The 57,671-nt window shown below is 40.1% G+C and carries 61 protein-coding genes (1 of these 61 running past the window's edge); 45 read left to right on the top strand and 16 right to left on the bottom strand.

All coding sequences use genetic code 11. The annotated features are described in order from the left end of the window. Nucleotides 1-1,457, top strand: the 3' portion of a protein-coding gene (gene acnA / locus DS737_RS13280) for an aconitate hydratase AcnA (RefSeq protein WP_113997735.1). It extends 1,300 nt beyond the left edge of the window; 1,457 of the gene's 2,757 nt are visible here — the last part of the coding sequence; the start codon falls outside the window, past its left edge; the stop codon is at nucleotides 1,455-1,457. Between the two features lie 44 nt (nucleotides 1,458-1,501). Here the strand turns inward: acnA and DS737_RS13275 are convergent, their stop codons facing one another. Next, on the bottom strand, nucleotides 1,502-2,263 hold the full coding sequence (locus DS737_RS13275; RefSeq protein WP_113997734.1) for a hypothetical protein: 762 nt from the start codon (nucleotides 2,261-2,263) through the stop codon (nucleotides 1,502-1,504). 287 nt (nucleotides 2,264-2,550) lie between these two features. Here DS737_RS13275 and DS737_RS13270 point away from each other — a divergent pair, with 287 nt between their 5' ends. Beyond that, nucleotides 2,551-3,744, top strand: coding sequence for an MFS transporter (locus tag DS737_RS13270; RefSeq protein WP_113997733.1), 1,194 nt, complete (start codon nucleotides 2,551-2,553; stop codon nucleotides 3,742-3,744). A gap of 62 nt (nucleotides 3,745-3,806) precedes the next feature. Next, on the top strand, nucleotides 3,807-4,598 hold the full coding sequence (locus DS737_RS13265; RefSeq protein ID WP_005092264.1) for a tRNA threonylcarbamoyladenosine dehydratase: 792 nt from the start codon (nucleotides 3,807-3,809) through the stop codon (nucleotides 4,596-4,598). A 22-nt stretch (nucleotides 4,599-4,620) separates the two neighbouring features. On the opposite strand, the gene DS737_RS13260 is transcribed toward DS737_RS13265, so the two are convergent. Together DS737_RS13260 and dusA are read right to left on the bottom strand one after the other, a co-directional pair. Beyond that, nucleotides 4,621-5,076, bottom strand: a complete 456-nt coding sequence (locus tag DS737_RS13260) for a CHAP domain-containing protein (RefSeq protein WP_004637913.1) — start codon at nucleotides 5,074-5,076, stop codon at nucleotides 4,621-4,623. 257 nt (nucleotides 5,077-5,333) lie between these two features. Continuing rightward, nucleotides 5,334-6,353, bottom strand: a complete 1,020-nt coding sequence (dusA, locus tag DS737_RS13255) for a tRNA dihydrouridine(20/20a) synthase DusA (RefSeq protein WP_113997732.1) — start codon at nucleotides 6,351-6,353, stop codon at nucleotides 5,334-5,336. Nucleotides 6,354-6,870: 517 nt separating this feature from the next. Here dusA and DS737_RS13250 point away from each other — a divergent pair. From DS737_RS13250 to thpD, 11 genes are all read left to right on the top strand, one after another. Continuing rightward, on the top strand, nucleotides 6,871-7,464 hold the full coding sequence (locus DS737_RS13250; protein ID WP_008942181.1) for a LysE family translocator: 594 nt from the start codon (nucleotides 6,871-6,873) through the stop codon (nucleotides 7,462-7,464). Between the two features lie 275 nt (nucleotides 7,465-7,739). Further along, nucleotides 7,740-8,174 (top strand): arsenate reductase (glutaredoxin), encoded by a 435-nt coding sequence (gene arsC / locus DS737_RS13245; RefSeq protein WP_113997731.1) that lies wholly within the window; start codon nucleotides 7,740-7,742, stop codon nucleotides 8,172-8,174. A 57-nt stretch (nucleotides 8,175-8,231) separates the two neighbouring features. After that, on the top strand, nucleotides 8,232-8,552 hold the full coding sequence (locus tag DS737_RS13240) for a metalloregulator ArsR/SmtB family transcription factor (RefSeq protein ID WP_004637919.1): 321 nt from the start codon (nucleotides 8,232-8,234) through the stop codon (nucleotides 8,550-8,552). A 6-nt stretch (nucleotides 8,553-8,558) separates the two neighbouring features. Further along, complete coding sequence (locus DS737_RS13235) at nucleotides 8,559-9,032, top strand: arsenate reductase ArsC (protein ID WP_017396225.1); 474 nt, start codon at nucleotides 8,559-8,561, stop codon at nucleotides 9,030-9,032. A gap of 11 nt (nucleotides 9,033-9,043) precedes the next feature. Beyond that, on the top strand, nucleotides 9,044-10,090 hold the full coding sequence (gene arsB, locus DS737_RS13230) for an ACR3 family arsenite efflux transporter (RefSeq protein ID WP_004637921.1): 1,047 nt from the start codon (nucleotides 9,044-9,046) through the stop codon (nucleotides 10,088-10,090). Further along, nucleotides 10,077-10,796, top strand: coding sequence for an arsenical resistance protein ArsH (gene arsH, locus DS737_RS13225; protein ID WP_004637922.1), 720 nt, complete (start codon nucleotides 10,077-10,079; stop codon nucleotides 10,794-10,796). The genes arsB and arsH overlap by 14 nt, the downstream gene beginning before the upstream one ends. Before the next feature lie 503 nt (nucleotides 10,797-11,299). After that, entirely contained in the window at nucleotides 11,300-11,734 is a 435-nt protein-coding gene (locus DS737_RS13220; RefSeq protein ID WP_004637923.1) for a MarR family winged helix-turn-helix transcriptional regulator, read from the top strand. Between the two features lie 129 nt (nucleotides 11,735-11,863). Beyond that, nucleotides 11,864-12,439 carry a diaminobutyrate acetyltransferase gene (ectA, locus tag DS737_RS13215; protein ID WP_004637924.1) on the top strand — a complete coding sequence of 192 codons (576 nt, stop codon included), beginning with the start codon at nucleotides 11,864-11,866 and terminating at the stop codon, nucleotides 12,437-12,439. A 45-nt stretch (nucleotides 12,440-12,484) separates the two neighbouring features. Continuing rightward, the gene (gene ectB / locus DS737_RS13210; protein WP_113997730.1) at nucleotides 12,485-13,798 is read left to right on the top strand and encodes a diaminobutyrate--2-oxoglutarate transaminase; all 1,314 of its coding nucleotides are present in this window, start codon (nucleotides 12,485-12,487) and stop codon (nucleotides 13,796-13,798) included. Beyond that, nucleotides 13,795-14,208: an ectoine synthase gene (locus DS737_RS13205; protein ID WP_113997729.1), complete on the top strand. Its 414-nt coding sequence runs from the start codon at nucleotides 13,795-13,797 to the stop codon at nucleotides 14,206-14,208. The genes ectB and DS737_RS13205 overlap by 4 nt, the downstream gene beginning before the upstream one ends. A 2-nt stretch (nucleotides 14,209-14,210) precedes the next feature. Next, entirely contained in the window at nucleotides 14,211-15,116 is a 906-nt protein-coding gene (thpD, locus tag DS737_RS13200; protein ID WP_113997728.1) for an ectoine hydroxylase, read from the top strand. Nucleotides 15,117-15,160: 44 nt separating this feature from the next. Here thpD and DS737_RS13195 read toward each other — a convergent pair whose 3' ends face one another. Together DS737_RS13195 and DS737_RS13190 are read right to left on the bottom strand one after the other, a co-directional pair. After that, on the bottom strand, nucleotides 15,161-16,348 hold the full coding sequence (locus DS737_RS13195; RefSeq protein ID WP_113997727.1) for an MFS transporter: 1,188 nt from the start codon (nucleotides 16,346-16,348) through the stop codon (nucleotides 15,161-15,163). Nucleotides 16,349-16,364: 16 nt separating this feature from the next. Next, nucleotides 16,365-16,784, bottom strand: coding sequence for a RidA family protein (locus tag DS737_RS13190; RefSeq protein WP_113997726.1), 420 nt, complete (start codon nucleotides 16,782-16,784; stop codon nucleotides 16,365-16,367). A 71-nt stretch (nucleotides 16,785-16,855) separates the two neighbouring features. On the opposite strand from DS737_RS13190, the gene soxR reads away from it, so the two are divergent. From soxR to DS737_RS13170, 4 genes are all read left to right on the top strand, one after another. Continuing rightward, nucleotides 16,856-17,329 (top strand): redox-sensitive transcriptional activator SoxR, encoded by a 474-nt coding sequence (gene soxR / locus DS737_RS13185; RefSeq protein WP_113997725.1) that lies wholly within the window; start codon nucleotides 16,856-16,858, stop codon nucleotides 17,327-17,329. A 716-nt stretch (nucleotides 17,330-18,045) separates the two neighbouring features. After that, nucleotides 18,046-19,173: a Re/Si-specific NAD(P)(+) transhydrogenase subunit alpha gene (locus DS737_RS13180; RefSeq protein ID WP_004637934.1), complete on the top strand. Its 1,128-nt coding sequence runs from the start codon at nucleotides 18,046-18,048 to the stop codon at nucleotides 19,171-19,173. Nucleotides 19,174-19,184: 11 nt separating this feature from the next. Beyond that, nucleotides 19,185-19,508 carry a proton-translocating transhydrogenase family protein gene (locus tag DS737_RS13175; protein ID WP_004637935.1) on the top strand — a complete coding sequence of 108 codons (324 nt, stop codon included), beginning with the start codon at nucleotides 19,185-19,187 and terminating at the stop codon, nucleotides 19,506-19,508. 3 nt (nucleotides 19,509-19,511) lie between these two features. Then, nucleotides 19,512-20,978 (top strand): NAD(P)(+) transhydrogenase (Re/Si-specific) subunit beta, encoded by a 1,467-nt coding sequence (locus tag DS737_RS13170; protein ID WP_004637936.1) that lies wholly within the window; start codon nucleotides 19,512-19,514, stop codon nucleotides 20,976-20,978. Between the two features lie 61 nt (nucleotides 20,979-21,039). Here the strand turns inward: DS737_RS13170 and DS737_RS13165 are convergent, their stop codons facing one another. Beyond that, nucleotides 21,040-21,861, bottom strand: a complete 822-nt coding sequence (locus DS737_RS13165; RefSeq protein ID WP_113997724.1) for an SDR family NAD(P)-dependent oxidoreductase — start codon at nucleotides 21,859-21,861, stop codon at nucleotides 21,040-21,042. 271 nt (nucleotides 21,862-22,132) lie between these two features. On the opposite strand from DS737_RS13165, the gene DS737_RS13160 reads away from it, so the two are divergent. Beyond that, nucleotides 22,133-22,516, top strand: coding sequence for a hypothetical protein (locus tag DS737_RS13160; protein WP_228206829.1), 384 nt, complete (start codon nucleotides 22,133-22,135; stop codon nucleotides 22,514-22,516). 80 nt (nucleotides 22,517-22,596) lie between these two features. Here the strand turns inward: DS737_RS13160 and rsfS are convergent, their stop codons facing one another. The 5 genes from rsfS to DS737_RS13135 all read right to left on the bottom strand — a co-directional run bounded on the left by rsfS (nucleotide 22,597) and on the right by DS737_RS13135 (nucleotide 28,511). Further along, nucleotides 22,597-22,995, bottom strand: coding sequence for a ribosome silencing factor (gene rsfS / locus DS737_RS13155; RefSeq protein ID WP_004637939.1), 399 nt, complete (start codon nucleotides 22,993-22,995; stop codon nucleotides 22,597-22,599). Nucleotides 22,996-23,076: 81 nt separating this feature from the next. After that, entirely contained in the window at nucleotides 23,077-23,871 is a 795-nt protein-coding gene (locus tag DS737_RS13150) for a hydroxypyruvate isomerase family protein (protein WP_005085320.1), read from the bottom strand. Nucleotides 23,872-23,896: 25 nt separating this feature from the next. Further along, on the bottom strand, nucleotides 23,897-24,760 hold the full coding sequence (locus tag DS737_RS13145) for an NAD(P)-dependent oxidoreductase (protein WP_113997723.1): 864 nt from the start codon (nucleotides 24,758-24,760) through the stop codon (nucleotides 23,897-23,899). 74 nt (nucleotides 24,761-24,834) lie between these two features. Further along, nucleotides 24,835-25,623 carry a crotonase/enoyl-CoA hydratase family protein gene (locus tag DS737_RS13140; protein WP_113997722.1) on the bottom strand — a complete coding sequence of 263 codons (789 nt, stop codon included), beginning with the start codon at nucleotides 25,621-25,623 and terminating at the stop codon, nucleotides 24,835-24,837. Nucleotides 25,624-25,700: 77 nt separating this feature from the next. Further along, complete coding sequence (locus tag DS737_RS13135; RefSeq protein ID WP_005085315.1) at nucleotides 25,701-28,511, bottom strand: GacS-like sensor histidine kinase; 2,811 nt, start codon at nucleotides 28,509-28,511, stop codon at nucleotides 25,701-25,703. A gap of 146 nt (nucleotides 28,512-28,657) precedes the next feature. Here DS737_RS13135 and cysM point away from each other — a divergent pair, with 146 nt between their 5' ends. The 4 genes from cysM to DS737_RS13115 all read left to right on the top strand — a co-directional run bounded on the left by cysM (nucleotide 28,658) and on the right by DS737_RS13115 (nucleotide 34,226). Continuing rightward, entirely contained in the window at nucleotides 28,658-29,587 is a 930-nt protein-coding gene (cysM, locus tag DS737_RS13130) for a cysteine synthase CysM (protein WP_005085313.1), read from the top strand. Nucleotides 29,588-29,650: 63 nt separating this feature from the next. Continuing rightward, nucleotides 29,651-30,472 carry a 3'-5' exonuclease gene (locus DS737_RS13125; protein ID WP_004637945.1) on the top strand — a complete coding sequence of 274 codons (822 nt, stop codon included), beginning with the start codon at nucleotides 29,651-29,653 and terminating at the stop codon, nucleotides 30,470-30,472. A gap of 9 nt (nucleotides 30,473-30,481) precedes the next feature. After that, nucleotides 30,482-31,873: a 23S rRNA (uracil(1939)-C(5))-methyltransferase RlmD gene (gene rlmD / locus DS737_RS13120; RefSeq protein WP_113997721.1), complete on the top strand. Its 1,392-nt coding sequence runs from the start codon at nucleotides 30,482-30,484 to the stop codon at nucleotides 31,871-31,873. Between the two features lie 46 nt (nucleotides 31,874-31,919). Continuing rightward, on the top strand, nucleotides 31,920-34,226 hold the full coding sequence (locus tag DS737_RS13115; protein WP_004637947.1) for a RelA/SpoT family protein: 2,307 nt from the start codon (nucleotides 31,920-31,922) through the stop codon (nucleotides 34,224-34,226). A 126-nt stretch (nucleotides 34,227-34,352) separates the two neighbouring features. Here the strand turns inward: DS737_RS13115 and DS737_RS13110 are convergent, their stop codons facing one another. Beyond that, entirely contained in the window at nucleotides 34,353-34,781 is a 429-nt protein-coding gene (locus DS737_RS13110) for a hypothetical protein (RefSeq protein WP_005085309.1), read from the bottom strand. 358 nt (nucleotides 34,782-35,139) lie between these two features. Then, a complete protein-coding gene (locus DS737_RS13105; RefSeq protein ID WP_113997720.1) occupies nucleotides 35,140-35,916 on the bottom strand; it encodes an SDR family oxidoreductase in 777 nt (258 codons plus the stop codon). 96 nt (nucleotides 35,917-36,012) lie between these two features. Here DS737_RS13105 and mazG point away from each other — a divergent pair, with 96 nt between their 5' ends. The 9 genes from mazG to yjgA all read left to right on the top strand — a co-directional run bounded on the left by mazG (nucleotide 36,013) and on the right by yjgA (nucleotide 42,670). After that, complete coding sequence (gene mazG / locus DS737_RS13100; protein WP_004637950.1) at nucleotides 36,013-36,819, top strand: nucleoside triphosphate pyrophosphohydrolase; 807 nt, start codon at nucleotides 36,013-36,015, stop codon at nucleotides 36,817-36,819. Then, nucleotides 36,788-37,213: a ComEA family DNA-binding protein gene (locus DS737_RS13095; protein ID WP_005092347.1), complete on the top strand. Its 426-nt coding sequence runs from the start codon at nucleotides 36,788-36,790 to the stop codon at nucleotides 37,211-37,213. Before mazG ends, DS737_RS13095 begins: the two co-directional genes overlap by 32 nt. A gap of 137 nt (nucleotides 37,214-37,350) precedes the next feature. After that, nucleotides 37,351-38,802 (top strand): polynucleotide adenylyltransferase PcnB, encoded by a 1,452-nt coding sequence (pcnB, locus tag DS737_RS13090; RefSeq protein WP_004637952.1) that lies wholly within the window; start codon nucleotides 37,351-37,353, stop codon nucleotides 38,800-38,802. After that, entirely contained in the window at nucleotides 38,799-39,287 is a 489-nt protein-coding gene (folK, locus tag DS737_RS13085; RefSeq protein ID WP_004637953.1) for a 2-amino-4-hydroxy-6-hydroxymethyldihydropteridine diphosphokinase, read from the top strand. Before pcnB ends, folK begins: the two co-directional genes overlap by 4 nt. A gap of 39 nt (nucleotides 39,288-39,326) precedes the next feature. Beyond that, nucleotides 39,327-40,136: a 3-methyl-2-oxobutanoate hydroxymethyltransferase gene (gene panB / locus DS737_RS13080; RefSeq protein WP_004637954.1), complete on the top strand. Its 810-nt coding sequence runs from the start codon at nucleotides 39,327-39,329 to the stop codon at nucleotides 40,134-40,136. A gap of 3 nt (nucleotides 40,137-40,139) precedes the next feature. Next, nucleotides 40,140-40,985, top strand: coding sequence for a pantoate--beta-alanine ligase (panC, locus tag DS737_RS13075; protein ID WP_004637955.1), 846 nt, complete (start codon nucleotides 40,140-40,142; stop codon nucleotides 40,983-40,985). Nucleotides 40,986-41,013: 28 nt separating this feature from the next. Then, a complete protein-coding gene (gene rapZ / locus DS737_RS13070; RefSeq protein WP_004637956.1) occupies nucleotides 41,014-41,865 on the top strand; it encodes an RNase adapter RapZ in 852 nt (283 codons plus the stop codon). Beyond that, nucleotides 41,862-42,131 carry an HPr family phosphocarrier protein gene (locus DS737_RS13065; protein WP_004637957.1) on the top strand — a complete coding sequence of 90 codons (270 nt, stop codon included), beginning with the start codon at nucleotides 41,862-41,864 and terminating at the stop codon, nucleotides 42,129-42,131. The genes rapZ and DS737_RS13065 overlap by 4 nt, the downstream gene beginning before the upstream one ends. A 2-nt stretch (nucleotides 42,132-42,133) precedes the next feature. Continuing rightward, the gene (yjgA, locus tag DS737_RS13060; protein ID WP_004637958.1) at nucleotides 42,134-42,670 is read left to right on the top strand and encodes a ribosome biogenesis factor YjgA; all 537 of its coding nucleotides are present in this window, start codon (nucleotides 42,134-42,136) and stop codon (nucleotides 42,668-42,670) included. A 47-nt stretch (nucleotides 42,671-42,717) separates the two neighbouring features. Here yjgA and DS737_RS13055 read toward each other — a convergent pair whose 3' ends face one another. Beyond that, a complete protein-coding gene (locus DS737_RS13055; protein ID WP_113997719.1) occupies nucleotides 42,718-44,361 on the bottom strand; it encodes an acyl-CoA synthetase in 1,644 nt (547 codons plus the stop codon). Nucleotides 44,362-44,659: 298 nt separating this feature from the next. Between DS737_RS13055 and thrS the strand changes: the two genes are divergently transcribed. The 9 genes from thrS (at nucleotide 44,660) to rplT (ending at nucleotide 51,022) form a co-directional block, all read left to right on the top strand. Beyond that, a complete protein-coding gene (gene thrS / locus DS737_RS13050) occupies nucleotides 44,660-46,582 on the top strand; it encodes a threonine--tRNA ligase (protein WP_113997718.1) in 1,923 nt (640 codons plus the stop codon). Nucleotides 46,583-46,587: 5 nt separating this feature from the next. Then, nucleotides 46,588-47,139, top strand: a complete 552-nt coding sequence (gene infC / locus DS737_RS13045) for a translation initiation factor IF-3 (protein WP_075316144.1) — start codon at nucleotides 46,588-46,590, stop codon at nucleotides 47,137-47,139. Between the two features lie 138 nt (nucleotides 47,140-47,277). Then, on the top strand, nucleotides 47,278-47,595 hold the full coding sequence (locus DS737_RS13040) for a DUF7709 family protein (protein WP_017396243.1): 318 nt from the start codon (nucleotides 47,278-47,280) through the stop codon (nucleotides 47,593-47,595). Between the two features lie 137 nt (nucleotides 47,596-47,732). Beyond that, nucleotides 47,733-48,353 carry a glutathione S-transferase N-terminal domain-containing protein gene (locus tag DS737_RS13035; RefSeq protein ID WP_017396244.1) on the top strand — a complete coding sequence of 207 codons (621 nt, stop codon included), beginning with the start codon at nucleotides 47,733-47,735 and terminating at the stop codon, nucleotides 48,351-48,353. An 8-nt stretch (nucleotides 48,354-48,361) separates the two neighbouring features. Beyond that, complete coding sequence (locus DS737_RS13030; RefSeq protein ID WP_017396245.1) at nucleotides 48,362-48,793, top strand: hypothetical protein; 432 nt, start codon at nucleotides 48,362-48,364, stop codon at nucleotides 48,791-48,793. Nucleotides 48,794-48,915: 122 nt separating this feature from the next. Then, complete coding sequence (locus tag DS737_RS13025) at nucleotides 48,916-49,773, top strand: arylamine N-acetyltransferase family protein (RefSeq protein ID WP_113997717.1); 858 nt, start codon at nucleotides 48,916-48,918, stop codon at nucleotides 49,771-49,773. 53 nt (nucleotides 49,774-49,826) lie between these two features. Continuing rightward, entirely contained in the window at nucleotides 49,827-50,255 is a 429-nt protein-coding gene (locus DS737_RS13020; RefSeq protein WP_004637966.1) for a YqaA family protein, read from the top strand. A 201-nt stretch (nucleotides 50,256-50,456) separates the two neighbouring features. Further along, nucleotides 50,457-50,651, top strand: a complete 195-nt coding sequence (rpmI, locus tag DS737_RS13015) for a 50S ribosomal protein L35 (RefSeq protein WP_004637967.1) — start codon at nucleotides 50,457-50,459, stop codon at nucleotides 50,649-50,651. An 11-nt stretch (nucleotides 50,652-50,662) separates the two neighbouring features. Beyond that, nucleotides 50,663-51,022: a 50S ribosomal protein L20 gene (gene rplT, locus DS737_RS13010; protein WP_000124858.1), complete on the top strand. Its 360-nt coding sequence runs from the start codon at nucleotides 50,663-50,665 to the stop codon at nucleotides 51,020-51,022. Between the two features lie 138 nt (nucleotides 51,023-51,160). On the opposite strand, the gene DS737_RS13005 is transcribed toward rplT, so the two are convergent. Further along, on the bottom strand, nucleotides 51,161-52,336 hold the full coding sequence (locus DS737_RS13005) for a hypothetical protein (protein WP_017396248.1): 1,176 nt from the start codon (nucleotides 52,334-52,336) through the stop codon (nucleotides 51,161-51,163). Nucleotides 52,337-52,394: 58 nt separating this feature from the next. Between DS737_RS13005 and DS737_RS13000 the strand changes: the two genes are divergently transcribed. Continuing rightward, the gene (locus DS737_RS13000) at nucleotides 52,395-52,787 is read left to right on the top strand and encodes a hypothetical protein (protein ID WP_017396249.1); all 393 of its coding nucleotides are present in this window, start codon (nucleotides 52,395-52,397) and stop codon (nucleotides 52,785-52,787) included. On the opposite strand, the gene DS737_RS12995 is transcribed toward DS737_RS13000, so the two are convergent. After that, entirely contained in the window at nucleotides 52,772-53,773 is a 1,002-nt protein-coding gene (locus DS737_RS12995) for a hypothetical protein (protein WP_113998000.1), read from the bottom strand. The two genes, DS737_RS13000 and DS737_RS12995, sit on opposite strands and share 16 nt — an antisense overlap. Before the next feature lie 156 nt (nucleotides 53,774-53,929). Here DS737_RS12995 and pheS point away from each other — a divergent pair, with 156 nt between their 5' ends. From pheS to DS737_RS12980, 3 genes are read left to right on the top strand one after another with little or no spacing between them, the layout of a single operon-like run. Then, complete coding sequence (gene pheS, locus DS737_RS12990) at nucleotides 53,930-54,910, top strand: phenylalanine--tRNA ligase subunit alpha (RefSeq protein WP_004637971.1); 981 nt, start codon at nucleotides 53,930-53,932, stop codon at nucleotides 54,908-54,910. Nucleotides 54,911-54,943: 33 nt separating this feature from the next. After that, nucleotides 54,944-57,325, top strand: coding sequence for a phenylalanine--tRNA ligase subunit beta (gene pheT / locus DS737_RS12985; RefSeq protein WP_113997716.1), 2,382 nt, complete (start codon nucleotides 54,944-54,946; stop codon nucleotides 57,323-57,325). Beyond that, the gene (locus tag DS737_RS12980) at nucleotides 57,322-57,618 is read left to right on the top strand and encodes an integration host factor subunit alpha (protein ID WP_004637973.1); all 297 of its coding nucleotides are present in this window, start codon (nucleotides 57,322-57,324) and stop codon (nucleotides 57,616-57,618) included. The genes pheT and DS737_RS12980 overlap by 4 nt, the downstream gene beginning before the upstream one ends. Nucleotides 57,619-57,671 lie beyond the last annotated feature (53 nt).

Here is a 57,671-nt window from a genome sequence, read left to right as displayed (position 1 = left end):
AAAGCCCTGCATGTACGATTGATGGACAAATCTATCCTTTGAATCATGGTGATGTGGTGATTTCAGCCATTACGTCATGTACCAATACTTCAAATCCGAGTGTGATGTTAGCCGCAGGTTTATTGGCTAAGAAAGCAATTGAAAAAGGTCTACAGCGAAAACCTTGGGTGAAAAGTTCACTTGCACCAGGCTCAAAAGTCGTAACAGATTATCTTGCTGCAGCAGGTTTGACTCCCTATTTAGATCAATTGGGTTATAACCTTGTCGGCTATGGTTGTACCACTTGTATCGGAAATTCTGGACCTTTACCTGATCCAGTTGAAGAAGCAATTCAATGTCATGACTTAAATGTCGCTTCTGTACTGTCAGGCAATCGTAATTTTGAAGGGCGTGTTCATCCACTGGTGAAAACCAATTGGTTGGCATCACCGCCTTTGGTTGTTGCTTATGGTTTATCGGGAAATATTCGTACGGATTTAACCTCTCAACCGATTGGGCAAGGGAAAGATGGACAGGATATTTATCTGAAAGACATTTGGCCGACGCAGGCTGAGATTGATCAGATGCTGCAAAAAGTAAATACAGAAATGTTCCATAAGGAATATGCGGCTGTTTTTGATGGTGATGAAACATGGCAGGCGATTCAAATTCCACAAAGTCAGACTTATACGTGGCAAGATGATTCAACCTACATTCGTCATCCGCCATTCTTTGATGAAATTGATCAACCACCAAGATCAATTGAGAATATCGAACAGGCACGTATTTTAGCGGTGTTAGGTGATTCTGTGACGACTGACCATATTTCTCCAGCGGGAAATATTAAGAAGGATAGTCCAGCGGGACGTTATTTGCAGGAGCAAGGTGTAGATCCAAAAGATTTCAACTCATATGGTTCGCGTCGTGGTAATCATGAAGTGATGATGCGAGGCACATTTGCCAATATTCGAATTAAGAATGAAATGTTAGGTGGCGAAGAAGGTGGCAATACCATTCATATTCCGAGTGGTGACAAACTTTCGATTTACGATGCATCGATGCGTTATCAGCAGGAAAAAACGCCTTTAGTAATTATCGCTGGAAAAGAATATGGCACAGGTTCTTCGCGTGACTGGGCTGCTAAAGGAACAAATTTAATTGGTGTAAAAGCGGTTATCGCTGAAAGTTTTGAACGAATTCATCGTTCGAATCTTGTTGGGATGGGGGTTTTACCGTTGCAATTTATCGATGGGCAATCGCGTCAGTCTTTAAATTTAACTGGGCGAGAAGTTCTCTCTATCCACGGTTTATCAGATGATATTCAACCACATCAAACGTTGGATGTGAGTGTGCTTCGTGAAGATGGTCAGCAAGATCAATTTAAGGTCTTGTGTCGTATCGATACTTTAAATGAAGTGGAATATTTCAAGGCAGGCGGTATTTTGCATTATGTATTGCGGAATCTAATCGCAGCTTAATTGAAGTAAGCCCTGTAAACTTACAGGGCTTTTTCAGATCATATTTAGCTAAATTTGAATAACTTCTTCAAACTAAAAGTCGGTGTCAACGACCAAACACCCCATGGATTAAAATAAAGTGAATCTTTATCGAAGAAATCACTCGATTCCTTTCTATGAAGTTTTAATATTTCTGCGCCTTCCTTTACAGAAAAAGTTTGTTTCTCTAACAGTATTGGGTTTTCGATAAAAAGGTAGAGTAAAAATTGATTCAAGACAGATAAGGCATGCTCCACTTTTAAGTTGACGCAGCCTTCAGGTTTGCCGAATTGATGCATACCACAAGAATAAATTAAGTCTTGATCGAAAACAGGTAGAACAAATGCTTTATATAAGTCTAGAGGATTCTCTGCATCAAAGTTCAGCCAGTCTGATCGAAGGTGAGTTACTCCAGACGTTTCAACTTTAATGGCTAATCCACCGGCTTTGAGCAGCGCCTGACCCAGTAACAGCGCTTGTTGTGCTAAGGCTATTGATCCAGCTTTGCAAATAACATAAACCACCATCTGATGTTGCTCTATTTGTTGTAGCTCTTGTTCTGAAAAACGATCCATACTCTGCTGCCTAAAGACCTGACTTACGCTAGGATCGTTTTTATGTTCTTCAATTTCAGCAAAATAATCACTGGTTAACGCTTTAATAATTACCCCAGCGTAAATATATCCTGTGTCATGGGTCAATAGCGCATGTAATAAGGCTTGATGATTTTGCCAGACTCCTGGAATACATAAGATAATGTCCTGTTGATCTTGCTTATCCATAATCATATTTTCTAATGAATTGTTTTATTTATAATACAATAATCCTTATTAAATTCTGGTTTTATTTGCGATGTCATTGATCAAAATAAGTGAGGAATTTGCTTTAAATGGTTGAGAGCGATCTATTTTTAAATTAAATCTATTTGGGCTACCAAGTCTTGGTATTAAGTTCTCTCTGAGAGCAGCTTAATCTCCCAGTAAATTATTTAAAAGATGAAAGCGGGTCTTTCATCTTTTTTATTTGAATGTTAGCTTTTCAGCGTTAATGTGATAACGATTAATCTCTAGGAATCATGGTTTTGAATCAGCTGCCGCGATATGTTTATTATTTATTGGTTGCTCAAGCATTTAATTTAATTACAGCGGTATTGTCGGTCACGGTTTCAGCGATTGTTGGCTTAAAACTTGCGCCCACGCAGGCCTTGGCGACAGTACCTTATGGTTTGCAATTCTTGGCCATGTTACTGACGACGTTTATCTTTTCATTTTTAATGAAAAAGTTGGGGCGACATTTAGTATTTCAGTTTGGATGCATTTGTCTATTTTTAGCAGGTGTGTTTGGCTATCTCGCCTTACAAAGTGAACAGTTTTATTTATTGTGTCTTAGTCATTTTTCACTGGGCTTATTTATTTCTACGGCTAACTTTTATCGTTTTGCTGCCTCTGATCGTCTCGATTCTGATTTAATCCCCAAAGCCACAGCGATGGTTATTTCTGGTGGCGTCGTCGCTGCGATTATTGCACCTGTTTTGGCGATCCAATTTCAACAGGTGCAAGGTCTACCTGATTTTACTGCGATTTACTTAATTTTCAGTGTGTTGGCATTGTTGTTGTCACCAATTCTTTATATTTGGAACCAAAAATTTAAATTACTGCAAGCACAGCAAGTTGTGACCCAGTCGCTACAACGAGCTAAATTGCCCATTAATATGATTGTCGTGGCTGTGATCAGTGGGGCATTTGCTTACTATATTATGAATGTCATGATGATAATGTCTTCCTTGCATTTAAAGGAACACCATTCATTTCATTATGCTTCGATTTCTATTCAGCTACATGTTTTGGCCATGTTTGTTCCTTCATTCTTTGTATCTAAGCTGATTCAGCGTTGGGGAACACATCGCACAATTTATATCGGTTTTATTTTGTTGATGCTGTCCTCTTTGATTCCAATATTTGGACAAGAAGGAGTTTATATCAATATTGCACTGATTATTCTGGGTGTAGGCTGGAACTTTGCGTATTCAGGTGCATCTACGCTCTTGGCTGGTTTAAATGATCAGCAAAAGCATCGTGTACAAGGCATGAATGAAACCACGATTGCCTTATTTGCGACACTTGGTGCTTTCCTCCCTGCACCAATTCTGACTAAGCTGGGTTGGATGAATGCCAATTTGTTGGCTTTATCGATAAGTGTTGTTATTTTTATAATATTGATGATATTAAGTGGACGTCATCGATCTGCAATCAAAGTCTCATCTACCTAACCCAAAAGATATTAAACGAGTTAAAATAGTGCTTTGATTAAAAGATATAGACCACCACTGTTATGACTGATTTGCCTGTAAATGATGAATATGACCGCCGTTTTGCTGGTGTGGCAAAAATTTATGGAGAAAGTTCATTTAGCCATTATGAAAACAGTCATGTGATGGTGATCGGTGTTGGTGGTGTTGGGAGTTGGGCAGTAGAAGCGTTGGCGCGTACAGGGATCGGTGAGTTAACTATTGTCGATATGGATGTGGTTGCCGCATCGAATATTAACCGTCAGCTTCCAGCGATGACATCTACCTTGGGACAAGAAAAAATCGAAGTGATGGCAGAGCGGTGTCGTCAGATCAATCCACGCATGACAGTGAATATAATTGATGACTATTTAACACCTGAAAATGTCAAAGAGATTTTAAATCCTACTCCCGATATCATTTTAGACTGTATCGATGATGTCAAAGCCAAACTCGCATTGATGCTGCATTGTCGCTTTAACAAGATCCCGTTAATTGTGTCGGGTGGGGCAGGCGGTAAGCTCGATCCTCTCAAAATACGAGTTGCAGATCTATCAAAGACAGAACAAGACCCGATGTTGGCGAAGTTACGCGCTCAATTGCGCTCTAAAGGTATCTGCAAGAAGCCTAAAGAAAAGTTTGGGATTACGTGCGTGTATTCAATCGACAACCCATTTTCAAATACAGAAGCTTGTTCGACATCGGAAGATACTGCATTTAATCCAAGTGCTGGCTTGCGCTGTGGTGGCTATGGATCAGCCGTGGTGGTGACATCAAGCTTTGCGATGGTTGCAGTGGCAGAAGTTCTGAAAAAGTTAGATACAAAGAAGGGCTGATGATCACAGCCCTGAGGTTTGATTAGATATAATTTGAACTTAAGCGGTAGTAGCTATACGTCACGTTTTTATCTTTGTAAATATCATGACTACGTTGTTTAAAATCAGAGATCCATTGCGTACCAGAGAAGCCTGCAATATGACCATAGCGGTGTTTGGCAGTACGGTGAATGATGTAAATATCACCCTTTTGTGGATTGTCAAAAGCAGGGCTAATCTTTTTATATCCGATATCTTGTAAGGTTCTTCCCCAATCAGATGCGGCAACAGGATGATTCACAATATTGGCGCCAGCTGCTTGTAGTGCGATGCGAACAAACCGCGCACATTGTGATGAGCTACGATAAGATGCTCTACGTGTTAACTTTTGAGCAAATGTCATTACATCTATAGCAGGCTGTTTTGGGGTGGTCACAATCAATTGATGGGGTGGGGTGTGAACCATGCTGTGATCAACTGAGGGCGCATCATAAATCATCGTCAAACTCTATCGCATTTTCTATATAACCAAATTTAGTGCCAGACTCTTGGCGGAAGACATGGTAAGCGAAAAATCGTCTGAAAAGTCATTTGTAATGTAATAATGTATCATTTTGCGGGTGCTGTGGATAACTTATAAAAACAGCGGCCTGAATAATTCTTTTTTTATCATGCCTTTGAGGTTTGTTTAGTTTAAATAAAATGATTTGTAAAATAATATTTCATTTTGATTGAATAAAGGGGTAAAGTGTGATTTTAATCACACTTTTGCGCTCGAATATAATCTTCAGTGCGTTGCATGGCCGCTTGGATATTTTGGATTGCATTTTCAATATCATTAATAGTTTTTGCATTGCCACCGCTTAGGGCTTGACGCCATTTGCGTGCACCCGGCAAGTTTTGAAACAAACCTAGAATATGTCGTGTGATAATTGATAATGGTGCGCCTTCTGCAACACGTTGATGAATATATGGCATCATTTGTTGCATAATCTCAAAACGATCAGGCGCTTCTAGATTCCAAAGTTGTCCCATTTCAGCGAGCAAATAAGGATTGTGATACGCTTCACGTCCAATCATGACACCATCAACATGCTGTAAATGTTGTTGTGTCTCATCAAAGGTTTTGATACCACCATTAATTTCAATCGTAAGATGTGGGCGCTCTTGTTTTAAACGATAAACATCATCATAGCGTAGCGGTGGCACTTCTCGATTTTCTTTTGGTGATAGACCTTGCAAAATCGCGATACGTGCATGCACGATAAAATGGGTACAACCTGTTGCAGCGACAGTATCGACAAAATGTAACATTTCTTCATAGGATTGCATGTCATCAATACCAATACGGTGTTTGACGGTTACAGGAATCGAGACAGCTTTTTGCATACTATGAATACATTCAGCAACTAGATTTGGCTCCGCCATTAAACATGCACCGATTTTATTGTTTTGTACTCGATCACTTGGGCAACCAACATTTAAATTGACTTCATCATAGCCCCATTCTTCAGCCATTTTGGTACAGGTTGCTAACTCTTGCGGATTGGAACCGCCGAGCTGTAATACAATTGGGTGTTCTTCTTTATTAAAGTCTAAATGACGATTTGCACCACCATAAATAATCGCGCCTGTGGTCACCATTTCAGTATATAAGACAACATTCGGATTAAACAAACGCGCAAAGAAACGATAGTCCTTCGTTGTCCAATCCATCATCGGGGCAACACTGATGCGAGGGCTTTCAATGGTTTCAACGGTTTGCTTAAGCGTCATTAAAAATCATACCTTAAATAGCCAATTGGATTGTAATCAAGCAAAAGGAATACACTGCACATATTTGTATGGGCTGAATACAATACATTGGATCGGAGGAAGAGGTCGAAAATGCTAGCCCGTGCTTGATCTTGCTGAATGATCAATGGGCCAATTGCGCGCAATATTAACATAAAAATAAAATCAGTACATTTGCTTATGGAGACATGTGTAAGTCACTCAAAAGGGAGTGAATTTTGATCCCTTTGACATTCATATATTTCAATCTAGATCATACATTGTTCTAAATAATCAGGATAATACATGAATTAAAAAGAGGTTAATTGGCTAAAAAATGGTAAAAGGTGATGCCTCTCACATATTTTATTTAAGTAGGCCAAAAAGTTTGTTTTATTTAATTTATTGATTTTTATGTTGAAAGTTGATGTTAAATATTTTTTGTTACAACCACTTTGTCGACAAGATTCTATCTATTTTGCCATAGTGCACCTGCACAATTTAACAAAGGTATTTGTTTATGGTGACATTTTTATTCTTTGGTTTGATCATTACGATCTTACTTACACCAGGTCCAACGAATACATTATTAGCATCATCTGGAATTCAAATTGGTATCAAACGTTCACTTAAATTAATTCCATCTGAGGTTCTGGGATATTTTATTGCAATTACTGCATGGGGGTTTTTACTTGAATCAGTTTCACACTATATACCTTGGTTACCACCTCTTATAAAGTTGTTGAGCGCCGCTTTTATTATTTACTTAGCAATTAAACTATGGATAACCTCAACTAAGCAGATAGATCTAAATCAACCATTGATTACATCAAAAGCTTTGTTTTTCGCTACTTTACTTAACCCTAAAGCATTGTTATTTGCTTCGGCAATTTTTCCGCCTACAGTTTGGGTGAGTCTCCATGAATATATAATTCATATGGGAACATTTTTGGCACTGATTACACCGATTGCATTTTTATGGATTGCTTTTGGAACAGTTTTGATTTCAAACAAAATCGCTTGGTTGAATCAGCGTAATTTACAACGTACAGCATCTTGTGTCTTAACTTTCTTTGCTATGCCATTGGCTTTTTCTGCAATTACATCATTTTAAGTTTTGAAACTGGAATTTCGAATCAATCCGATCAAATCAAAGTTAAGAACCTTTGTATTCTGAGCAAATAGTGTTACTAAAATCTTGAGAATCGTGAAATAGAGGAAACCACAATTTAATCGTTGTGGTTTCTTTGTTTTTTGATTTTGTTATATAAATAGAAATAAAGGTCAAAGTTTATGTCGCGTAGAAGGAAAAATAAATTTGATGTACATTGTTTATATATGCTAATTCGTATATAAAGATATAAGAATATAAAGCTTGGATGAATCCAAATGACAGCTTCTTTAGATGTAACGATTTACCATAACCCAGATTGTGGGACGTCTAGAAATACTTTGGCCTTGATCCGTAATACAGGGATTGAGCCAACAGTAATCGAATATCTGGTAACACCACCTACACGAGAAAAGTTGATTCAACTGATCGCTGATGCTGGTTTATCTGTAAGGGACGCAATTCGTAAAAATGTCGATCCATATCGTGATTTGGCACTTGAACGTGAGGATTGGAGCGATAATGAGCTCATTAATTTTATGCTTGAACATCCGATTTTGATTAATCGTCCTTTTGTTGTGACGGCATTGGGTACGCGCTTAAGCCGCCCATCTGAAGTGGTTTTAGATATTTTACCGTTGTCACAAAAAGGCGCTTTTACCAAAGAAGATGGTGAGCAAGTTATTGATGAAAATGGGCAAAGAGTGAATTAAATATTTAGTCTTTATATGTGATTATCTGCATATTCAAATATAGAGTTGGAGGTAGATATGGATCAAGTCAATTTTTTTAAATGTTTATCGGACGAAACTCGTCTCAATATCGTCACCTTAGTCGTAGAAAATAAAGAATTGTGTGTATGTGATCTCACCGAAAAATTACAACTGAGCCAACCAAAGATTTCTAGACATTTGGCTTTATTGCGTTCTTCAGGGTTATTGCAAGACAGACGACAGAGCCAATGGGTGTATTACAGTATTAATCCACAATTGCCCGATTGGTGTCATAACATCTTGAAAATATTAAGCACCACGTCAGTGGGTAATCTTTCAACATTAGCGACGCTATCAACACAAAGTTATTGTGAGTAAAACATTATGAAATTTCTTTTTTTATGTACAGGTAACAGCTGTCGTAGCATTTTGTCAGAAGTGCTTTTTAATCATCGTGCGCCAGTGGGGTGGAAGGCTTATAGTGCGGGCAGTAAGCCTTCAGGACAAGTGCATCCATTGACTATTGAAACCTTACAAAGTTTAGGGCTTGAAACGGATGGGCTTTGGAGTAAGACCATCGATGATTGTGAGCAATACCAACCTGATGTGGTGATTACAGTTTGTGATTCGGCGGCACAAGAAGCATGTCCGCTTTATCTAGGCGGTGCAATCAAGGCGCATTGGGGCTTGGCGGATCCTTCACATTTAGAATTACCTAAAGATGAAAAGCTCAAAGCTTTCCAAGAGACCGTTGATCATATTAATCGCCGTCTTGATGCGCTATTTGCACATGATCTTACCAATATGACACGTCCAGAAAAAATTGCTGCGATTAATCAAATCTCACACATCGACTAACTGGATTAAACATGGCTAAATCAGGATTGTCCTTTTTAGATCGTAATCTCACCCTCTGGATTTTTCTGGCAATGGGGCTTGGGGTGGCGATCGGTGTATTTTTCCCGCAAGTTTCTGTCGGTTTGAACCAAATGAGTGTGGATTCCGTCAATATCCCAATTGCGATTGGATTGATTTTGATGATGTATCCGCCTTTGGCTAAAGTAGATTATGCAACCTTGCCAGAAGTATTTAAAGATAAAAAAACCTTGGTTTTATCTTTGGTACAGAATTGGTTGATTGCACCGATCCTCATGTTTTTACTAGCGATCATCTTTTTGCATAGCTATCCAGAGTATATGACTGGTTTGATTCTGATTGGACTAGCACGTTGTATTGCAATGGTATTGGTTTGGAATGGACTTGCTTGCGGCGATAATCAATATGTTGCGGCTTTGGTCGCATTCAATAGTATTTTCCAGATCTTATTTTTCAGTACTTATGCATGGTTATTTTTAACTGTTTTACCCCCTTACTTTGGGGTTGCAGGGCAGGTTATTGACGTTGACTTCTGGACGATTACACATGCCGTATTGGTTTATCTTGGCATTCCATTTTTACTTGGCTTTTTGACACGATTGACTTTGGTTAAATCGCGAGGGTTAGATTGGTATCAAAATACATTCTTGCCTAAGATCAGCCCTTTAAGTTTGCTTGCATTATTGTTCACTATTGTGGCGATGTTTAGTCTCAAAGGTAGTGATGTTGTGAGCTTACCTTTAGATGTGATTCGTATTGCAATTCCATTGACGATTTATTTTGTCTTAATGTTTTTTATCAGCTTCTTTATGAGTAAAGCAATGGGGAATAATTATCCTCGAACTACGGCTATCTCATTTACGGCGGCTGGTAATAATTTTGAGTTGGCATTGGCTGTGGCGATTGCGACGTTTGGTTTAGCTTCTCCAGTTGCATTTACGACTGTAATCGGTCCGTTGGTAGAGGTTCCTGTATTAATTGCACTGGTGAGTGTTTCACTGTGGTTAAAGAAGAAGTATTTTCCCAATGAACGAATTTGATGTTGATGTTGCAAATATCGAAATTGAACTGTTAGCTAAGCCTGAATTTAAACAGATTCAGGCAGTAGAGTTGGATCATCCACCACGTATTTTATTGTTATATGGTTCAAATCGTGAACGCTCTTATAGTCGTTTAGCGGTGATGGAGGCAGGACGCATTTTGCAATATTTGGGTGCTGAGGTGAGAATTTTCCATCCAAAAGGTTTACCTCTACCTGAAGATGCTGATATGGAACATCCAAAGGTCAAAGAATTACATGAGTTATTGGCATGGTCAGAGGGAATGGTATGGTGTTCACCTGAACGTCATGGTTCGATGAGTTCAATTTTTAAATCACAGATTGATTGGATTCCACTTGCGGGTGGTGCGATTCGTGCTACGCAAGGTAAAACCTTGGCATTGATGCAAGTCAGTGGTGGTTCGCAGTCCTTTAACAGTGTTAATCAAATGCGTATTTTGGGGCGTTGGATGCGGATGATCACGATTCCAAATCAGTCTTCGATTCCTAAAGCATTTTTAGAGTTTGATGAGGATGGCCGCATGAAACCTTCGTCTTACTATGATCGTATTGTTGATGTGATGGAAGAGTTGTTTAAATTTACCTTGCTCACACGTGGACAAAGTCAGTATTTCACAGATCGTTATTCGGAGCGAAAGGAGTCCGCGGAAGAGTTATCTAAGCGAGTCAATCAACGCTCAATTTAAAGTACTTGTTGATGTCAAAATGAATTACAAAACGCATGAAAAATCACTTTTATTTGTGCTGTTTTAAAGCTTTTAGATGATTCAATCGCGTATAACTTGATGTTGATTTAGATTAAAAGTCTAATCATGTTTGTGGATTAGACCAGCAAATCACGATTATGCGCTAAAATTGGAAATGGTCGATATTTGTTCATAAATATCGACCATTGTTATTTTATTGGCTTTACATAAAATTACATGATTTTTAATCGCTTGATTAGTAAGTATTTTATTTGTTTATTCTGAATAAAATAGTTCTTATTGAAACTATTTGAGATCAATTGATTTGAAGAAGAAATATTCACTACCTATAATGATTTCTACTCAAGGTATCAGAGATCAAATGTATTTGGAGTGATGATTAAGGCGAATAGATAGAACACGAATGTTTTTCTGAAAATACAGACAACATCATGTACAACGTACTACAATAGTGTGTTTAGCTTTTTTTGTGCGTGATTAAGATGGATGATGCTGTTCGTGTTTTACAAAGTGTTCGGCGGATTGAACAATGTGTGGAGTTATACTCCAAACGGTTGTCTCAACTTCACCAGATTACAACGCCGCAATTAGTTGCCCTTATGACCATCGCAAAAATGGGTCCATGTAGTATGTCTACGATCGGTAAAGCCATTTTTGTGAGTCCAAGTACAGTTGTTGGAATTGTTGATCGTCTAGAAGAAAAGGGCTTGGTATTACGAATGCGAGATACACAAGACCGTCGCCATGTACATGTGAGCTTAACTTCAAAAGGCGAACAACTCTTAGATCAATCACCATCTGCGTTACCTGAAGGTTTTTCACTGGCTTTACAAGCTTTAACGGATGATGAGCGGCAACGTCTTGTGATTTCATTAGAGCAGTTTGCCCAGTTGCTTGAGGCAAAAGTACCGAATTAAAGTCAGTACAAAATTTTTAACAGGTAATAAAGATTATAAGTTTGATTGTGTTCAATGACTAATGTCTCATGATTCTGATGCCACTACTAACTTGAGTATGCCGAGTATGGAAATACAAAAGGAGATAGCGTGGAAGCTTTATCAAGACAGTCAATTCGTTTGACCAAATCATCAATTATTCATCAACTGAATCAGTGTCGAGTTCGTAATTTTCAACCCCAAGATGTACGTGAAGTGCATGCGTTGATTCAGTCTTGTCCATCTTTGGATCTTAATTCATTGTATGCATACGCATTACTTGCCGAGCATCATACCGATACCTGTTTTGTTGCCTATGATCATAAAGATCAGATCTGTGGTGCGGTGACAGGCTATGTTTGTCCAGAAGACCCCAACACCTATTTCTTGTGGCAGATCGCAGTATCGCCCAGTGAGCAAGGAAAAGGAATTGGCTCCTTGCTCCTTGATCAAGTAAAAGAACAATGTTTAGCATCCCGACAATTAGAATTTTTAAAAACAACAATTTCTCCAAGTAACAAAGCCTCTCAAAATCTTTTCCGAAGTTTCGCTGAACGATTTGACGTTGATTGCAAAGTCAGTCCTTTTTTGTCAAAACAAGCACTTCAACCGATTCAGCCTGAACCTTTTGATACCCAACACGAACCAGAAGATCTGTACACCATTGGTCTTTGGAAATGGGATTGAGCGACTTTTTAAGTCTTTTAATTTTTTAACTACTTGGAGTTATTCATGAATATTTTCAGTCGATTGGAGTCTGAAGTCCGCGGCTATATCCATTCTTTCCCCACTGTATTTAAAACCGCAAAAAATGCAGTATTAGTGGATGAAATGGATCGTGCTTATATCGACTTTCTAGCAGGGGCAGGCACATTAAATTATGGACATAACCACCCTGTGCTGAAGCAGGCTGCAATTGATTATCTGGTACAAGATGGAATTGTGCATGGTTTGGATATGGCAACTTCTGCAAAGAAGGCGTTTATTGAAAACTTTGAACAATATATTTTGAAGCCGCGTCGTCTGAATTATAAGTTGCAATTTACAGGCCCAACGGGAACCAATGCTGTGGAAGCGGCGATTAAGTTGGCGCGAAATGTGACCAAACGTCATAATGTTATTGCGTTTACCAATGGTTTTCATGGGGTGAGTTTGGGTGCACTGGCACTCACAGGTAATCAAAAGTTTCGTGAAGCAGCCGGCGTTGCTTTGGGAAATGTCCATCATGCAGCTTACGCAGGTTATTTCGGTCCAGATGTTGATACGATTGATATGCTCAATAAATTATTGACGGATCGAAGTAGCGGTGTGGATTTGCCTGCTGCGATTATTGTGGAGTGCGTGCAAGGCGAAGGTGGCTTAAATACGGCCAGTATTGATTGGTTGAAGCGACTTTCTGCACTGTGTAAGCAACATAAAATTTTATTGATTGTCGACGATATTCAGGCAGGTTGCGGTCGTTCGGGGCATTTCTTTAGTTTTGAAACTGCTGAGATTAATCCCGATATCGTGACTTTATCAAAGTCTTTATCTGGTTTTGGTTTGCCGATGTCGTTGGTGTTGTTTAAGCCAGAATTGGATATTTGGCGTCCGGGGCAGCACAATGGCACGTTCCGAGGACATAATCTCGCATTTGTGACAGCAACTAAGGCAATACAACATTTTTGGGCTGATCAAAAATTCCAAACTGAACTTGTAGAAAAATCAGCTTTGGTTAGTCGCCGTTTACAAGAGATCGTGCAAAAATTTCCTACTGCGGAATTGACTCATCGTGGTCGTGGTCTGATGCAGGGACTTGCGTTTAAAAATCCTGATTGGGCTGATGAAGTCACCACACATGCATTTCAGCTCGGTCTTGTGATTGAAACCTCTGGCAGTCGGGGGGAGGTTGTGAAATTACTTCCACCATTAACCATTGAAAATCAAACCTTAGAGCAGGGTATTGATCTGCTTGAACAAGCGATTAAACATGTGGTTCAAGTCTATTCACCTTCTCTTTCATCTCAACATAAAACCAAATCCAAAGTACAGGGAGTTGTTTCATGATCGTTCGTCAACTACAAGATATCTTAAATACTGAGCGTGATGTGCAAACAGAAACTTGGGCAAGTCGCCGCTTATTATTGCAAGATGATGGTATGGGCTTTTCGATGCATGAAACGACCATTTTTGCAGGTACAGAAACCCATATTTGGTATAAAAACCATTTGGAAGCTGTGTATTGTGTCAAAGGTGAAGGAGAGGTCGAGCTGATCCCTTCAGGTGAGGTGTATAAAATCACACCTGGAACATTATATGCACTTAATAAGCATGACAATCATTATCTGCGTGCTAAAACTGATTTAGTTTTAGTCTGTACCTTTAACCCTGCATTGGTTGGGAATGAGGTGCATGATAAGGATGGTGTCTATGCAACACCTGCACAAATGATGAAGCAGACGGAGGAGGAGGCTTAAATATGCAAATGAGCAATCCTTATCTGACACGAAGAAGTGATGCTGCGGCTATTATTTCTCGTGCAGATCCTGTTGTTTATGAGCAGAATCTGGTCGAAGGTGCAACAGCACAACAAAAGCAGGATTATGCGACCAATGGTTTCTTACAAATAGATGATCTGTTTAGTGCAGATGAGGTTAAATATTTGCTGGATGAGCTGCATCAAATGCGTCATGCATATGCGATGCAGCAACGACCAGAGGCAATTATTGAGCGTGAAAGTCAGGAAGTCCGTTCTATTTTTAATGTCCACCGACTCAATGAAGTGTTTAAAAACTTGGTCTCAGATGAGCGTGTTTTAAACATTGCTCGGTCATTATTGGGCAGTGAAGTGTATATACATCAATCACGGATTAACTATAAACCTGGACTACATGGCAAAGAGTTTTTTTGGCATTCTGATTTTGAAACATGGCATAGTGAAGATGGTATGCCGAGAATGCGTGCGCTCAGTTGTTCGATTTTATTGACTGACAATAATGAGCATAATGGGCCTTTGCTGGTGATTCCGGGATCACATCAACATTATATTTCTTGTCAAGGTGAGACGCCGGATGAGCACTATAAAAAGTCACTGAAAAAGCAAGAATACGGTGTTCCTGACGGAAGTCTACTGCGTTATTTAGCGGATATGGGCGGTATTCATTCTTGTACTGGACGTGCGGGTAGTGTTGTATTTTTTGATTGTAATTTGATGCATGGTTCAAACAGCAATATTACACCGTTTTCTCGAAGTAATATTTTCTTTGTTTACAATAGTATCGACAATCAACTGCAACAACCTCTTGGGGGGCTCCAACCTCGACCAGAGTTTGTTGCAGCCCGAGAAGATATTGCGCCGATAAAACCCAAAAATCTCATCTTATAAAACATCAAGCCAAGAAGAGTATTGATTCTTCTTGGCTTCTGACTTTATGCTTGAATACTTTGAGCGGAAATACGATTATCCAAAAAGCTAAACAACATACACGCAAACACTAAACAGATCCCCACTAAACAGGTCATGCTCCATCCGCCGTGATTCCACGAAAAAATCCCTAAGGCTGAGCCACACGCGCCTCCAGTGAAATATGCCGTCATATAGATCGCATTAATCCGAGATTTGGCATCAGGACGTAAACGGAAAATAATGCTCTGATTGCTCGTATGTACAAGGGCTAAAGCGAGCTGAATTAACGCAAAGCCAAGGATATAACTCAATAAATAAATCTGTCCGAAATAGAAACAGATCCAACTAATGATAAATAAGCCACAACCCATCCATGTCAATTGTTTGGTATAGCCTTGATCTGCATATTTACCAATATATTGTGTAGATAAGGCGCCAAAGATACCAACTAATCCGACCATCCCGATCATAAGGTCTGGAAGATGGTGTGCGGCTGTGAGTAATAATGCAATAGTGGAAAATAAGATACTAACAGCAGCAAAGGCAAAAGCGCCTGAAAGTGCACGTAAAACTAAACGCTTTTCTTGTTTGAGTAGTTGTCCCATTGAGACAAAGACTTGCCCATAATTCAGTTTCATGCGCATCACATAAGGGAGCCGGCTTTTTAAAGCATACGCAAGGATAAGCATTAAAATACCGCTAACAACGTAGATCATTTTCCAGTGGAATAAATTAGAAAATAATCCTGCCAAACTGGTCGACAGTAAAATCCCAACCAATAACCCACTCATCAAAAATCCGACCACTTCACCTGTCTTTTCAGGATTGACGGTCATTGTCGCCAGTGGAATCAGGATTTGTGCTGCAACGGAGAACATCCCAGCCATAATCGTACCAAGCCATAGCATGGGTAAATTGACCGAAAAGGCACTCACGAATAAACCGAGCGCACATAAACACATTAATAGTGGAATGAACTTGGTTTTGTTGACGACATCGCCCATGGGAACAATAAAAAGCAAGCCCAAAGCATAAGACACTTGAGCAAAAGTAACGGTGAGTGCTGCTTGCCCCTCCGTCACTGCAAAATATTGTTGAATGGAGTGAATCAGAGGCTGACTATAATAGTTAGCGCCCGCACATAAACCACATGCAGTCGCCATAAACCATAGCAGGGCCTTATTTTGACTAATATCTTGAGGTGCAGACATGATTCTCTCGATCTGGTTATGCGATATATGCTGTTGCTTCAACTTCGATCAGCATGCCTTTCAATGCTAAACATGGCACAGGTATAAGCGTGCACACAGGGTATGGATGACCTTTCCATAAGCGTTGCATGATTTGTGTGAAGCTGTGAAGTTTATCCTCATTATGATTGACAACGAGGACACGTAAAACAGCAATATCTTGAAGTTTGGCTTGTGCCGATGCTAAAGCGTATTGGATATTATAAAAGACTTGTTGTACCTGTTGGTCAAAATCTTGTGAAAGTTCACCATTTTTATTCTCGCCACCTTGTCCTGCAATATGAATAGTTCGCATATTGGGTTGAATCACGGTGACATGGCTATACCCATTGCTGATCGGGTCGTATAGCTCACTTGGATTGATCATTTTAAAGGCTGGTGGGTTAATAAGATTCATAGCAAGATTCCATAAAGAAAAAGAAGTTATGCTAGTATCAAAGCTCAAGTTAACTAGAGGTCAAGTAAATTTTGAAATCACAACAATTACAAACTTGGCTCAGTATTGGGGAGTTGGCAAAACGGAGTGGTGTGAGTGTCCCGACGATTCGCTTTTATGAAGAAAAAGAATTGATTTGGGGGCTGAGAACGACTGGAAATCAGCGTCGCTATCAACGGGCAATGTTACGACGGATTGCAATTATTAAAGCAGCGCAGCAAGTTGGAATTAGCTTAAAACAAATCAAAGAGACGTTTGCGACCTTACCTAAGCAACAGATCGCAAGTAAAAAGGACTGGCAGACCATGTCACAACAATGGCAAGGACAGCTTGATCAGCAAATTATGAGGTTATTGCAATTACGCCAGCAGTTAGATCAATGTATTGGTTGTGGTTGCTTGTCTTTGGAACAATGTCCATTGCGAAATCCAGATGATTGCTTAGCAGAGCAAGCAATGGGTGCTCATTTTCAGGAAATTTTATTTTTATTGAATCAAAAAGACTGAGCAGACAGAGGATCTGTTGAATAAACGCACTAATATTGTGCAATAAGATCAAATTGTCTGGCAAAACCGTCATAAATATCACTCGAAAAAATGCTGAATTGGTTTTTTACATTTCTTTTTGCTGCATTTTGAGGGTCTGTTGGAAAGATTAAACCTAAATACAGAGAAAATAATTGAGTTTTCAATAGTTATAAATTTACGTACAGTGAAAAATCAGTAAAACAAGTCGCCGAAAAGACCAATAAAAGTTCAAATAAGCCAATCCCACTACGAAATTGCATGATTATGATGCCAAATCAAGTCCTCAATTTGTAAAGCTTGTAAATCATCATATTGATATATCAATCATGTGCATTTGGTGCTCTGATGGTGAGCTTAAAAGGAAAGAGGCGAATAAATACTATAGAGTTTGGTTGGTGATCATGTTTTAAAACATGCGCAATGTAAGCCAGCTTTATTGACTTGAAGACAAGTGATTCGAATAAAAAACTTATCTCAATCAGCATTTGCTTTATCAAAAGTCAAACGTGCTGAGCATACAATTTTTAAATTCGAATGTGAATCATCAGTTCAAAATATAGGTATTTATTAAATAAATATTGGGTGGAATTTTAAAAAAGTTCCATTAAAATCCAAAATCTCTACAAAGAATACTCCTGGGGGAAACATTGCGAGTCGCGATGTTTACTTAAGAAAAACTAGCTTGAGGAACGCTCATGCAGATCGGAATCCCAACCGAAACTGTCGCAGGTGAAAGTCGTGTAGCTGCTACACCAGAGACAGTTAAGAAGTTGATTAACGCAGGTCATAGTATTGTCATTGAACGTGGTGCTGGTGTTAAAGCAGCCTATATTGACAGTGCTTATGAACAAGTTGGCGCAACCATTACGGACGATGCATATACAGGTAGCCAAATTATTTTGAAGGTACGTGCTCCGAAAGGTGACGAAATTCAAAAACTTGCGGCTAATACCACTGTAGTAGCAATGTTTGACCCTTATCGCAATCCAGAATTAGATCAGTTTGCTTCACAGCAAGTGTCTGCTTTTGCATTGGAATTACTTCCACGTACACTTTCACGTGCACAAAATATGGATGTACTTTCTTCTCAAGCAAACTTGGCAGGTTATAAATCTGTATTGTTGGCAGCGGCTGAATATCAGCGCATGTTCCCAATGTTAATGACAGCTGCGGGTACCGTAAAACCTGCGCGTGTTGTGATCATGGGGGTTGGTGTTGCAGGTCTACAAGCGATTGCGACTGCAAAACGTTTAGGTGCAGTGGTAGAAGCAACTGACTTACGTCCGACAGCAAAAGAGCAGGTTGAGTCTTTAGGCGGTAAATGGTTAGACGTACCAATGTCCGATGAAGAAAAACAACGTGCTGCTGAAGCTGCGAAAAGTGGATATGGTTGGCAGCCTGGTGAGCAATACATCAAAGATCAAGCTGCGATCGTAGATAAGGCTGTATCAAATGCTGACATCGTAATCACGACTGCATTGATTCCAGGTCGTAATGCACCACGTCTGATCAAAGCTGAAACCGTTGCCAAAATGAAACCAGGTTCAGTCATCTTAGATATGGCGGTTGAAACTGGCGGTAACGTTGAAGGTTCTAAAGAAGGCGAAACTGTTGTTACTGAAAATGGCGTGAAAATTTTGGGTATTCCAAACATTCCAGGCACAGTTGCGACAGAGGCATCTGCATTGTATGCACGTAACGTATTCAACTTCCTTGAAACATTGTTCGATAAAGAAAAAGGCTTTGCGATCAATCAAGAAGATGAAATCCAAAAAGCGTTACTCGTGACACATGGCGGTCAAGTACTGCTCAAGCGTGGTTAAGGAGATTTCTCATGGTTGAAACGATTACAATTTTCGTCCTTGCCATCTTCGTAGGTTATTACGTTGTTTGGGGTGTAACGCCTGCGTTACATACACCACTTATGGCCGTAACGAATGCTTTGTCTTCAATTATTGTTGTTGGTGCAATGATTCAAACAGTTGGTTTGCCATTTCTTGGTGTTGAAGGTTCTGTGCATTTTCAGACCATCAACCCGATTAGTATTTTAGGTGCAATCGCTGTATTCCTTGCAAGCATTAACATTTTTGGTGGTTTTGCTGTAACAGCTCGTATGCTGGAAATGTTTAAACCAAAGCAAAAGAAAAAAGAGGGCTAAGCGATGGAATTTATTCGAGATTATGCGGATTGGTTCTACCTAGTAGGTGCTGTCCTCTTTATCCTAACTTTACGTGGTTTGTCTGGCCCTAAGACTGCAATTGCAGGTAGCCGCTACGGGATGGTTGCCATGGCAATCGCCGTATTGACAACATTCTTCGTTGCTGAAGGTCCAGTGGTATGGATGATCGGTGTTGCAATGGCTGCTGGTGCGGTAATCGGTATCGCTAAAGCACGTGCAGTTCCTATGACACAAATGCCAGAAATGGTTGCATTGATGCACTCCTTGGTTGGTTTGGCTGCAGTATTGATTGCAATCGCAACCGTATTAAAAGCTGCACACTTCGGTCAATACGATGCAGAACAGCTTGTATTGGTGAACGATGCAATGGTGGCACAAGGTCACTCAGCTTTTGTTGGTTTTAGTAGTACTTATCGCTTTGAATTATTTGTAGGTTGTTTCATTGGTGCGATTACCTTTACTGCATCAGTATTTGCTTACGGTAAATTGGCTGCGAAGAAATGGGCTAAAACAATCTCTGGTGCATGGGTAAAACCTGTTCAAGCTGCATTATTTATTGCAATGCTTGTATTTGGTGGTATCTACTTCGCAACTGATAGCTTAACAGCATTCTATATCATGACACTATTTGCACTGGCATTTGGTTGGATGTGGATTGCACCAGTAGGTGGTGGTGATATGCCAGTTGTGGTATCACTCTTGAACTCATTCTCTGGTTGGGCTGCCGCAGGTATTGGTTTCACACTTGAAAATAACATGTTGATCGTTGCGGGTTCACTTGTAGGTTCTTCTGGTGCGATTCTGTCTTACATCATGTGTAAAGCAATGAACCGTTCGATCATCAATGTATTGTTTGGTGGTGCGATGGGTGGTACTGCGGTTGCTGCTGACAAAGGTGAGCAAGTACAACGTAACTATCGTTCAGGTTCTGCGGATGATGCTGGCTTCTTGATGTCAAATGCTGATAGCGTTGTGATTGTACCGGGTTATGGTATGGCGCAAGGCCGTGCACAAAATGCGGTAAAAGAGTTGTGTGAAATCTTAAAAGAGCAAGGTGTGAAAGTGCGTTTTGCGATTCACCCAGTTGCAGGTCGTATGCCTGGTCACATGAACGTATTGTTAGCTGAAGCTGATGTTGCATATGAAGACATTTTAGAAATGGATGAAATCAACTCTGACTTCCCGGCAACTGACGTTGTACTTGTAATCGGTGCAAATGACGTTGTAAACCCAGCTGCGAAAGATGATCCAAGCTCACCAATTTATGGTATGCCGATCCTTGAAGCACACAAAGCTCGTACGATCATGGTGATCAAGCGTTCTATGGCAACAGGTTATGCTGGTCTAGACAACGACTTGTTCTACAATGAAAAAACCATGATGGTCTTTGGTGATGCGAAGAAAGTTGTTGAAGATATGACAAAAGCAATCAATGGTGGTGGTCACTAATCTGACCTCATCAGGATTGAAAAGCCACCCTAGGGTGGCTTTTTTATTTCGTTCTAATCGTTTAAAGATACTTTTCTACAAAATCCATGGATTGGGCATAAAGGTCACGGGCAAGCTGTTGATTTTTAGCATGCGGTGATTTCCAGTCTGGCATATGTGCGCTGACATATTCGCCATTACGGTTGGCCCAGCTATCTCCAATCGCCATTTGAGTAATCAGCTTTGCAGGAACAGAAGTGGGTACTAAACCGATTTTCATGACTTCATAAACAGGTTTTGGCAGTTCTCTATAGATATCAGATGCAACACCGCCAGGGTGCAATGCATTATTGGTAATGCTGGTGCCGGCCATTTGCTCAGCTAGTGCATTGCTAAATAGGAGGTTGGCAAGTTTAGATTGACCATAATAAAACAAAGGATTGTAAAAACCTTCAGCGCGAAATTTATTAGGCTTAATTGACCCTGCCCAATGCGCAATGGATGCGAGATGGATAATTCGTGCTTTGGGTACTTGTTTTAGTACAGGAAGTAGCTTTTGGGTAAATAGAAAATGTCCGAGGTAGTTCACCCCAAATTGCTGCTCAAAGCCATCGTGAGTGAGCTGTTTGGTTTTGGAAAAAAGCCCAGCATTATTGATTAATATATCTAGATTGCCATAACGATCTGCAATTTCATCGGCTGCTTTACGTGTATTTTCGAGGCTATTTAAGTCAAGTGATACTACGTCAACTTGACCTTGGTTTAACGCACGTAATCTGTCTTGTGCTTCTTTAGCCTTTTGCGGGTTGCGACAAGCTAAAATGACATGTTGATCTTGTTTAATCAGTTGTTCAGCGGTCGCAAAACCAATTCCTGTGTTAGCACCAGTAATTAGAATTTTCACTTCGTTCACTCCAGTTATGACTTTTTATCGATTGAGTTTAAAGCGATTCTATAATGTCTTAAATATGACAATTTGTCATGTCAATTTTGGAGTGAGGAGAGACGATTTTCTTTTGATATGAATAAATTTATGTAGGATTGATTTCTGCTTGGGTGGTGCGAAGTTAGTCGTTGAAAATTTGAGAAGGCTACCTTAGATATTTTTTGTTTTAATTAGATACTAAGGATGATAGTGTTCTAATGACATATTTAAATTATTTTAAGAGGTTCGGGTGATCAAAAGAACAATATTTTTCGTGATCTCATTTATTTATTTTTCTTTTTCTTCTATGGTCTTAGCAGAGCCTCTTGAAGAAGCCAGTGAAAAATATGCAAATTGTTTAATGCAAAAAGTTGAGCCCCAGATAAAAATGAATAAGGATGAAAATGCTATTGTTGAATATACTTTTTATGAGTGTAGACAAGAAGAGCAGCAATTGATGGACACGTTTGATATAAAGAACTTGGCGGGTGAAAACTATAAAGATATAAGTAAAGAGCAACTAAAGTTAATTGATGAGCTGAAAAGGATGGAAGTAGAAAAAATGAGGAAAAATATGTCTGGGATAATGTTTGAAGTTATTCGAGAGGGAAGAAGAGACACGATTGAGCAATAAAATATGTATGTAAAAGAAAATCTGAACTTTAAAAATTAAAAAAGCGATCTTTAATAGATCGCTTTTTTGTGTATCAGGGATTAGGCAACAGATTCAGGTGTACGCCATAAACTTTCAAGGTCATAAAACTTACGAGCAGTAGGTAACATGACGTGAACTACAACGTGACCTAAGTCAATTAAGATCCATTCGGCATCTCGTTCACCTTCGACACCAATCGGACGAAAACCTGCTTTACGTGCTTCATCAGCAACATTGTCAGCAAGGGCTTTGACATGACGAGTTGAAGTACCGCTAGCAATTACAATTGCATCAGCGACATTGCTAATAGAACTTACATCAAGTTCTAAAATATCTTTGGCTTTTACATCAGTGAGGGCTTCATGTACCACTTTTAAGCAAGCGTGTACATCTTTGTTTGATGTTGTGATTTTTAGGTCGTGAGAATTAGAAGCGCTGGGCGATGGTTCTAAATTCATAGAGGGTATATTTTCCTGACAATTGCTCATCCTCAAATATACCGTTTTTAACAAAAAAACTCAAATTTTAGCCGTAACAGTTTATGTATTCACATCATTGGAAAAATACTTCTGTTTCCATGCAAATGATTGATCTGAATGCTCTTTTGGTCTGTATTCAGCCGCAATTATTCCTTGATAATCACTTTGTAATAACCAGTCAAAGATTTGTTTATAGGGGATATTTCCAGTATCAGGCTCATGACGACTCGGACAATCCGCAAATTGGATGTGTCCAATTTGATGAATATTTTCTTGTAACCCCGCCAACACATCTTCGCCCATCATTGCCATGTGGTAACAATCATATTGCATTTTCAACGCTGGGTGATTCACTGCTTCTAGCATTTCTTGACCTTGAGCAATGTTCTGAATTAAAAAACGTGGCATATCTGTGCCATTAATCATTTCAAAAACAGGTTCAATATGATGTTCAGTCAACATGTGGCAAGCTAGTTTTAAGTTGCTTGCAAGTGTATTTAAGCATGGCAATAAATCTGCATCCAAAGGTTGTTTGCCAGCCAAGATGTTGATACGCGGAACATTTAATGCGGTTGCATAACTGATTGCAAGCTCTAGTGCTTGGTGAAATGTCGTTTCTAAACCAGGCACACCTGCTAAGCCATTACCTCCTTGCATTAGATCACCCGCAGGTGCATTGATCAGGCAAAGTGATAGGTTGTATTGGTTAAGTTGTGCTTGTATATCAAATATTTCAAGTTCATAAGGGAATTGGATTTCGACATGTTGAAATCCGTGTGCGTGTGCCAATGCAAAACGTTCGATGAGTGGCACTTCTGTAAAAATCATCGATAAATTGACTGCAAGATGGCTCATATCAAACTCCATGAAGCATTAATTATTATTCTATAAGTTTGATGATAGTGGCTAAATCCTTCTCAGCAAAGCCATTTTGTTGGTGCGCTTGTAACTGTGCTAAGGCTTTTTGTGCAACAGGTATCTTTAGGTTAAAACTTTGCGCGAGTTGTAACGCATTGTTTAAGTCTTTAGATAATGTTTGGACTTTCCATTGCACAGGTTCAAACACATGGGTTGCCATACGCGGTGCAAGAATCTGAAAGGGTTTGGAGTCTGCAAACCCCCCTGCAAGCGCGGGGGCGAGCAAACGGGTATCTACACCTGCTTGCTCTGCAAGTGCAACTGCTTCCGCAATCAGCGTACTGTTGGCGGCAACAATCAACTGATTGCAAATCTTCGTTGCTTGCCCTGTACCAGATTCGCCCATTCGGGTAACACGCTGGGAGAGTGCTGAGTAGATTGGTTCGATCTGCTGAATTGTTTTGGCATCGCCACCTGCAAAAATTACTAAAGTACCTTGCTCTGCACCTGTGGTTCCACCAGATACTGGGGAGTCAATCCATATAACGTGTTGTTGTTGTGCTGTAGTTGCAAGTTGGTGTGTTGCCTCAACAGATAAACTCGAAAAGTCGACAATGATTTGTTGAGCTTTTAGGTGAGGCTGGAGCTGGTTAAAAACACTTTGAACGGCTTGATCATCCGCTAAACAGGTTAGAATGACAGGATATTTGCCAATTTCTTCTAAAGTTAAGGCGGTTGCACCTTGTTGAATCAATGCTTCACATGCAAGTGGGTTGCGATTCCAAACAGCAACTGAGTAGCCTGCTTGAAGCAGTCGGGCTGCCATACGCGTGCCCATTAAACCCATACCTAAGAAAGCGATGGGGGCTCTTTGATTAAGTATCATGTTTATAGCCTGTGCTGTTTTGAGTCTATTTGCGGGAGCATGCCGAATGCCCCTACTTATAAGCTTCTCAACGTCTATTTATATTGTCTTGGTAAGAACTCAATTGCAGGGTTCTTATCTTTCTTACGCGCAAGCGCACTGTTTTTACCTAATAGTAGTTTGAGTTGCCAAAGTTTTTCTAAACGCAGAGCTTTTTCTGGTCGATGTTCCATCGCATCTAAAACACGTTTTGCTGCCATCAATGCATCTGGTGAGCGTTGCAACATCTCTTGAGCGATGACATTGGCTTTGGCGAGAGGATCTGTATCCAAGTGCGTCACTAAGCCGATTTCTTTGGCATATTTAGCATCAAAAATCCGAGCAGTGAGAGTAAGCTCTTTGGCTAAGTCAACCCCAATAAGCCCTTTGAGTGAACGTGTTAAGCCCATGTCGGGCACAAGTCCCCAACGGCTTTCCATAATCGACATTTGTGTTTTGGGTGTTGCGATCCGGATGTCTGCCGCAAGCGCGAGTTGCATGCCTGCACCGAAGCAATATCCTTCAATTGCTGCAATAACAGGTATAGGTAGGTTTTGCCAAATCAGAAAAGCTTTTTGGAATAGGCTTTGTCCAGGTTTGATCAGTTCCCATGCCGCAAATGCGGTGTTTTTAGGGTTGTTTAGGTCTGATAAATCGATACCTGCACTGAAGACCTGTGCTTCACCTGTTAAAATGACACAGCGAATAGAGCGATCCTTTTCAATTTTTTTAGCTGTTGAGACCAATTCTTTTAGTAATGCAAAACTCATCGCATTGCGTTTGTCTGGACGATTTAACGAAACTGTTGCGATTCCATTGTTCTTTTCAACGCGTAAAAGTGCCATTGGTCATACTCTTATTGTGTTTGATGATTGGCAGCATAGCATGAGTTTTTGTCATGAAACATGACACGACAGTCATCTTAGTTGTCGTGTCCGTTCAAGACGAGATTTGCTGCTTGCCTAACTTGTTCAATAGCGGCATTAAGCTCATTAAAGCGATGATTGGTTTCCCGAATAAATACATCATCCGCCTTGCGTCGTTCTTTGCGTAAGGTAGAAACAAATTGTTCAAACTCACCGGCAATTCTTTGCAAGGTTGGCGTGCCTACATAACGCGTCGCGCCATAGAGACGATGTAAAACATGCTCAAGTTGAGGGAAATCCTCGACCTCAATCAGCTGTTGCATTTCATTTAGCTCGGTATCAAAACTATCCACCAACATACCTAATAAATCTTGCGCTAAATCTTCTTTGTTAGCAGCGAGTTGAATACTTTGTTGCCAATTTAAGATTTGAGGATCAATTGACTCGATTGGGCGTTTTGTTTCGGTGGTGGTTGGCTGTGAACTAAAATTATTCTTGGTCCATTGGGTGAGGATCTGAATGATTTGTTCCATTTGAATTGGTTTGGTCACATAATCATTCATGCCGACTTTAAGCAACTTTTGTTTCTCATCTGCCAAGGCGTGCGCAGTTAAGGCAATGATTGGAAGTTGCATACCCGTATCCAGCGTTGATTCGAGTGAGCGAATGGCACGCGTGGTATCAATGCCTGACATCACAGGCATTTGAATATCCATAAATACTAGATCAAATGGGGGAGACTTCTGTTCAATTCGCTCTTGAATCAGATCAATCGCTTTTTGCCCGCTCAATGCTTTGGTGGTGGTTACATTGAGTTCGCCTAGTAATGCTTCTAAGACAATCAAATTTGGTAAATGATCATCGACAGCTAAGACATGCAACCCTTGACCATTGAAGTCTTCAGGCTCTTGTTCGAAAATTGGCTGATTTGCTAAGAGCTGAATAAGCTCGCGACGGCTTAGTGGTTGATAGATTGGGCGAGCACGATATTCATTGAGCATGTTTGGATCAAGGCTCATTTGATAACCATAAACCGCTAAATTGCCATGATAACGTTGACGAATTTCTTTTAATAAGGCTTCGGTATCACCACTATGATCCACAATTAACCACGTGTTTTCTTGTTGATTTAAATGATTGAGGCGGCTAAATAAATCTAAAATTGACTGTGTTTCAATATGTGCAACATGATAGTTTTCAAGATAGAGGCGCAGTACACTTGCAGTCGCGGGATGCGCTAAATAAGACACCACTTGCAGATGATCAAAACGAGGATGTTCAACAAAAGCATCTTCTTCTTCAACTTTGAATGCAGCAGTAAACCAGAAGGTTGAACCTTTTTCGGTAGGCGCACGTTCTTGGTTGTCTTCAAAGCCGATTTGACCACGCATTAGATGTACTAATTGTTTGGAGATCGCTAAACCTAGTCCAGTACCGCCAAACTGGCGAGTAACCGATGCATCGCCTTGTGAGAAAGACTCAAATAATTTCTTGCGATCCGTACCACTTAAACCAATTCCACTATCTTGTACGCTGAAATGCAATAAACACTGACCAATGTCATCATCTTCCATACGAACACGCACAATAATCTCACCGTCAGGGGTGAACTTGATTGCATTGGAAATCAGATTGGTCAGGATTTGTTTAAAGCGTAATGCATCACCCACCACGTGCTGCGGGATATTTTCTGCATAGTAGAATGCCATATTAATGTGTTTTTGTGCTGCCAAAGGTGACAACATATCCATCACATCGAAAATGGCTTCTTCGAGATCAAAGGGTGCGGTCTCGAGCTCAAGTTTACCGGCATCAATTTTAGAAAAATCGAGTACATCATTAATTAACGCCAATAAATGAGCAGAAGATTTCCGAATCGTTTGCAGGTAGAGGTTCTGTTCGTTACTTAAATTTTGTTGGCGTAATAATAAATGGATAAAACCATCGATACTGTTGAGCGGTGTGCGTAATTCATGGCTGATATTGGCCAAGAAAACGGATTTAGATTGGTTAGATGAAATGGCTTGGTCGCGTGCTTGGCGATAAGTAATATTCTGAACTTCTAAAGTATCTAAGGTGCGACGTAGATCTTCTTCAGTCTGTTCAGTATGTTCTTTAAGCTCTAAAAAACTAAAATGAAGTCGTTTGACGACATTGGCGATATCACGTTGCAGTAAGCGCAATTCACCTGTGCTATTAACCACAATATGTTGATCTAAAGTGTCTGCATTTAGACGCTGCATTTGCATACGAATTTCGTATAGCGGTGCTAGCCAGCGACGAGAGAAAACATTTAGACAAAATAACAATATTAATAAGGTGATCAATCCCGTTGCGACGAGTGATAATAAGATTTTATAACGCGCAAGTTCGAGTGGATGATTATTTAATTCAATCATCAACCAAACAGAATTTGGATTTTCACTATCCAGCTTAGAGCCATAAATACTATTGTGATTGTGGGAAATAGGGCCAAAAAAATCACTGTTTTTCGGAAAGTTAGGCCAGTAACGATTATTCTGATAACCAATGGTTAAATAAGTCTGTCCTTTATTGTCAATTAAAACCGCACGTTGTAGGTTTTTTTCATCAAACATTTTTTGAAACAGGTTTTGCGCACGGTCATATTGATCGGGTTGTTCTTCGACCAAGTGAAGTAGTTCATTTGCTGTTTGATGATAACGCGCCAAAATCGCAGATGCTTCTGCATTTTGCTGTTGTTTCGCGGCATTGGTTGTTTCAGATAAAACCCACAAAATGCCTACGCCTGTCAAAATCGCAATCGGAACCAGAATCAGCGCGATCAGCTGTCCATAGGCATGATTGAGCCGTAAACGTTTAGAAAGAGTTTTATTGAAATTTGACATAGTTGGGTCAGACTTATCATTCTGCAAAATATCTTAGCATGCTTTAAACAGGCTAGCATTTATCTCACTATAAAAAGCAGTGGGAAAAGATGCAGTCTTGTGTTTTTTTTCATACAATAGACGCCACCTTGATATCGGTGTCGATCATGACCAATACGCAACCAGATTTTTTAGCAGATGAATTTTTACTAGATGAATATGTGGGTAAAACACCATTGGTGCGTTTACAGCGTTTAGCGAGTCATACTCAAGCCACGGTATTAGCAAAATTAGAAGGCAATAACCCAGCAGGTTCTGTGAAAGATCGACCTGCCTATAACATGATTATTCAGGCAGAAAAACGCGGTCAAATTAAACCGGGTGATACCTTGATTGAAGCAACCAGCGGTAATACAGGAATTGCTTTGGCGATGGTTTCAGCCATGCGTGGTTATAAAATGAAACTGATCATGCCGAATAACATGAGCCAAGAGCGTAAAGATGCTATGTCAGCTTATGGAGCAGAGTTAATCGAAGTTACTCAGCAACAAGGCATGGAAGGAGCTCGAGATTTGGCTTTGCAAATGCAGGCTGACGGTCAGGGTTATGTTTTAAATCAGTTTGGTAATCCAGATAATGTGGAAGCACATTATCTGACCACGGGGCCTGAGATTTGGAAACAAACGGGTGGGAAAATTACCCATTTTGTCAGCTCAATGGGAACCACGGGCACCATCATGGGGGTGTCTAAATATTTAAAAGAACAAAATCCTGAGATTCAAATTGTGGGCTTACAGCCTTCAGATGGTTCAAGTATTGCAGGGATTCGTCGTTGGCCAGAGGCATATTTACCAACGATTTTTGATCGTAGTCGAGTCGACCGTATTATTGATATTCCACAAATTGAAGCAGAGCGTACCATGCGTAAACTGGCTCGTAGCGAAGGGATTAGTGCAGGGACATCGTCTGGTGGTGCGGTCTGGGCATCTATTAAAATTGCTGAAGAAAATCCAGATGCTGTGATTGTCTGCATTATTTGTGATCGTGGAGATCGTTATTTATCAACGGGTTTATTCTCAGTAAAAGATGATGAATAAAATTACGCCCAAGCTCTCTATTAAAAAGAGAGAATTCTTCAGTTTTCTGAGGAAGTTTTGAAAATGAGCTTACGTTTTCCGATTTTAGTGTTTGATATTGAAACGCTCACTGATTTAAAAGCTGGTGCTCATTTATATCATCTTGATTTACCTGAGTCTGATGTCGAGCAGGCCTTGACCAAGATTCGCCGTCAAGAATCAGGGATGGATTTTCAACGGTTACCTTTGCACGAAATTGTATGTATTTCTGGTTTGTGGATCGATGAAAAAGGCTTTCGTTTATTTTCATTTAGCCAAGAGCAAAATACTGAAGCTGAGATGCTGGCAAAATTCTTATCGATTTTTGATAAAAAACAGCCAACTCTTGTGAGTTGGAACGGTTCTCAGTTTGATTTGCCTGTCATTTTATTTCGAGCGATGTATCACGGACTATCTGCCCCAAGTTTGTTTGATCAAGGCGAAATCGACAATCAGAAGCGGTTTAATAACTACCAAAACCGATATCATCATCGACATGTCGACTTGATGGATGTGATGGCCATGTTTAATGGTCGAAATTTCCAGAAATTAGATGATATTGCTTGCTTGCTCGGTTTTCCTGGAAAGCGTGGTGAGTCTGGTTATCGTGTGCCAGAATATGTACGTAACAATAATTGGTTAAAATTAACCAGTTATTGTGAGGGTGATGTACTGAATACTTGGTTGGTTTATTTGCGTTGGCTTTTACTAAAAGGTCAGTTAAATCAACTAGATCATCAGCAGTTTATTCAGTCAACCATTGATTATTTACAAACGCAAACGCAACAATCAGATTTTTTACAAGTATGGCGCCAAACATCGCAATATACTGTATTTACCGCACCGACGTTTGCGCCCAAAAATTAGGTTCATCTTTTGAAACATAAAGCGAAACAGCGCCCGGCTCATCAGCCAATTTATACCTTCAAAGTGGAAGCTTTTTCACATGAAGGTCGTGGTATTGCGCACTATGGAACTCACCCTGACCATCCTAAAGAAAAACAGGGTAAGAAAGTTTTTATTCGCAATGCCTTGGTGGGTGAAACGGTTCAAGCGAAAATTACCCACCAAACCACGCGTCTAGAAGAAGCAGAAATGCTGAAACTAGAAGGTGAGGCCGCTACTGGGCGGGTAGAACCAATTTGCCCGCATTTTGGGATATGTGGTGGCTGTAGCTTGCAACATATTCATCCTGACGAACAAATTTTGTTGAAGCAAAATGTATTGCAATCGCATTTACAGCATTTTGCTGGTCTACAACCTGAACAATGGTTAACACCAATTCGTTCTAGCAAAATAGATTACCGTCGTCGTGCCCGAATTGGTGTGCGGTATATTCCGCGACAAGATCGTTTGGTCATGGGGTTTAGAGAGCATCACAGTAATCATTTAACAACCATTCACCAGTGCAAGGTATTGGATCAGACCTTATCTGATGCGATACCTGAGTTGAGAAAGTGTCTTGAAGGCTTGATGGCCAAAGCACACATTGGTCATGTTGAATTGGCGATGGGGGATCACGAAGTTGCGTTATTAATTCGCCACTTGGAAGAATTAAATGTGTCGGATGTCAACCATTTGCGTCAATTTGCGTTACAAAGACAGTGGCAGTTGTATTTACAACCCAGAGGCGCTGATAGTTTACATCGGGTCGACGATGTGCAAGCACCAATGCGGTTACACTATCATTTAGATGATTTCGACATTCGTTTTGCATTTTCACCATTGGATTTTACCCAAGTGAATAGTGCGGTAAATGCACGAATGATTCAGTTGGCATGTGAATTGCTACAGTTAAAGGAAGGGGAACGTGTGCTTGATCTATTTTGTGGATTAGGCAACTTTTCTCTACCTTTAGCACGATGTGTAGGAGATACTGGTCAGGTGATAGGTGTTGAGGCAAGTGATGAAATGGTATTGCGTGCAACTGAAAATGCGAAAGCTAATTCGTTGAACCAAGCTATCTTTTTTTCACAAGATTTAACAAAAGACTTTTCACATCATCCTTGGGCGAAACAAGGATTTGATGCATTATTAATTGATCCTCCGCGATCGGGTGCTTTTGAGGTGATGCAATATGTACCGAACTTCGGAGCAAATAGAATCGTTTATGTTTCATGTAATCCTTCAACACTGGCAAGGGATGCAGGTGTACTGGCACAACATGGTTATCAGCTTAAAAAAGCTGCGGTAATGGATATGTTTACCCATACTGAACATGTTGAATCTATTGCCTTATTTGAAAAAAATGAGTCTGATAAAATTTAAGAGATAAACGATTAGAACATGAGTTACATATCCAGAGGAGAATGGTATGGTCACAGTACGTGAACAGTTACCTGGACGACTCCATGAGTTGTCCGAGGAAGCGACTGTAGAACATGCCGCTGAAGCGCAAAGTAGTCTAGTATCTTGGCTAGATCGAGTGCGTGATATCTTGGATGGGGCTGAGCTGAAGCAGCTACAACGGGTTGCAGAGCTTACCTTACAAAAAGAGTTTGAAAGCACGGTTAATCATCATACTAACACCTTCAGTATCGGTATTGGTATGGCGGATATTTTGGCGCATTTACATGTAGATGAAGATACGTTGTCAGCGGCAGTATTATATCGAAGTGTACGTGAAGGACTGATCACCTTAGAGGATATTCAGCGAGAGTTTGGCGAGCAAGTTCTGGGCCTAGTAAAAGGCACGCTTGCAATGGGTAAGCTATCGGAGCTGATTGAAAAAAATAAGCGTCTAGAAGATCATTTTAATAATAATCAACGTGAACATCTAAACGGCATTTATAAAATGCTGATTTCTGTGACAGAAGATGTACGTGTGGTGCTGATTAAACTGGCAGAGCGAACTTATGCTTTACGTGAGTTGGCAACTGCAAGCAAAGAGCGTCAAGAACGTGTTGCACGTGAAATTTTAACGATTTATTCTCCACTTGCACATCGTTTAGGAATCGCCCAACTAAAATGGGAACTAGAAGATCTCGCTTTTCGCTATTTAGCGCCAGAACGATACAAAGAAATTGCTTCTTTGCTCAATGAAAAACGTTTAGAGCGTGAACAGTATATTCAGTTTGTGATTGATAAACTTAAAACCGAACTGGATGCCTATGATATTCATGCTGAAATCACGGGGCGAGTGAAGCACATTTATTCGATTTATCGAAAAATGAAAAGCAAAAATCTTAGCTTTGACCAGCTTTACGATATTCGTGCAGTGCGGGTGTTATTAAAAACGGTACCAGATTGTTACCATGCTTTAGGGATCGTACATCAGTTATGGCGACACATCCCCAACCAGTTTGATGATTATGTAACTAACCCGAAAGCCAACGGCTATCGGTCTTTGCATACTGCAGTGATTGCTGAAAACAAATCGCTCGAAGTCCAAATTCGTACTTTTGAGATGCATGAAGAAGCTGAATTGGGAGTTTGTTCTCATTTCAACTACAAAGAAGGTGCGAAAAATACGGATCATTCTTTTAATGATCGATTGCATTCACTTCGCGCTGTACTTGAGCATTATCAGGAGCGAACTGAAACGACACCACATGCTGAAGATGATGAGTCGAATGGTATCGATCAAATTCAAGATTTTGAAAATTTTGAAAAGATTTATGTGTTTAGTCGTGATGGGGACATTAAAGAGTTACCGCGCGGCTCGACTGTGCTTGACTTTGCTTATCACGTCCATACTGAAGTTGGAAACAAATGCTATGCAGCACGTGTAAACCAGCGTTATGTGCCACTGACTTATACTTTAAAAACAGGTGAGCAAGTTGAGATCTTAACCAAAAAAGACCGTGAGCCAAATCGAGATTGGTTGGTTAACTCTTTAGGTTATATTAAAACAGCTCGTGCGCGAGATAAATTGCGTCATTGGTTTAGACAGCAAGATCGCAGCAAGAACGTCGAAGTGGGACGTGAGTTGCTCAATAAAGAGCTCGCTCGTCTGGCTATTCATCCAAAAAGTATTGATTTAAACGATTACTCATCTCATTTTAACCTGAAGTCAGGTGATGATATTTTGGTTGCATTGGTGAGTGGTGACATTAGTCTGCATGCATTGATGAACCAAGTAAATCGTCAAATGCATTTAGATCAAGATGAACCAGAGCTGGTGTTAAAACCAGCATTAAATCCACGTGCAAGCCATACATTATCGGCACACGGTATCTTGATTGATGGTTTGGACAATGTGGAATTGCATATAGCACAGTGTTGTCAGCCCGTGCATGGTGAATCGATTGGTGGTTATATCACTTTAAATCGAGGGGTGAGCATCCATAAAGTCGCATGTCCAGATTATGTGCGTATGACGACACATGAACCAGAGCGTGCTGTTGAAGCCGATTGGGAAATGCAACCAACACGCGGACAAAGCGTTCAGATTGTGGTTGAGGCCTATGATCGCCGTGGTTTACTCAAAGATCTCACTCAAGTGATTTTCTCTGATCAAATCAATATTCGTCAGGTCAATACGATTTCTGAGGCGGATGGAATTGCCAATATGAAGTTGCTGATTGAAGTGAAAGGTTTAGCACAGCTCTCTCGTTTGTTGGCTCGTTTAGAGCAACAACCCGGCATCATTAGTGCGAGACGTTTAGTACAAGGTAGTTAATTATATTTAGAATAAAACCCGCTTTTTTGAACTGACTGCTTTCATGGGGGATCGTTCAATAGGCGGGTTTTATTATTTTAAGCACACGGCATCATCATAAAATCAAAATGGGTTTTACCGTGATTTTTAGATTTTGCATTTTTTGCTTTTTTGGAATGTTGCAATATTCTCAATATTTGCTTGGGCTTTCGCTTTAATTGACTCTTGAACAGTCAAATTATTTACGTCAGATGTATCTTCTTCGCCCGCAAGATTATTTGCAATTTGACTGGCTTTGGCAGTTTTTTCAGAGTTGCCACCGAAAGCAGTTAATGCGCCACTTGCAAGACCAGCCCATTTGCTTACTGCCTTGTTTGGTGATTGAGCATTTGCATTAATATTCGCAATATTTTTCTCTGCGCTTGCTAACTCACGTTTTGCATTTGATTGCTCAACAGAAAGTGTTGCGCAATCCATTGCCTTTAATTCAGCAGTTGAAAATGGTTTACCCTCGGTCGCTGCAAAAGTAGAGAAAGAAAACGTTGCAGCAGCAGTTAAAACTAATAATTTTTTCATATTATAAACACTTTAAAAGATTTTAGATTAAGTTGCTATTTTTGTAGCAGGCGGATTCTATTTAAAATAAATTTTAAAGTCACTATTTTTTTTGAATATTTTAAAGACTTGTCTGTCTATTGTTTTTGTGGTATTTGATCAGGTTTTATTTATAATTTAATTTTGTATTTAATTTAATAATTTATAATATTTTTTTACTTTCAGTTTTACTGTTTTGTGCGCTATTTTTAATTTTTATTGATTAATGTGATGGTTTTATTTTTAATGATTTTTATATTTATGTGAAAAGTGAATTAATATATGGGTATTTTTTTGTTAGGCTTTATATTGTTTAAAATATAAAGCACTTTTCTTTTTTTTATACTTGCTTGGATAATAATATATTGGTGATTCGGTTTAAAAACTGTGGGCTAATACGTGATAATTGATACATTAGTTTGGTTTTTATGCCAATAGGAGTGTGGGTAGGAATAAGGAAGTGATTTTTTTGTTGTGTTAAAGCTAAAACCTGTTGTGCAACATCTGCTGGAGTTAAATCCACACCTATATTTTGAATACTCCCAGCATCCATATTTTTTACCATACTGGTTTGCACAAATAATGGCATAACATCGAGCACACGAATATTATATTTTTGCCATTCCACATCTAGAGCTTCAGTTAAACCACGCACGGCAAATTTACTGGCAGAGTATGAGGCTAGATCGGCTTGTCCATAAATAGCTGAAGCAGAAGAGAGGTTGATGACCCGAGCAAAACTCGCTTTTTGTAAATAATTTAAAGCTGCGTGGCAACCATTAAGAACACCTTTTACATTGATATCAATTGTGCGGTGATGAGAGGGGATGGTTGTATTTTCAAAAGCACCAGAATATAAGATTCCAGCATTGTTAATTAGAATATTGAGTTCGCCTGCCCAGTTTTGAAATTCCTGTAATGCGATTTGCCATTGTGGATAATCGCTAACATCTAAATAACCCGCTTTCGTATTTGCACCCAGTTCCGTAGCTAAAGCTTGCGCTTGTTCTAAGTTGATATCGTAGATGCCTACTTTATAGCCTCTTTGATGAAACAGACGGGCAATTTCGGCACCTATGCCTTGAGCTGCACCACTAATAAAAACACTATGTTGCATTGCTTTTCCTTACTTTATATTGATACTTTTCGGACCAGCGTATATTAGACAGAAGCTGGTTAAAACTGCAACAGCGTAAGGGGTGAGGAGATAATCATGGAAAAGCTATTAGAAATCATGCGTGAGCTAAGACAAAAATGTCCATGGGATCAACAACAAACACCTGAGAGCTTAACGCGTTATGCGATTGAAGAGGCTTATGAAGTCGAAGCTGCGATTCGTGTTGGTGATTTGGATGAAATTCGTCAAGAGCTTGGAGATCTATTGTTGCAAGTGGTTTTTCAATCACAAATGTTCAGTGAGCAAGGGGCTTTTGATTTTCATGATGTGGTTGATGCAATTAGTGAGAAACTGATTCGACGTCATCCGCATGTATTTCAAGCTGAAAAGTTTCAGAACTTGAACCCTGAACAGGTAAGCGAGCTATGGAAACAAATTAAGCAGCAAGAGAAACAGGGTAAGCCAAGATCTCGATTAGATGAGGTGAAGCATGCACCTGCTTTAGTTCAAGCGGATGAAATCCAAAAAAAAGCAGCACAACTTGGTTTTGATTTTGAAACGGTAGAGGATGCTTACGGAAAATTAGACGAAGAGCTAGCAGAATTACAACAAGCGCTTAAAACGGGAAAAACCGATGAAATACAAGAAGAATTTGGAGATTGTCTATTTTCTTTGATCAATGTAGGTCGTAAACTTGGGCTGTCGAGTGAAACGGCATTACTGGCGACAATTCATAAATTTAGAAGTCGCTTTGCCTATATCGAACAACAAGCACATCGACAACAGAAAGACTTGCAAGAAATGAGTTTGGCGGAAATGGACCAGCTATGGGAGCAAGCAAAAAGACATTTAAAATTTGAGGGGAGCTCTGATGAAATTGCCGCAGTTACGCAGCAAAACTAACTTTTTATTATTGATTATTTTATGGTTGGGGGTAATTCCCCAGCTCAATGCTAAACAGTTTGATCAATCCTATATACAATGGAAAACACAGCAACAAAAACATGATCAGCAATTGGCTAGACAAGATGACCAATATTATTTATCTAGACCGACCCAGCAACAAAATGTGAAACCTGTTTCATCTTCTGTAAATATTTCAGGCGATAAAATTAGCTTAAATCAAGCGAACTTACAACAGTTGCAAAGTTTAAGTGGTGTAGGTGAGAAAAAAGCCCAAGCGATTATTGAATATCGACAAAAACATGGTGCATTTAAGGCATTAGATGAACTCATGAATGTCAAAGGAATTGGGCCGAAACTGCTTGAAAAGAATAGGTCGAGACTTATTTTATAGGTTGGTTAAAGTGTTGGTGGTAAAAAATGCGTACCGATATCTTGAAACTTCAGCAGAATAAATTGCCCTTTGTGTGTGTTAGAGCTATGATTAGCGACAAATTGTTATTTACGTCCTGACGTAGGAGACAGTGTCTTTTGCAAACTTTGCGTGCGTCAAAATGTGGTTTGTCCACAACTCAACTCCCTTCCTCAATATTAGATGTGATCGATAGTCTGACTAAAGCAGGTTATGAGGCATATATTGTAGGTGGTGGTGTTCGCGATATGATGTTAGGTCTTAATCCAAAGGATTTTGACGCGGTAACCAATGCTACTCCAGCCCAAGTAAAAGAAGTGTTTGGGCGGCGTTGTCGTATTATTGGGCGACGTTTTGAGTTAGCTCATGTGTATTCTGGTCGTGAACTGATCGAAGTCGCGACCTTCCGTGCCCCTCCGAAAAAAGCAGTCACCAGTGCTTCTGGTATGATTCTTCGTGATAATAATTGGGGAACAATTGAGCAGGATTTTGCTCGTCGAGATTTTTCGATCAATACGCTTTATTATCAACCTCGTAAGGGGGTTGTGCTGGACTTCTGCCAAGGTGTTGAAGATATCAAAACCCGTACTTTACGGTTTTTGGGTGAGCCAGCTCAGCGTTTTGAGGAAGATCCTGTACGCATGTTGCGTGCATTGCGTTTTGCGGCGAAACTGAACTTTCAAATCGATCAATCCATTCTTGACGTTTTTGATGTTGAGATGACGCAATTATTGCGTGATGTTTCACCACATCGACTTTATGATGAGTCACAAAAGCTCTTTACTATGGGGCATCTCACTCAGGTTTTGCCGATGTTGATTGAGTTTGGTGTTTGGAAACAATTGTTTGCTGAAATTCCGCCAAACATCACCTCATTTATCGAGCGTGCAGCCAAGAATACTGATCAGCGAATTCAAATCGGTAAAACCATCAATCCTGCTTTTTTCTATGCGGTCTTGTTATGGAAACCCTTTTTAGAGCGCTGTGATTTTTATCTCAATAAAGGCGTCGTTCCAGCTGAAGCGCGTGCTCAAGCAGGCCTTGATGTGCTTAAGCGTCAAGCAACTCGTACGATTATTCCTCGTTTTGCTGAAACTTTTATTCGTGAAGTTTGGGAAATGCAAAGTCGATTGCTCAATCCAAAACCTCAACAAATAGAAGCATTAGCTGGGCATGCGCGTTTCCGTGCAGGATTCGATTTCTTGTTGCTACGTGAGAAATCAGGTGATGCCAGCACTGAAGGTATGGGCGTTTGGTGGGAAAATTACCAAGAAATGACCACTGACCAAAAAGAAGCCGCTATTCGTCAGTATAACCGTCAACGTACGAAGACCCGACGTAAAGCTGCTGACACCGAAGAGTTGAAGCATACTGAAATTGAACCATTGGTTGATGTTCCAGAACCAAGAAATCGTCGTGCGAAAAAAGAGCGTGTGCGGGCTGGTGATTCAGCAAATCGTTTTCTTGAAAAGGCGGCAGATACAGGTCAAATCAATTCAGATCATCCAATTTTAAAGCGAAAACGTGTGCAACGTGATTTAAAGCAAGTCGTTTTTGGACCGACTCAATGACGATTCGTACTTATATCGGTTTAGGTAGTAACTTAGGTGATTCGCAACAAATTCTTCGTGAAGCTGTTGCGAAATTATCAATGTTGGGTGAAGTTCAGGTTTCTCGTCTTTACCAAAGTCCACCGATGGGACCTCAAGATCAACCACATTATTTAAATGCTGTTGTTCAACTGGACACGACATTGACACCACTTGACTTGTTAGACCAATTGCAACAGTTAGAACAAGATGCGGGGCGTGTTCGTTTGCGACGTTGGGGAGAGCGAACCCTAGATCTTGATTTGTTAATCTATGGTCAAGAACAAATTCAAAATGAACGTTTAACTGTGCCCCATATTGGTATTTTACAACGTGATTTTGTAATTCTTCCCTTATTAGATTTAGATGCTCATTTACAATTAAATGGTCATTCATTAAAAGACTTAGAACTGGTACAGCAAGCAAACTTGACTGTAATAGCCGATCAATCTTGGGCGGCTGCTTAAGATTGTTTCGTTCTGAAAACGCCTGTAGAGGACATCATCATGATTAGTCTAAGTGACTTAAGAAAGTTTAAAGCTGACGGACGCAAGTTTTCTTGCCTGACTTGCTATGATGCAAGTATGGCGAAAGCAATGGAATTGGCTCAAATTGATACGATTTTAATCGGTGATTCTCTGGGGATGGCGATTCAAGGAAGAGATTCAACGCTTCCTGTTACAGTTGAAGATATGGCTTATCATACTGCGGCAGTCCGCCGTGGAAATACACATGCCTTAATCATGACTGATTTGCCATTTATGAGTTATGCAACACTTGAAGATGGCTTGAAAAGTGCTAAAGCCGTGATGCAAGTTGGTGCTCAAATGGTCAAAATTGAAGGTGGTGCTTGGCTCAGTGAGTTAGTTACAGTGTTGACTCGCAATGGTATTCCCGTCTGTGTCCATTTAGGTTTGACGCCGCAATCAGTACATGTGTTTGGCGGTTATAAATTGCAGGCAAGAACACGCGAAGCAGCCGATCAATTAATTGCAGATTGTCAAGCTGTGGTTGACGCAGGTGCATCAGTATTATTGCTAGAATGCGTTCCTGCTCAGTTGGGTAAAGAGATCGCTGAGTTATTTCCAAATACGCCTGTGATTGGAATCGGTGCAGGTAATGAAACAGATGGGCAGGTATTGGTTGCACAAGACATGTTGGGGCTTACTTTTGGTCGAGTTGCACGTTTTGTCCGTAATTTTATGAAAGAACAGGCGGGTGAAACAGCAATTTTAGATGCATTTAAAGCCTATCATGCTGCTGTTCAAGACCAATCTTTCCCAGCTAAAGAACATACTTTCCAAGTTGAGCTTTAATTCATGAAAACTGAAACAACGATACAAGGCTTAACTGCGTCACTTGCAACAGCACGCAGCAACAAAAAAATGATTGGTTTTGTCCCGACGATGGGAAATTTGCATGAAGGTCATTTGACCTTGGTTCGTGCTGCTAAAAAGATTTGTGATGTGGTTGTGGTGAGCATCTTTGTCAACCCAATTCAATTCGGTGCGGGTGAAGATTTTGATAACTATCCACGTACTTTAGAGCAAGATAGTCGTTTGTTGGCAGATGTGGGTTGCGATATTATTTTTGCGCCTTCTGTTGAGCAAATGTATGGAACACAACCACGCTTGACCAATATTAGTGTTGGGCAAATTACCGATGATTTGTGTGGGAAGTCTCGCCCTGGTCATTTTGATGGCGTGGCAGTCGTTGTTACCAAATTATTTAATATGGTACAGCCGGACTATGCTTTCTTTGGTCAAAAGGATTATCAGCAACTCGCGGTGATCCGTCAGTTGGTACAAGATTTAAATATGCCTTTGGAAGTGATTGGTGTGCCCATCGTGCGTGCTGAGGATGGCTTGGCTTTAAGTTCTCGCAATGGTTATTTATCTCAAGAGCAACGTGAAATTGCCCCTAAAATTTACCAGTTGTTAAAGAAAGCGGAACAGCAATTGCATGATGGTCAAGTGTTGGAGCAAGTGTTAGCAAATATCTCAACTGAATTGACACAAGCAGGTTTTGTTGTGGATTATGTGGAAGCTCGTCAAACCAATTTACAGCCGATTACGCAATTTGATCAAGATTTGGTTTTATTCGTTGCGGCAAAATTAGGTACGACGCGTTTAATCGATAATTTACAAGTTAATTTTAAAACTTAGAACTTCAGAATAAAAAGGGCAACATGCCATGAAGCGTATTCTTATCGTCACAGGACAATCTGGTTCAGGAAAATCTTCAGCGTTACAAGTGCTTGAAGATTTAGGCTACTATTGTATAGATAACTTACCTTTGGCACTGTTGCCTGAAATAGTGGCGAAACTTGATCATGAAAATAATCTGGAGCAATTGGCGTTAGGTGTTGATATTCGAAGCACACGCGCTGATATGCAAGAGTTTGATCATGTGTTTGAGCAATTAAAAAGACATGGTTCAGTTGATGTCATCTATTTGACTACCCAAGATCAAGATTTGATTGCTCGTTTTAGTGCATCTAGACGCCCACATCCTTTAGCGAGCCGTTTTAATAGTTTATTGCAGTGTATACAAGAAGAAAAGCAACTGCTGATTCCGATACAATTTCGCTCTACAGTGCATATTGATACGACAGATAAAAGTGTTCATGATTTAAAACATATTTTACTGTCCAAACTAGGGCAGTCTGATAACTTAATTGTTATTTTGCAATCGTTTGGTTATAAGCATGGCATCCCTTTAGATGCTGATTATGTATTTGATGTCCGTCATTTGCCTAACCCACATTGGGATTTAGATTTACGTCGTTTATCTGGTTTAGATGAACCTGTACGTCGATTTTTAGAGAGCAGTCAGCAAACCAATGAAATGTTTGCTGATATTTATGCTTTCTTGGAAAAGTGGCTACCTGCTTTTGCAGAGGGGCATCGCCATTATATGACCATTTCTGTGGGTTGCACGGGTGGACAACATCGTTCAGTTTATATCGTGGATAGACTCAAGCAAGCCCTTGAGGCAAAATGGGCTGTCCAAATCTTACATAGAGAAATGAAGCACTGGTCATGATAGACACAACAATTGATGTAATTAATAAACTTGGCTTACATGCACGCGCATCAGGTAAACTGATTGAGGTGACGACCAAATTTCGCTCTTCTATTCAAATTGGTAAGGGTGATAAGCTGGTAGATGCAAAAAATATTATGTCATTGTTGATGTTGGGTGCGGGTAAGGGCACGACATTAAGGTTAGTGATTGATGGTGCTGATGAAGACAAAGCACTGGAAGAAATTCAAACGCTGTTCGCAGCAAAATTTTATGAGGCAGAGTAATAGTGGCACGTGGTACCCAACGTTATACCGATGAAGATTTTGAGTCATTAGAAGGGCGTGCGAGTAGAACAGAGCAAAAGAAAGCTGTACAACGTATGGCTGCTTTAGGTGAGCAATTGGCTCAATTGAATGTAAAACAAATTCAAAAACTTCCTGTGGATGAACGTCTGATAGATGCGTTGCTTGAAGTTCAAAAAATTAGTTCATTTGAAGCACGTCGTCGTCAGTTTCAGCGAATTGGCAAATTGTTGCGTAATGAAGATGAAAGCATAATTTTGTCTTATCTCACACCGCAACAAGGTGCAAAGAAACAAATGCAATTGATGCGTTGGGTTGATCGTATGATTGAGCAAGGTGATCCGATCATTAATGAATTCAGCAAAGTATTTAATGCATCAGAACGCCATACTTTACGTCAACATGTGCTTCGTATTCATCGTGACATCAAACAACAGGTGAGTGAGGAAGAGCTCGAAGCTTCTAAACGTAAGTTTGTAAACTACGTACAACAAGTCGCGCTGTTATCTGATCAAGGTTAACCTGAAAAAAAGAAGTTTCCTTGGAAACTTCTTTTGCATTTAGGCAATTAATTTCCAAACTTACTTGTAGCTCGTTCTTTTGCCCATTCTCTTAAAATAAATTTTTGTAATTTCCCTGTAGATGTTTTAGGGATCTCAGTAATTACTACATCTTTAGGAACTTTAAAGCGTGCAAGTTCTTTTTGACAGTGCAGAATAATTTCTTCTGGTGAAGTTGTGCTACCTTGTTTTAATTCAATAAAAGCACAAGGCACCTCTTGCCAACGTGGATCAGGCTTTGCGACTACGGCTGCAGTCATGACTGCTGGGTGTCGATATAAAACATCTTCGACTTCTAATGAAGAAATATTTTCCCCACCTGAAATAATAATGTCTTTGGAGCGGTCCGTGATTTTGGCATAGCCATCGGGATGGCATACGGCTAAATCCCCGGTATGGAACCACCCCCCTTGAAATGCTTCTTCAGTGGCCTGTGGGTTTTTGAGATAGCCTTTCATGACGATATTGCCACGGAACATGATTTCGCCCATGGTCTCGCCGTCATTTGGCACAGGTTGCATGGTTTCAGGATCAAGTACACGCATACTGTCTTGTAGAGGGTATGGAACGCCTTGACGTGAATGCAATTGAGCTTGTTCTTGGATAGATAACTCACTCCAACCTGCTTGTGAGGCACATAGCGCTGAAGGACCGTAGGTTTCGGTTAAACCATAGACGTGATTGACATTGATGCCGATATTACGCATCCCTTCAATAATCGCAACTGGCGGTGCAGCACCAGCAACCATCACCTCCACATGATGGTCAAATGCGGTTCTTTGTTCCTGAGGCGTATTGATCAGCATCGATAAAACAATCGGTGCGCCACAGAAATAATCTACTTTGTGTTCGGCAATATATTGAAAGATTAGTGTTGGATCGACGCGACGTAAACAAATATTGGTTCCGCCACTGGCGGCAATAGACCATGCAAAACACCAGCCATTGCAATGAAACAGGGGTAAGGTCCAAAGATACACAGCACGAGGTTTCATGCCACATGCCAAAATATTACTTGCTGCATTGAGGTAAGCACCACGATGATGATAAACCACACCTTTTGGATTTCCTGTTGTTCCCGAGGTGTAATTCAGGCTGATCGCATCCCATTCATCTTGTGGAAGTAACCATTTAAACTCAGGATCGCCTTGAGCTATCCAAGACTCATATTCATATTGACCAAGGGGCAGTTGTTCACCTTCATACTCATTATCAAAAACGTCAATTACAATCATATCTTGATGAATATATGTGAGTGCTTCTTCTGCAATCGGTCTAAACTCTGGGTCAACTAAAAGCACTTTTGCTTCAGCATGTTCTAGCATAAAGGCAATGGTTTTGGCATCTAAGCGCGTATTTAGCGTATTTAGAACGGCACCTGCCATAGGAATGGCAAAATGAGCTTCAATCATTGCTGGAACATTCGGTAAAAGTACAGAAACGGTATCGTTCTTTTGAATACCTAAACGTGTGAGTTGGTGTGCAAATTGACGACAGCGTTGATAGCTTTGTTGCCATGTAATTTGACGTTTACCATGAATAATTGCGGCCTGATTCGGGTAAATATAAGCTGCACGCTCTAAATAGCGTAATGGTGATAACGCAACAAAGTTCGCAGGGTTTTTGGGTAATTCGTCGTATGCACTAACCATGTGTATTGCTCCATGTTTATTTTATGAGGAAATTTACTGGGGTGTTAAAAATGACCGCAGTCCCCATATATCTATATCACCATAGTACGCTGCTGACACGAAATCACTAAGGCTTTAGTCTGAGATATATTTTGACTTGGGTTTTTCTCCAATCAAAGGTTTCTTCCTTGTCTAAACCTGTGTAAAATCTCGGGTACTTTTTTATCCGCCGTTTTTTATTTTTTGAGGTCCGCCTCAATACATAATCTCGCGGTGATATGCTCCATTGTGCGGGGCATCACTCCTTAAGGATTTTATTATGCCAATCATTACTTTACCAAATGGTGATCAAAAGCAATTTGATCAACCGATTTCCGTGATGGAACTTGCTCAGAGCATTGGTCCGGGCCTAGCGAAAAATACCGTTGCTGGTCGTATCAATGATCGTTTGGTGGATGCTTGTGATTTAATCACAGAAGATGCAATAGTTCAGATTATTACCCCGAAAGATGAAGAAGGTTTAGAAATCATTCGTCACTCATGTGCGCACTTGGTCGGACATGCGGTTAAGCAATTGTTCCCTGAAGCGAAAATGGTAATCGGTCCAGTGATCGAAGAGGGTTTCTATTACGACATCTGGATGCCACGTCCATTTACTTTAGATGATATGGCTGCGATTGAAGAGCGTATGAAAAAGCTCATCGATCAAGATTATGACGTTATTAAAAAGATGACACCGCGTGATGAAGTGATTGCAGAATTCACAGCACGTGGCGAAGAATATAAATTACGCTTGATTGCAGACATGCCAGAAGAAACTCAAATGGGCTTGTACTACCATCAAGATTATTTGGATATGTGCCGTGGTCCGCACGTACCGAATACTAAATTCTTAAAATCATTTAAGCTCACTAAAATCTCTGGTGCTTACTGGCGTGGTGATGCCAAGAATGAGCAGTTACAGCGTATTTATGGTACAGCTTGGGCAGACAAGAAACAGTTGGCTGCGTATATCAAACGTATTGAAGAAGCTGAAAAACGTGACCATCGTAAAATTGGTAAAGCTTTAGACTTATTCCACATGCAAGAAGAAGCGCCAGGTATGGTGTTCTGGCATGCCAATGGTTGGACGATTTACCAAGTGCTTGAACAATACATGCGTAAAGTTCAGCAGGACAATGGTTACCAAGAAATTAAGACACCACAGATCGTAGACTTTACGCTTTGGGAAAAATCAGGACATGCGGCAAACTATGCTGAAAACATGTTTACGACTCACTCAGAAAGTCGTAACTATGCAGTAAAGCCGATGAACTGTCCTTGTCACGTACAAGTGTTCAATCAAGGCTTAAAATCATACCGTGATTTACCAATCCGTTTAGCGGAGTTTGGTTCATGTCATCGTAACGAACCATCTGGTTCATTACACGGGATTATGCGTGTTCGTGGCTTTACTCAAGATGATGCGCATATCTTCTGTACCAAAGAACAAATTGGTCAAGAAGTTGCAGACTTTATTAAACTGACTTTAGATGTTTATAAAGACTTCGGCTTTGAAGAAGTACAAATGAAGCTTTCAACACGTCCTGAAAAGCGTGTGGGTGACGATGCACTTTGGGATATTGCTGAAAAATCTTTGGCTGATGCTTTAAATGATGCAGGCTTAGCATGGGATCTACAACCTGGTGAAGGTGCATTCTATGGTCCGAAGATTGAATTTTCATTGAAAGACTGCTTAGGTCGTGTATGGCAGTGCGGTACAATCCAGTGTGACTTCAACTTGCCAATCCGTTTAGATGCTTCGTACGTGACTGAAGACAATGAGCGTGATCAACCAGTTATGTTGCATCGTGCAATTCTTGGCAGTTTTGAGCGTTTTATTGGTATACTAATTGAACATTACGCTGGTTTCATGCCACCTTGGCTTGCACCAATTCAAGCTTGTGTGATGAATATTACCGATTCACAAGCAGATGCGTGTGAGCAAGTGGTTGCAAAACTCAAAGAAAGTGGTCTTCGTGCTATTTCTGACTTGAGAAATGAAAAAATCGGATTTAAGATTCGTGAGCGTACCCTAGAGCGTATTCCTTATCTTTTGGTTCTCGGTGATCGAGAAGTTGAAGAGGGCACTGTAAATGTGCGTACACGCTCAGGAAAAAATTTAGGTACTATGTCAATTGATGCATTCATTGATTTAGTGAAATCTGCCGTTGCCGAACGCGGCCGGTACATTGTGGAGTAATAAAGATTAAACAGCCTGATCGTAACCAACAACAAGGTGCTAAAAGTAACCGTCCAGCCATTAATGATGAGATTCGTGCGAAAGAAGTACGTCTCGTTGCTGCTGATGGGGAACAGAAAGGTGTCGTTTCATTAAATGAAGCATTACGTGCTGCTGAAGAAGCTGATCTTGACCTTGTTGAGATCGTTGCTAATGCAGAACCTCCTGTTTGTAAAATCATGGACTACAACAAGCACTTATTTGACTTAAAGCAAAAGCAAAAAGATGCGAAGAAAAAACAGCATCAAGTGCAAGTGAAAGAAATCAAGTTACGCCCAGCGACGGACGTAGGTGATTACCAAGTAAAATTGCGTGCAATTTTACGTTTCCTTGAAGAAGGAAATAAGGTGAAAATTACTTTACGTTTCCGTGGTCGTGAAATGGCACACCAACAGCTTGGTCTTGCTCAATTACAAAAAATTGAAGCTGATGTGGCTGAGTTTGGCGTTGTTGAGCAACCTCCAAAAATGGAAGGTCGCCAAATGGGTATGCTGCTTGGTCCGAAAAAGAAAAAGTAATTTTTTCTTAATAAAAAAACACCGCTATTGCGGTGTTTTTTTTGTTTATACAAATGTGGAAACAAGGCTTAATTTTTGAGCAGATTTATGTTAATTTTAGTTGAAAAGTAAAGTATATAATCATTGGAGAATCAAAAGATGACTATCGTTAATGGTACACATGAGTTGTCTGAAATAAATCAAAAAGTGGTGCAAGAGGGTGAGGTGTTGCCTCAAGTTCGCTTAAAAGACGGTAGTCAGGTACAAACAGGCACTGTAGCAACCATGTTGCATAATATTAATTTATATAATGCAGGTGTACGTGGTGAAGTCGAGACTGAGTTAGAGTGTGCTATCCCAACCTTAGTGAAAGTAGGTTTATTTGATCTGTTTTCGGTTGATGAGTGGATCAAGGGAGATAATGCTGGTCGTCGATTTGTTGGGGAAAAGGCGAAAGAGTTTTTGGCGAATCGATAAAAATCAAATACACCTTTTAATATGCTCTGTGCAAACATAATTTTATTGTTTCTTTTTCGTGCTGCTGTGCTGATCAAATTCTGAAAAATGTGATATAACGCAACAACAGTCAAGATAAAGATGAATAGGATAACTAAATGATTGACTTATATTATTGGGGTACGCCCAATGGCCATAAAATAACGATTGCTTTAGAAGAAATGGGGCTTGAATATCAAATTTTCCCGATTAATATTTTAGAAAATGATCAGTTTCAGCCAGACTTTTTAAGGATTTCTCCAAACAATAAAATTCCAGCAATCGTTGATCAAAATGGTCCACGTGGTGAACCCATTTCTGTATTTGAATCTGGCGCAATCTTGCAATATTTAGGTCGCAAAACTGGATTGTTCTATCCCGTTGATGAGCAAGAGCGAGTTGAGGTAGAGCAATGGTTGATGTGGCAAATGGGTGGTTTTGGTCCGATGCTTGGGCAAAATCATCATTTCAACAAGTTTGCACCTGAGCGTATTCCTTATGCGACGGAGCGCTATATCAATGAAACCAAACGGCTGTATGCTGTTTTGAATAAACAGCTGGTTGGTCAGAAGTTTGTAGCTGGTGAATACTCGATCGCAGATATGGCGATTTTACCTTGGGCATTACGCTATGAGTGGCAAAGTATTCAACTCGAAGATTATCCTTATGTGAAAGATTATATCGATCGCTTAACTGCACGTCCTGCCATACAAAGAGCTTTATCGATCAAAGTAGGATAATACGTGTTGTGAAACAACAACTTTATCTGAGACATTGGGCGATTGCGATGGGATTCTTGGTACTTACAGCAATCGTCTGCGCTCTGCTACACAATCGCTATTCCGAAGATCATTTGGGGATTTTGGTCTTTGCTTTGATCGGTGTATTGGGGCTTTTATTTTCTACGTTATTTGCTTGGCTGCAGGTGGAAACTAGAAACTCATATGGTAGCACTTGGCTTTTCGTGAGCTTTTTAAGCCTGTCGTTATTGTTAAGCACTTATCTTTATCATACGGTATCCATGGACTGGGCGGCAGTTTCAGATGATGGTATCCAACTTAGTTTATATCAACGAGTTGTAACGTCAGACCTTACATTTTGGGTCGCATTTGCTTTTCCATTCATTTTTTCCGTCGTGAATTTTTCTGTGCGATCTAAGGTCGCCAAAATGAAGAAATAATCTGTGTTAAAACCATGCATTTAGCCCTATCAGCGTGACTATTTTATAGTTGTGTAATTTTTAGACTTAAAGCTCGATGATCGGTATAGGATAATGTAATTTTAAAACAAGTATAAAGCGTTATGAACTCTACAATCGCGACAGACTATTTAAAAAAACTTGATTTTCAAGGGCACTGTTTACCTACGCTAGAGAACTTAAAGACTCTGCTAAGTTTCCATGTTGAGCACATTCCTTTTGGTAATCTATCCTCTTTTCTTGGGGAGGAAGTCTCATTAGTACCTGAACAACTTGCTCAAAAATTATTATATGAAAATCGGGAAGGATATTGCTTGGAGCACAGCACTCTGAGCAGAATTGCATTAACTGAGTTGGGATATGACGCTTATAACGTATTAGGTCGTGTCTATTATCAAAGTGCACATACCACAGCACCTATCCGTACTCATTTAGTCACGTTGGTGCGAATCGATCAGCAATTATTTTTATATGATCCCGGCTTTGGGGGGATGACACCAACAACAATTCTATCTTTAGATTGTATCGGAGAGGCGCAGTCAACACCTTTGGAACAGTTTCGATTTGTGGATGTTGCACAGTGTGGATTGGACATGGCTGTGCTGACAGATGTGAAGTATATGCTTCAGGTTTTTTTACATAATGAATGGGTCAATGTGTATGCAATTAATCCTGATCAACAGATCGCGATGGCGGATGCGGAAATTGCCAATTGGTATATATCAACGTCACCTGAATCATTATTTACTCAACATTTAATGTTATTTACAGCGACCACGGAAGCCAGAATGACATTGAAAGATCAGGTATTGAGAATTCATGGTAAAGAAAAATCTGATAAAAAGGTTTTATCAACCCCGCATGAGTTTGGGGAAATAATACAAGCGGTTTTTAAGATACAAATGAACCCACAGAAACTTAGACAAGCATGGGATAAACTTACTTTGATTGAATCAGTTTAAGTGATATTGTCTGGGCATTGCTTTGATCTCTATGTAAGTGCTTTCACACCCTGATGTCCTATTTTCTATTATTTCTCTCTGCTTTTGGTGCTGCAACATTACTACCTTTACAGTCTGAAGCTGTGCTTATGACTTTATTGGTGCAGGGGATGTCCAATCCATTTTATTTGTTGCTTGTTGCGACAGTTGGAAATGTTTTGGGCTCTTGTGTTAACTGGTGGTTGGGATTGAAAATAGAGCATTATAAAGATAAAAAGTGGTTTCCTGTCTCAGAACCACGTTTGCAGCAAGCACAACAGATCTATCATAAATATGGTTTTTACTCGTTATTGTTGAGTTGGGTGCCGATCATTGGTGATCCGATTACGTTGATTGCTGGATTGATGAAAGAGCATTTTGGGCGGTTCTTATTGATTGTCACAATTGCTAAAGCAGGACGCTATTTGTTTATGTATGGCTTATATCTCGGATTATTTTCTTAATTTACTTTCTGTTTATGTTGTAGATTCTCGTTAGCTCCAGGTAAGTTCGACATTGTTGCTGTGGCTCAAATCGATTGTATTTTGTGATCAGAAATTTTGCTTTAAATTTAAACGAAGATGCTATATGATACTGCCTTCCTTACCTGCAGGTCGATTTGCAATAGTGCAAACGAGCCGAACAGGTGACTAAAAGAGGTTACTATGGCTAAGTTAAAAACTCGCCGTGGTGCAGCTAAACGCTTTAAAGCGACTGCAAACGGTTTCAAGCGCAAACAAGCATTCAAGCGCCACATTTTGACCAAAAAATCTGCTAAGCGTATCCGTCAATTGCGCGGTTGTGTAATGGTTCACGTAAGTGACGTTGCATCAGTTCGTGCTATGTGCCCATACATCTAAGGAGATTATAAATGGCTCGTGTAAAACGTGGTGTAGTGGCTCATCGCCGTCACAAAAAAATTCTTGCTCGCGCTAAAGGTTACTATGGTGCTCGTTCACGTGTTTATCGCGTAGCGTTCCAAGCGGTAATCAAAGCTGGTCAATACGCTTACCGTGACCGCCGTCAAAAGAAACGTCAATTCCGTGCTTTATGGATTGCGCGTATCAATGCTGGTGCTCGTCAAAACGGTTTGTCTTACAGCCGCATGATCGATGGCTTGAAAAAAGCTCAAGTGATCATCGACCGTCGCGTATTAGCTGACATCGCTATGCATGATGCAGTAGCATTTGCTGCTTTAGCTGAAAAAGCTAAAGGCGCATTAGCTGCATAAGCTTAGAGATTCAAAGAAGGCCGCTTTTTAGCGGTCTTTTTTATTTTTATAAATTTTCACTTCTATCAATCACTAGAGACAGGGGGGCGCTTCTCTTTCTCTAATAGGCATTTGAGTGGTTGATAGAAGTTTAATAATCTAGGAGCTACTATTATGGGCTTCTTTGTCAGCTAAGTTTTTAAGTACTTTATATATTGCATAAAATAGTGCAAGAATCAGGATAAAAAGATTGCCCCAATGAACTGCAAAATAAGCTAAGGTCCATAAAGCACAATAACACCATAGCATTGACCATAAAAATTTCACGATCCCTAACCAACGAAAGTGTGGTTGCGGTTCGATAGGTGAGGTCGTTTCATGTTCGACTAGTGGGGCTGTGATAGGGGAGAAATCGGCTGCGTTTTGGGTTTTTGGAGTGAATTTAAAAGAAGTGGCTTGTTCTTGATGATGATTGATGTTGGAGCTGTGATATTGATTGGCAGCGTATTTTAGGATAAGTACATGGAATTCGTCGAGTATATTACGCACAGTGTCAAATTCTAATCTTTCATTTTCAGTCATTTGCCAGTAATCACCATTATCATTTTTAATATGGGATTCATTATCCAACTGATTTTTTAAACGAGCAGCGTTGAGCATGAGAATACTGGCATAATTTTTTTTGAGGTTATAAGGCAAAACTGGAAATTGTTCTTCTAGTTTATACATGTCACCTTCATAACAATTATTATCAGTTAATGGAATGGGATAGTTACCAAAGCGTTGGGCTACAGCAAAATGATAAATTTTTTCTTGATATTCATTGAAAAAGCTTTGCCAAGAGATCGGTTTTAAGTCTTCAGTAATATAAGATACAACCTCTACAGGAAGATCTTTCAATACATAATTTTCAACACTATCGTGATAATTATTATAGTCTGAATACAATGGATATCCATCGTTGTCATAGCTTTGCAAAAATGGTTTTTCTTCACAAGGTAGAAGCACTTTCAATTCTTGCTGGGAAAAATGGCAAATAATGCAAAACTCATCCTCAGCTTGAAAGAAATTAAAAATTTCTGATTCTCCGAGATAATTCGCAATTATTGAGGTTGAATGTAGACTGATTTTCTCTAGACCTAGTAGTTTAAGATAACTTAAAAAATGTGAAGCAGAGCCTGCGAGTAAATTACCCTGATCAATATTTCTTAAAATAGGAAAGTGAGTAAAGAGTAAGGGGTGACGGTCTAAAAGTTCGGAATCTACACCTCCGGTTAAGAATTCGTTTCCATAACTGACTAACGTGATTTGACGGTATATTCTTGGTAAATACATCTACGCTGTTCTTCCTATTATAATCGTTTTAAATAATAGATAGATTGAACAAAAACGCATGAGAAAACAATATCACTTTAGACAAGTGGGGGACGATACTTGTATTTGGGATGTTCATCGCTTAGTAGAACTGACCCAAAATTTCATTGTCAAAAAAGTTGCACTGAATGATATTCAAGAACTCAACGAGGCCTATTGGTTTACAGATGAATATCCAACAACTCAGCAAATCATTGAGCATATTCAATTGATTCAGGATGCAGACCTCAATTACCCAATTATTCTTTGTGCGCAGGGTCGAGTGATGGACGGTATGCATCGTGTGGCAAAGGCAAGTTTACTCAAGCATTCCGATATTCTTGCAGTGCAATTTGAGCAAACACCTGAGCCTGATTTTATGAATATTGATGAAGATGAGCTTGATTACACGGATATTTATAATCCGAAATAATAAGCCAATCCACAAATGATGATCGTGATGAAGACTAATTTCATCACACTGATATGATTCATTTTATGTTGGGCTGCTGCCTGAGTTGGCGTTTTCGCTACATCCATAGTACGGTCATAGGGTTCCATCGGCATTTCAAAATCAATATTTTTATAGTGGTTAGCAATTCTTGAAATTAGTTTCGCAAATAAGTCATCTGTTTTTTGTCCGAAGTTGCGTAAGACAATTTGTTGTTCAGGACTTAACATTTCTCCATCGGTGTTATAAGGATGGCGACGTTGACTCTCGATAAAATCTGTCAATGCTGACATGCGATACATGAGTTGGTGAGCTGAATCTGCTTGATAGGTGGTTGGAATGATAGCCAAGTCAGCATGATCTAAATGGCTGTGTTCTAGTTCATAACCATAAAAAGGTAGCTCCACTTGCTCTGGTTCTAAGAAGTTTTCTGCGCATTTATGGCTAAAAAGCTCTTGGTTAATAAACTTTTCAATTTCATGCCAGTCATTATTTTTTAACTCTTGAGTCACTTTTTTAGCAATTGAGTCTGGAAGTTGATAACGCCAAAACATGTTCTGGCTGAGAGATATTTGCTGTGAAGCGGGCGCTTCGAAAGGACTATCATGTTGATACCACTCTGCAAGTTCATGTCCACAAATCCATGCAGTTTTGTTTTTCCCTTCATGGCTCACGATGAAGTGAGCATAGGGAAGTAATTCAACATTGGCGTTAGGGTTTTGGTGATCTTGTAATAGCTGTGAATTATGCAAGCTTAATCGATCAACGCCTTGTCGTTTTAATCCTTCCAACCAAACTTGAAAGTGTTGTGCTAAAAGATGTTGTGACTGGAGGTCTCGGAATTCGAAATGATGTTGAGCAAAGATGGGGTGATCAACCCAGACATTAAAGGGAAGATTTTGTTGTAAAAACTCATTGCCATAGCTGACAAGCGTCAATTGAACTTTCCAAATTTGATCGAGCGCCATTGTTTTTACTCTTTGACTTTTAGCGATAAGAAAGATTTTAGCAAATTGTTGCGACATATGTTTTTTCAATAGGCTTAATCTTCAAAAAATAGGTAAAAAGCTGATAAACTATAGCGTTTTATTATATTTCTATAATTTGTTGCTTTGAGAGTTACTATGTCACTGGAAGCCCTGACCACTGAAGCGCTTGCTGCCATTGCAGCGGCTCAAGACCTTGCTGCACTCGATCAAGTACGTGTGCAATTTACAGGGAAAAAAAGCCAGCTTGCAGAGCAATCGAAAGCACTTGGAAAAATGGATCCTGAAGAGCGTAAAGTACAAGGTGCTGCTATTCATGCTGTTCGTGAAGCGATCAACGCTGCATTGACTGAGCGTCAACAAACATTACAACAAGCTGAGCTTGCTAAAAAATTAGCGAGTGAGACCATTGATATTACTTTACCTGGCCGCGGTCAACGTATGGGAAGTATCCACCCGGTGACCCAAGTTCAAGAGCGTATTTGTCAGTTCTTTACCAAAGCAGGTTTCCAAGTGGCACATGGTCCAGAAGTTGAAGATGATTATCACAACTTTGAGGCATTGAATATTCCGGGGCATCACCCAGCACGTGCAATGCACGATACTTTCTATTTTGATGCAACTCATTTACTCCGTACTCATACATCGGGTGTGCAAATCCGTACGATGGAAACCAATCAGCCACCAATCCGTATTGTGTGTCCTGGCCGTGTTTATCGTTGTGACTCAGATCAAACGCATTCACCGATGTTTCATCAGATCGAAGGTTTGTACGTTGCTGAAAACACCAGTTTTGCAGAATTAAAAGGTCTGTTGATTAATTTGCTCACTGAATTTTTTGAAAAAGATTTAAAAGTACGTTTCCGTCCATCCTATTTCCCATTCACTGAGCCAAGTGCTGAAGTGGATATTATGGATGAGCGTGGTCGTTGGTTAGAAGTTTTGGGCTGTGGCATGGTACATCCAAATGTATTACGTGCTGCAGGTATTGATCCTGATAAGTACAAAGGCTTTGCTTTTGGTTTAGGGGTAGAGCGTTTTGCAATGTTACGTTATGGCATTAATGACTTACGTATGTTCTACCAAAATGATGTGCGTTTCTTACGCCAGTTTGCCTAAACAGTTTTTCAGGATTAAATAAGGTTTATACACATGAAAATTAGTGAAAATTGGTTACGCACGTGGGTTAATCCAGCAATTGATAGCAATACATTGTCTGATCAATTGACCATGCTTGGCTTAGAAGTGGATGAGTTAGCGCCTGTGGCAAAGCCATTTACAGGCGTGGTTGTTGGTGAAGTTCTGACGGTTGAGCAGCATCCAGATGCAGATCGTTTGCGTGTCACGACTGTAAATGTTGGTTCAGGTGAGCCATTACAGATTGTTTGTGGGGCGCCAAATGTTCGTGTGGGGATGAAAGCACCTGTTGCCACCATTGGTGCAGTGTTACCAGGCGATTTCAAAATTAAAAAAGGCAAGCTTCGTGGTATTGAATCACAAGGCATGCTATGTGGTGCTTCTGAAATTGATTTAGAAGACAAGATTGATGGCTTGTTAGAGCTTCCTGCTGATGCACCTGTTGGCATGAATATCCGTGAATATTTAAAACTTGATGACAATGTGATTGACATCAGTATCACGCCAAACCGTGGTGACTGTTTTAGTATTCGTGGTATTGCACGAGAAATCGCAGTAATCAATCAGTTGAAGATGAATGAACCTGATATTCAACCTGTTCCTGCAACCATTACTGATGAAAAAGTAGTCACCATCACGACTGAAGGTACGCCGCGTTATTTAGGTCGTATTATCAAAAATGTGAATGTGAAAGCCCCTACACCTGAGTGGATGGAACAAGCTCTAGCTCACTCAGGTATTCGTACCCATAGTATTTTGGTTGATATTACCAACTATGTGTTACTTGAGTTGGGTCAACCAATGCATGCTTTTGATTTGGCGAAGATAGAAGGTTCGATTCAAGTCCGTCAAGCTCAGCCAAAAGAAAAATTGATGCTGCTAAATGATCAAGAAGTTGAGCTGCAAGATGACATCATGGTCATTGCGGATGATCAAAAAGCATTGGCGATTGCTGGCATCATGGGAGGCTTAGACTCTTCTGTTACGGATGAAACACAAGATATTTTCTTAGAAAGTGCATTTTTTGCACCTTTAGCAATAGCTGGTCGTGCGCGTCGTTTTGGCTTACATACTGATTCATCACAGCGTTATGAACGTGGCGTTGATTTTGAATTGCCAATCACCGCGATGCATCGTGCAAGTGAGTTGATTCAGACATTTGCTGGTGGTGAGTTTGGTCCAATTACGGTTGTTGAACAAGCGGCTTTATTGCCAACGCGTGAAGCGATTCAATTAAAGCAGGCTCAAGTGGATCAACTACTGGGTTATGAGGTCGCGGGTGATTTTATCGCAGATGTGTTGATGCGTTTAGGTTGTGTGGTTGAAACGACAGCACAAGGTGAGTGGAATGTGATTCCTCCATCGCATCGTTATGATATCGCAATCTATCAAGACTTAGTTGAAGAAGTTGCACGTATTCATGGCTATGACAACATCCAAATCAGTTTGCCAAAGATTGATGTGAAGTTAGAGAAGTATCAAGATCGTTTTGAAATTGCACAACTACGTCAAACCGTAGCAACTTTAGGCTATCAAGAAGCGATTAGTTTTAGTTTTGCTGATGCAAAATTGGAAAAACAACTGAATCCAGCTGTACAGCCCTTGATGTTGGCTAATCCGATTTCAAGTGATCTGGCTGCGATGCGTAGTACGTTACTTTCAAGTTTGATTCCTTGTGTGCAATATAACTTGAATCGTCAACAACATCGTGTCCGCTTTTTTGAGTTAGGCTTACGTTTTGACTATCAAGGTGCAAAAGATATCCATGATCTTAAGCAGATTCCAACGCTGGCATTGATTGCTGTGGGTTCACTTGCACCTGAATCATGGCATGTGAAACCTCAAGCAATGGATTTCTTTGATTTTAAAGGTGAAATTGAAGAAATTTTGGCAGCAGGTCGAGTGAAGGCAGAGTTTGCTCGTACGCAGAGAGCATGGCTACACCCAGGACAATCAGCTGAAATTTTGGTAAATGGACAGTCAATTGGTTACTTAGGACGTTTGCATCCTTCTTTGGAAAATGATTTAGATTTGGGTACAACATGGGTTGCTGAGCTAGATCAGCAAGCAGTTTTGCAATCTTATGTATCTAATTTTACAGAATTATCACGTTTTCCATCGGTTAGACGTGATATTGCGCTTTTAATCTCTGATAATATTGAAGTGAAAGATATTCAGCGCATGATTGAACAAACAGGTGGTGAGTTACTTGACTCCACATGGTTGTTCGATGTGTATACGGGGCAAGGGGTTGAACAAGGCAAGCGCTCTTTAGCTTTTGCATTGTTGTGGCAACATCCGGCTCGTACGCTTGAAGATGCTGAAATCAAATCTGGTATGGATAACATTATTCAAGTGTTGGAAAACACTTATCAAGCGACATTGAGGGCCTCATGACAGCATTAACAAAAGCAGATATGGCGGACCATTTAAGTGAGCTAACGAGTTTAAATCGTCGTGAAGCAAAACAAATGGTCGAGTTGTTTTTTGACGAAATTAGTCAGGCATTAATTTCTGGCGAACAAGTCAAACTTTCTGGATTCGGTAATTTTGAGCTACGTGATAAGCGTGAGCGTCCTGGACGTAATCCTAAAACGGGTGAGGAAATTCCAATTTCTGCACGTCGTGTAGTAACGTTCAGAGCGGGTCAAAAATTTAGACAGCGTGTGGGAAATGAGCAGGTCGATTGATCTGCTTTTTTCATCTTAACTTTTTGAATCTCAGAAAGTATAGGCGTAAAAAA

The sequence above is a fragment of the Acinetobacter haemolyticus genome (assembly GCF_003323815.1).
GTDB classification, from domain to species: domain Bacteria; phylum Pseudomonadota; class Gammaproteobacteria; order Pseudomonadales; family Moraxellaceae; genus Acinetobacter; species Acinetobacter haemolyticus.
This window is presented reverse-complemented; position numbering and strand designations above follow the sequence as displayed.

Coding starts and splice junctions, on each gene's coding strand:
- DS737_RS13275 (WP_113997734.1), bottom strand. CDS start 2,263: ATGATTATGGATAAGCAAGATCAACAGGACATTATCTTATGTATTCCA.
- DS737_RS13270 (WP_113997733.1), top strand. CDS start 2,551: ATGGTTTTGAATCAGCTGCCGCGATATGTTTATTATTTATTGGTTGCT.
- DS737_RS13265 (WP_005092264.1), top strand. CDS start 3,807: ATGACTGATTTGCCTGTAAATGATGAATATGACCGCCGTTTTGCTGGT.
- DS737_RS13260 (WP_004637913.1), bottom strand. CDS start 5,076: ATGATTTATGATGCGCCCTCAGTTGATCACAGCATGGTTCACACCCCA.
- dusA (WP_113997732.1), bottom strand. CDS start 6,353: ATGACGCTTAAGCAAACCGTTGAAACCATTGAAAGCCCTCGCATCAGT.
- DS737_RS13250 (WP_008942181.1), top strand. CDS start 6,871: ATGGTGACATTTTTATTCTTTGGTTTGATCATTACGATCTTACTTACA.
- arsC (WP_113997731.1), top strand. CDS start 7,740: ATGACAGCTTCTTTAGATGTAACGATTTACCATAACCCAGATTGTGGG.
- DS737_RS13240 (WP_004637919.1), top strand. CDS start 8,232: ATGGATCAAGTCAATTTTTTTAAATGTTTATCGGACGAAACTCGTCTC.
- DS737_RS13235 (WP_017396225.1), top strand. CDS start 8,559: ATGAAATTTCTTTTTTTATGTACAGGTAACAGCTGTCGTAGCATTTTG.
- arsB (WP_004637921.1), top strand. CDS start 9,044: ATGGCTAAATCAGGATTGTCCTTTTTAGATCGTAATCTCACCCTCTGG.
- arsH (WP_004637922.1), top strand. CDS start 10,077: ATGAACGAATTTGATGTTGATGTTGCAAATATCGAAATTGAACTGTTA.
- DS737_RS13220 (WP_004637923.1), top strand. CDS start 11,300: ATGGATGATGCTGTTCGTGTTTTACAAAGTGTTCGGCGGATTGAACAA.
- ectB (WP_113997730.1), top strand. CDS start 12,485: ATGAATATTTTCAGTCGATTGGAGTCTGAAGTCCGCGGCTATATCCAT.
- DS737_RS13205 (WP_113997729.1), top strand. CDS start 13,795: ATGATCGTTCGTCAACTACAAGATATCTTAAATACTGAGCGTGATGTG.
- thpD (WP_113997728.1), top strand. CDS start 14,211: ATGCAAATGAGCAATCCTTATCTGACACGAAGAAGTGATGCTGCGGCT.
- DS737_RS13195 (WP_113997727.1), bottom strand. CDS start 16,348: ATGTCTGCACCTCAAGATATTAGTCAAAATAAGGCCCTGCTATGGTTT.
- DS737_RS13190 (WP_113997726.1), bottom strand. CDS start 16,784: ATGAATCTTATTAACCCACCAGCCTTTAAAATGATCAATCCAAGTGAG.
- DS737_RS13180 (WP_004637934.1), top strand. CDS start 18,046: ATGCAGATCGGAATCCCAACCGAAACTGTCGCAGGTGAAAGTCGTGTA.
- DS737_RS13175 (WP_004637935.1), top strand. CDS start 19,185: ATGGTTGAAACGATTACAATTTTCGTCCTTGCCATCTTCGTAGGTTAT.
- DS737_RS13170 (WP_004637936.1), top strand. CDS start 19,512: ATGGAATTTATTCGAGATTATGCGGATTGGTTCTACCTAGTAGGTGCT.
- rsfS (WP_004637939.1), bottom strand. CDS start 22,995: ATGAATTTAGAACCATCGCCCAGCGCTTCTAATTCTCACGACCTAAAA.
- DS737_RS13150 (WP_005085320.1), bottom strand. CDS start 23,871: ATGAGCCATCTTGCAGTCAATTTATCGATGATTTTTACAGAAGTGCCA.
- DS737_RS13145 (WP_113997723.1), bottom strand. CDS start 24,760: ATGATACTTAATCAAAGAGCCCCCATCGCTTTCTTAGGTATGGGTTTA.
- DS737_RS13140 (WP_113997722.1), bottom strand. CDS start 25,623: ATGGCACTTTTACGCGTTGAAAAGAACAATGGAATCGCAACAGTTTCG.
- DS737_RS13135 (WP_005085315.1), bottom strand. CDS start 28,511: ATGTCAAATTTCAATAAAACTCTTTCTAAACGTTTACGGCTCAATCAT.
- cysM (WP_005085313.1), top strand. CDS start 28,658: ATGACCAATACGCAACCAGATTTTTTAGCAGATGAATTTTTACTAGAT.
- DS737_RS13125 (WP_004637945.1), top strand. CDS start 29,651: ATGAGCTTACGTTTTCCGATTTTAGTGTTTGATATTGAAACGCTCACT.
- DS737_RS13115 (WP_004637947.1), top strand. CDS start 31,920: ATGGTCACAGTACGTGAACAGTTACCTGGACGACTCCATGAGTTGTCC.
- DS737_RS13110 (WP_005085309.1), bottom strand. CDS start 34,781: ATGAAAAAATTATTAGTTTTAACTGCTGCTGCAACGTTTTCTTTCTCT.
- DS737_RS13105 (WP_113997720.1), bottom strand. CDS start 35,916: ATGCAACATAGTGTTTTTATTAGTGGTGCAGCTCAAGGCATAGGTGCC.
- mazG (WP_004637950.1), top strand. CDS start 36,013: ATGGAAAAGCTATTAGAAATCATGCGTGAGCTAAGACAAAAATGTCCA.
- DS737_RS13095 (WP_005092347.1), top strand. CDS start 36,788: ATGAAATTGCCGCAGTTACGCAGCAAAACTAACTTTTTATTATTGATT.
- folK (WP_004637953.1), top strand. CDS start 38,799: ATGACGATTCGTACTTATATCGGTTTAGGTAGTAACTTAGGTGATTCG.
- panB (WP_004637954.1), top strand. CDS start 39,327: ATGATTAGTCTAAGTGACTTAAGAAAGTTTAAAGCTGACGGACGCAAG.
- panC (WP_004637955.1), top strand. CDS start 40,140: ATGAAAACTGAAACAACGATACAAGGCTTAACTGCGTCACTTGCAACA.
- rapZ (WP_004637956.1), top strand. CDS start 41,014: ATGAAGCGTATTCTTATCGTCACAGGACAATCTGGTTCAGGAAAATCT.
- DS737_RS13065 (WP_004637957.1), top strand. CDS start 41,862: ATGATAGACACAACAATTGATGTAATTAATAAACTTGGCTTACATGCA.
- DS737_RS13055 (WP_113997719.1), bottom strand. CDS start 44,361: ATGGTTAGTGCATACGACGAATTACCCAAAAACCCTGCGAACTTTGTT.
- thrS (WP_113997718.1), top strand. CDS start 44,660: ATGCCAATCATTACTTTACCAAATGGTGATCAAAAGCAATTTGATCAA.
- DS737_RS13040 (WP_017396243.1), top strand. CDS start 47,278: ATGACTATCGTTAATGGTACACATGAGTTGTCTGAAATAAATCAAAAA.
- DS737_RS13035 (WP_017396244.1), top strand. CDS start 47,733: ATGATTGACTTATATTATTGGGGTACGCCCAATGGCCATAAAATAACG.
- DS737_RS13025 (WP_113997717.1), top strand. CDS start 48,916: ATGAACTCTACAATCGCGACAGACTATTTAAAAAAACTTGATTTTCAA.
- DS737_RS13020 (WP_004637966.1), top strand. CDS start 49,827: ATGTCCTATTTTCTATTATTTCTCTCTGCTTTTGGTGCTGCAACATTA.
- rpmI (WP_004637967.1), top strand. CDS start 50,457: ATGGCTAAGTTAAAAACTCGCCGTGGTGCAGCTAAACGCTTTAAAGCG.
- rplT (WP_000124858.1), top strand. CDS start 50,663: ATGGCTCGTGTAAAACGTGGTGTAGTGGCTCATCGCCGTCACAAAAAA.
- DS737_RS13005 (WP_017396248.1), bottom strand. CDS start 52,336: ATGTATTTACCAAGAATATACCGTCAAATCACGTTAGTCAGTTATGGA.
- DS737_RS13000 (WP_017396249.1), top strand. CDS start 52,395: ATGAGAAAACAATATCACTTTAGACAAGTGGGGGACGATACTTGTATT.
- DS737_RS12995 (WP_113998000.1), bottom strand. CDS start 53,773: ATGGCGCTCGATCAAATTTGGAAAGTTCAATTGACGCTTGTCAGCTAT.
- pheS (WP_004637971.1), top strand. CDS start 53,930: ATGTCACTGGAAGCCCTGACCACTGAAGCGCTTGCTGCCATTGCAGCG.
- pheT (WP_113997716.1), top strand. CDS start 54,944: ATGAAAATTAGTGAAAATTGGTTACGCACGTGGGTTAATCCAGCAATT.
- DS737_RS12980 (WP_004637973.1), top strand. CDS start 57,322: ATGACAGCATTAACAAAAGCAGATATGGCGGACCATTTAAGTGAGCTA.